This window comes from Nocardioides sp. NPDC087217 (genome assembly GCF_044744805.1).
In the GTDB taxonomy this organism is placed as follows: Bacteria; Actinomycetota; Actinomycetes; order Propionibacteriales; family Nocardioidaceae; genus Nocardioides.
The window spans coordinates 1-43,706 of the sequence record NZ_JBIUZB010000015.1 but is presented as its reverse complement, the minus strand read 5'-3'; the positions used below and the strand labels follow the sequence as shown (position 1 = coordinate 43,706).

Genomic DNA, 43,706 nt, shown 5'->3' with positions numbered 1-43,706 from the left:
GTCTTCTCGACGAACCCCGGAGTCAAGGACGGCCTGCGGCCGCCGGCTTCGCCGGCCGCTTCGCGGTCCTTGACACCGGGGCCCGTCGAGAAAGAACTTGGCTGGCTATCGGGGCGGCGGCCCGGGTGTGGCGCAGCGGCATCTTGCTTGGGACAGGTGAGGTTGATGGGGTGGAAGGGTGGCCCTTCGGGCCACTTACCATCCACAGATGCTAGGTCGTTCGCTCGCCGCGAAAATGGCTGTTGACCAGGGAAAATGGATGGTCAATCAGGCTGTGCGGGCGTAGAATCGGACACATCACAGCACACCTCTGAAGGAGAGGGCAGCGATGAGTCTCGGCCGCTCGATCGACCCCTGGGGCACCAACCCCGGCGATGCGATCGACGCTGCCCTGACCGCCATCGAGACCGCCCTTCAAGATCTCCTCTCGACCGATCCGGCCTATTGGCGCACGGAGCAGAAGAAGGACCTTCTGGAACGGTTGGAGAAGCTCCAGGCCCAACAAGCCGCATTGAAGCTGCGGGTGCTCGCGACGGCCGGTGATATCGCCGAGGAGACCGGTGCGAAAGACGCGTCCGGGTGGATGCGGACCGAGCTCCTCGTCGACAAAGTCGTGGCGCGCTCTCAGGTGAAACTCGCGGCGGCGGTGGCCAAGTACGACCTCGTCGCTGCCGGCCTCGCTGAGGGTGTGGTGTCCCTGGACAAGGCAAGGGTGATCACCCAGGCGCTCGACAAGATCGAGGCCGACCCGGTCGCCAGTAGTGAGGACCTGGTCCTGGCCGAGAAGCTTCTCGTTGACTACGCCACCCGGTGGACCGCGAACGAACTCCGCATCGTCGGACGACGGATCCTGGCCGAGATCGACCCGGCCCGGTTCGAGGACGCCGAAGCCAAAGCGTTGTTGGCTGAAGAGGAGCGTGCTCAGCAGAAGACCGCGCTGCGGGTCTGGGACAACCACGACGGCACCGTCGGGTTCGACGGCGTGTTGCCGGTCTCGATGGGGATGCGGTTCAAGCGTCTGGTGGAGGCCTGGGCCCAGCCCCGCAAGCAACAGCTCGTCGGCAAGGGTGCTCCGTTGCCGCCGTGGGAACGACTCATGGGCCAAGGGTTCTCGCGGCTGCTGGAGACCATCGACCCGGCCGCGCTGCCCCGTCACGGTGGCGACGCCACCGTGGTCAACGTGGTCATCAGCCTTGAGGAGCTCCGCAAGGACCTCGGCATCGCCACCCTGGGCTATGACGAGACCAACGGCACCACCATCTCAGCCGCTGAGGCCCGCAAGTTGGCGTGTAACGCCACCATCATCCCCTGGGTCCTGGGTGGTGACAGTGAGGTTCTCGATGCTGGTAGGGGCAGCAGGTTCTTCCAGCCCATCCAACGCAAGGCACTGCGGTTGCAGCAGAAGTGCTGCCAAGCCGAGGGCTGTGACATGCCACCGGAGTGGTGCGATGCCCACCATCTAGACCCGTGGGCCGCGGGCGGGAAGACCGATCTCAAGGACGGGGCGTTGTTGTGTCCGCATCATCATCGCCTGGCGCACAACGCGGCGTACGTTCATGAGCGGCTACCGGACGGCACCATCAGGTTCACCCGTCGCCCCTAACCGGCCGGACGGGGAATCACTTCACCGGGTCCCGGCCGCGAGGCGAGGACCCCAACCGTCGACCGGTGTCGGCTCTTGCTGAAGGCGCCTGTCCTGGTGCCCAGATGAGCGTTCCGGCCACCCTTCTCGACTCCACGCCCGCCGCTCCCCACTCACGGGGACACTTCCCCACCGCAGCGAAGGTTCCCCGCCCTCCGGAGAGTGGGGAACCTCCATGCTCGTGGGGAACTCTCCGGATCAGTGGGGAACTGATGACCCGCCTTGCCGAACCCGACCCGGCCAGAGCCGGCGGCAACCTTGTGAACGATTCACAAGATCGCGCCCACTGCCATAGGCACCCACGAAGCACGATCCGCCGGCGCGCACGACCAGCCACATCCCCCAAGCCCGCACCCAACTGAATCCGCTGCGCCAGACTCTGCCGCCGACCCGATAGCCAGCCAAAATTCTCGACGGAGCCCGGTGTCAAGGACCGCGAAGCGGCCGGCGAAGCCGGCGGCCGCAGGCCGTCCTTGACTCCGGGATTCGTCGAGAACACCATCCGTAACGGGTCGGCGGCCCCAGCTCCGAAGAACCTCAGCTGACCGTCCCGCCAGTCACAACATCGGGATTCTCGGCGAGCCAGCTCGCCATGTCGTCCTCACGCATGGCCGCCCACAAGCGCCGGCCCTCGCGCTTGTCGAGACGGACGACGCTCTGCGCGCCTTCCTTGCCCAACCCCGCCACGGGGGCGGTGAAGAACGTGAGGTCCGAAGACGGCATCCGGGCAAGATCGAGGGCCAACCCACGAAGGTCGCCGCCGGAGAAGCCGGAGTCGACGGTCAGGTGGCGGGTGATGATGTCGAGGAGGTCGTAGGCCTTCTTGGGGTTCTTCGGGTCGACGCTCTGCCTCAGGCCGCGGAGGATGGAGCGCAGCACGTACTGCTGGCGCTTCACCCGGTCCAGGTCGCCGCCGGGGAGGCCGTAGCGCTGGCGTACGTAGAGGAGGGCCTCTTCGCCGCTGAGCAGGTGGGTGCCCTTGGTCCAGGTGCGGTGGCGCGCTGAGTCGTGGACGGTCTCGGGGATGTAGACCTCGACGCCGCCGAGGAGGTCGCCGATCTCTTCGAAGCCGGCCCAGTCGACCCACGCGACGTGGTCGATGCGTACGCCGGTGAGCTTCTCCACCGTCTGCACGCTGAGCCTCGGCCCACCTTGGGAGAAGGCGGCGTTGATCTTGGCGTTGCCGTGCCCGGGGATCCGCACCCACGAGTCCCGGGGGATGGAGACGACCGAGGCAGAGCGGCGGTCCGCGCTGAGGTGGAGCAGCATCATCGTGTCGGCTCGCTGCTCGCCGGGGGTCCACGACGCCGTGGCTCCGCTGCCGGTGGTGGCCTTGCCGCCGGTACGCCCGTCGGTGCCGAGTAGCAGGATGTTCATGGCGCCGGCAGCGTCGCCGGCGGCCTCGGGACGCTCCTCGAGCCCGGCGAAGACATCGACGGTCCGGACCTGACGGTCGAGCCGGTGGGCGAGGTACCAGCCGGTGCCGGTGACGGCGCCGACGAGCACGACGAACGCGATCCCGACGCCGAGCCAGATGCGCGTCTTCTTCATGGCCGTCCTCAGTGGTGGGGGTCGAGGGCGGATAGAGGCTAGTGGTCGCTACTCGCGGTCGTCGAAGTGGTCCTCCCAGGACCGTCGCAGGATCGTCGGTACGTCGCCGGCCAGGGCCGCGCGCAGCGCATCGAGCTGACCGTCATCGAGAGCGATCCGCGGGAAGGCACGCCCGACCTCGAGGGCGAAGGCCTGGCCACGGGTGGCCAGGGCCGGCGCCTCGGCGAGATACGCGGTGACGTAGGGACGCAGCAGATGCGCCTGCTCGGCGATCCACATCCCCGATGCCAGCGCCCCGAAGCGACGGTTGTCGACACCGGGGGCGAGCATCGCCTCCCAGGCGGCGTCCTTCGCGCTGGTCGAGGGGCGGGCGGCGAGGGCGCGAAGCGCCCCGAGGTCTCCCTCAGCGGTGCCGTCCCGGTCGCGCTCGGTCGCGATGAAGCGCGCGTCGGCCTCACCGAGCGAGGCGAGACGTACGATCGCCGCCCAGCGTGTGGTCGGCAGCAGCGGGATGCTGACCCCGATCTTGTCGGCGTCCAGCCAGCCGCGCAGCAGCTCGGCGTCCGCGCTGGTCGCGGCCAGGGCCGCGGCCCAGGCCAGTGCCCGCTGCTCGTCGTCCGCGGACGCCGCCAGGCCCGCGGCGGACGCGGCGGCGACCCGCGCGACCGCTCCAGCCGCTCGCGATGCGGGCACCCGATGCGGGATCACCACTGAGCGGGTCTCGGCGAGCACCCCCTCGATGATGTCGGCCCGGGTCTCTGCGGGTAGGTGGGTCTCGACCAGGTCGAGGTAGTCGTCGGCCGACAGGTCACGCGATCGCACCCGGAGGGCGGTGGCGGACCAGAGCACGGCACGTACGAGCGGGTCCTCGAGCCGGGAGAGCCCGCCGGAGAGCGCCTCCCACGACCCCGGGTCGAGACGGAGCGCGGCGAAGGTCTCGCCACCGGCGTTGGGGACCACGACGAGCCCGGCGAGCTCCGGCAGCGGCACCGGCTCGGCACCTAGCTCGACCCGCGTACGTCCGACGAGTCGCAGCGAGGAGTCGTAGCCGGCGACGGTGAACGCATGCGGCCGGCTCCCCTCGCGCTCCAGGACCGGGACGTCTCCGTCGCGCCGCACCGACACGGTGTCGAACCCCGGGCGCCGCAGCCAGGCGTCCACCCACCCACGTACGTCCTTCGGCGAGCTCGCCGCGAGCGACTCGACGAAGTCGGCCAGGGTCGCGTTGGCGAACCGGAAGCGGGTAAGGTGGCGATTGACCCCGGCCATGAACTCATCGTCACCGAGCCAGAAGGCGAGCTGCACCAGGCAGGCCCCGCCCTTGGCGTAGGAGATGCCGTCGAAGATGGTGGCGGCGGTGTCCACGTCGGGTACGTCCACCGCCAGCGGAGCGACCGGATGGGTCGAGCGGCGCGCGTCGGAGCGGTAGCCCCACGGCTTGCTCCCGATCTCCACCTCGACCCGCAGGTCCGAGAAGCCGGCGCCCGCCTCGGCGACCCGGTAGCCCATGTAGTCCGCGAACGACTCCTGCAGCCAGGTGTCCTCCCACCAGGTCATCGTCATCGAGTCGCCGAACCACATGTGCGACATCTCGTGGGCGATGATCACCGCGCGGATGGCCCGCTGGGTGTCGGTGATCGCGCCGCGCGGCAACAGCTCGTCGCGGTAGGTCACGCACCCCGGCATCTCCTGCGCACCCCAGTTGAGCCCGGGCACGAAGACCTGGTCGTAGGAGTCGAAGGGATAGGGCTCGTCGATGAGGTCGGCGTAGTGGGCGAAGCACGCCTCGGACGTACGCCGCAGCTCGTCCGCGTCCCGGTCCAGCTCGGCCGCCAGCGACCGCCGGGCATGCCAGCCGAAGTCGAGGCTCTCCCCGGAATCGAGCGCGTAGGTCCATCGCACCGAGTGCCACGGCCCGGCGGCGACGACCAGCAGTGCCGGCGGGATCGGGGGAGTGGTGGCGAAGACCCAGCGGCCGCCGTAGTGCGAGACGACGGCGCCGTTGGCGAGGACGGTGTCGGCCGGATCTGCGGAGACCGCGACCGCGAACGACGCCTTGAGATCGTTCTGGTCGAAGCAGGCGAAGACCTTCGAGGCGTTGTCCATGCCCAGGTAGGCCGACACATAGCGCGATCCGTCGACGGGGTCGGTGAACGTGTGCATCCCGTCGCCGTCGGTCGTGTACGGCAGCGTCGCGGTCACCTCCACCTCGTTGACCGCCTCCTCGGACAGCCCGGTCGAGAGGCCGGTGAGGCCCACCTGCACACCGTCGTAGGCGGCCTCGACCGCCTCCCCGTTGACGACCAACGACACCGTGAGGGCCCCCTTCAGGTCCAGGAACGTCTCGGCGACCGTGGAACGGAACCGGACCCGGGTGTGGCTCCGGAAGGTCTCGGGACCGGTGAGGTCGAGATCGAGCGAGTAGGAGACGGAGCTGAGCACGCCGGCCCGTGTGCGGGCCTCGTCGAGTGTGAGGGACACGACCTCCAACGTACGTCCTCGCAGGTCAGCACGCGCGCGCATTTCGCTGTGAGCGTGATCCGGGGATAGTCTGTGGCAGTTGCCTCGGCGAGGGAGCGCATCGCGCTCCGTGATCGACAAGGTGGACGTCTCTTCGCAGAGACGCCGTGCCTTCGTCGCACGGCCTTCGTTGGACCAGCCGGGCGCCATTGACGTCAGCACCACTCATCGAGGAGTTCAACGCATGTCCAGCGAGAAGATCGTCGCCGAGAAGCGCACCGAGTTCGGCAAGGGTGCCGCTCGCCGCATCCGCCGTGAGAACAAGATTCCGGCGGTCGTCTACGGCCACGGCGCCGACCCGATGCACCTGACCCTGCCGGGTCACGCCACCATGATGGCGCTCAAGAACCACGGTGCGAACGCTCTCCTCGAGCTCGACATCGACGGCAAGGTCCAGCTCGCCATGACCAAGCAGGTCCAGGTCGACGACGTCCGCCGCGTCATCGAGCACGTCGACTTCGTCGCCGTCCGCGTCGGCGAGAAGGTCACCGTCGACATCAACGTCCACGTCGTGGGCGACGCGATCTCCGGCACCATGGTCGTCACCGACGCCAACACCCTGACCGTCGAGGCCGAGGCCACCCACGTGCCCGAGAGCATCGAGGTCAGCATCGAGGGCCTCGAGGCCGGCACCCAGATCCTCGCCGGCTCCGTCCCGCTGCCGAAGGGCACCACCCTGGTCACCGACCCGGAGACCCTGGTCGTCAACATCACCGAGGCCAAGACCATCGAGGAGCCCGCCGCCGACGAGGCCGCCGAGGGCGAGACCGCTGAGTCCGCCGAGGCCGAGGACACCAACGGCGAGTGACCAGTGCTGTGACCGACGGCGTCTGGCTGGTCGTCGGCCTGGGCAACCCCGGGCCGACGTACGCCGGGCACCGTCACAACATCGGCTATCTCGTCACCGACGAGCTGGCCAACCGGCTGGACGGCAAGTGGCGTGCCCACAAGTCCGGCCGTGCTGACGTCGTGGAAGGGCGGCTCCCGGGGGCGACTCCGGGGCTGCCCGGCCCACGCGTCGTGCTCGCCCGTTCCCGGACCTACATGAACGAGTCCGGCGGGCCGGTCAAGGCGCTCGCGACCTTCTACAAGGTCCAGCCCGACCACGTCATCGCCATCCATGACGAGCTCGACATCGCCTTCGACACGATGCGGGTCAAGCTGGGTGGTGGCGACAACGGCCACAACGGCCTCAAGTCGATGCGGTCCTCCCTGGGCACCGGCGACTTCTACCGGGTGCGCGTCGGCATCGGCCGCCCGCCCGGTCGCCAGGAGGTGCACGACTTCGTGCTCTCCAACTTCTCCACCACCGAGCGCAAGGTGCTGCCGTTCGTGGTCGACACCGCCGCCGACGCGATCGAGACGCTGATCAACGAGGGTCTGGAGAAGACCCAGCAGAAGTTCAATTCCTAGGGTCAGCTCCTGGGGTCAGCTCCTGGGCGGGCGCAGATACCGGTCGTACGCAGCGACCGCGGCCAGCTGGGAACCGACCTCGAACTTCCGCAGGATCGACTTCACCTGGGTCCGCACCGTCGTCTGGGCGACGCCGAAGCGCGCCGCGATCTCGGCGACGGTGGCCCCGTCGTAGAGCAGCTCCAGCACCTCGTGCTCGCGCACGGTCAGCGAACGGACCAGGCGGTGCATGCGCTCGCGACCGTCCCGGAGCAGGTGCCACTGCGCGATGAGACCCTCGGTCTCGCTCGGAGTGTGCCCGCACCGTCCTTCCGCCGCGTCGCGCAGCGTGTCCTCGATCGTGTCCGAGCCGGTGTCGGCGGAGAGCACCGCGACCGCACCGGCCTCGAGCAGGGCACCCCAGAGGCCCCCGCGCGGGGCGGGGGTCAGCACGACCCCAGGCAGTCGTACGCCGCGGACCAGGTCACACACCTCGCCGAGATGGGTCCAGCCATCGAGGTCGGTGACCACCAGCCAGGCCGAGGGATCTCCGACCAGCAGCTCATCCGGCTCCGCGGAGGTGGAGGCGGTCGCGGTCACGGTGATGCCTCGCTCGTCGAGCGCAACCGTCACGGCATCGAGGGTCATCGTCTCGTCGGCTGAGACAGCAACCCTGAGTCGTACGGTCGAGCCTGCCATGTCTGCCGTGCCGTTCGGTCGTCTCGGGCCCCGCTGGATCTCCCTGGGGGTATGGCTATTCTGGTGAGCCGCAGGCGGGGATCGGGAACCTGTTCTACAGTGCCCCAAGTTTGGGGATGACCTGGGACAACGTGTCCCGCAATGTAGTTTGTGGACGACCTCGAAATTCTATGACTCCTCAATTCTCGGTATTGGCCCGAAATGCGGTCCCGTGGCGATACGGTGCTGATTACGTTGCCTTGTGAAGGTTTCGGTCACAACATTCAAACTGGGACGGCCCGACAAGCTCGGGCTGGGGGAGCAGGGCCTGGACACGGCCCTATTCGGGACTCATACCTCACTGGCCGACCCGACCTGGGGAGCAGTATGTCTACGTCCATTTTCCAGCGGATCAACTCGGGTTGGTTAACCACCGCGTACGCAACGACCACCGCCGTCTTCATCGGCATCCAAAGCTTTCTGATCGCCGTCCTCCAGGGACCTTGGGTCTCTTTCCACGCCCACGGAGTAGTCCTCTGGCTGCTCCTCACGGCCATCGTCGTCATCACGTCGCTCGTCGCCGCCGCAGCGCTGCTGTTCGGTGGTGTGCGCATCTACCGGCGCGTGTGCGCGGCGGAGGCGAAGGCAGCCGACGAGATCTACCACGACCTGCTCAGCGCGCGAGAGACCCAGCGTCTCCACCGGGCCCGGATGCACGAGGTGACCTCTACCCTCGCCGGTGTCCGCTCGGCCAGTGAGCTGTTGTGCAACTCCGACACGCTCGATCCGGAGCGTCGCGTCGCGATGATGACCATGATGGGCAGCGAGCTCAGGCGCCTGGAGCGCCTCATGCGTGCCCAGCGTGGCGGCGCGGACACGATGCCGATCGACGTCGGCGTGATCGATGTCGACGCCGTGATCCACAACCTCGCCCTGGCTCATGAGGCCAGCGGCACCACGGTCGTCCACGAGCCCAGCAACGCGCTCGCCTCCGGCAGCTCGGACGCGGCGGCGGAGATCGTCAACATTCTTCTCGACAACGCGGCCAAGCACGGCTCCGGCGCTGTCGACGTCACCGTCCGGCACGAGTCGGGCGAGGCCGGTCAGATGGTCGTGATCGAGGTCTCCGACGACGGCCCCGGGGTTTCCCCCGAGGTGCGCGAACGGATCTTCGAGTGGGGTGTCCGTGGGCCGGACTCGGCCGGCCAGGGCATCGGGCTCAACGAGGCCCACACCGTCGCCGAGCGGATGGGCGGCTCGCTCCGTCTCGCCGCCACGGCCCGTACGACCTTCGTGGTCACCCTTCCCAGCGCCGTGATCCAGCGCCCCACCGCCGAAGCAGACAAGGAAGGCGCCTCCGATGACGTTGTCGCCGCGTAGTCAGTATCGAGTCGTGATCGTCGAGGACCATGTCCTCTTCGCCGAGTCGCTCGAGCTCGCCGTCTCGATGGAGGGATACGACGTACGCCGCATCCCGATGCCCAGTGAGCCCGTCTCCACCGCCACCATGGTCTCCGTCGTGCTCCGCAACAAGCCGAAGGTCGTGCTCCTCGACCTCGACCTCGGCCGCTACGGCGACGGCGTACGCCTCATCGAGCCGCTGGCCAAGGCCGGCGTCGACGTGGTCGTGGTGACCGGGGCGATCGAGGAGGCGCGCTGGGGCCAGGCGCTGCGCAACGGCGCCCGCACAGTGCTGTCCAAGTCCCGCCCGCTCGGCGAGATCCTCGGCACCGTCAGGCGCCTCTACCAGGGCGCCTGCGTGCTCGCGGTGAGCGACCGCGAGCGGCTGATCCGGGTCTGGTTCGAGCGCCAGCACGAGGTCTCCGAGCTGAGCCGCCGCATCGAGCTGCTCACCAAGCGCGAGTCGCAGGTCCTCGGCCATCTGATGCTCGGCCGCACCGTCCACGAGATCGCCGTGATCGGCGTCGTCTCCGAGGCGACCGTGCGCACCCAGGTGAAGTCCATCCTCGCCAAGCTGCAGGTCACGTCCCAGATCGCCGCCGTCGGGCTCGCCCATCGCCTCGGCTGGCGGTCCCCGCAGTCGCTGGAGTGAGACGACTGGTCTGGACCAGTGGGTTCCGGTTCCCTCATTTGGTCTAACCGGACCCCCATCGGCCCCCAACGACCGCTTTCTTCCCGCATTGTTCTGGCATGAAGTAAGCGTTCGGGCGCCCAGCAGCTATGGGGGAGATTGATGACGATAGAGCTGGCGTCGGTGGAGACAGTAGTCCCGCTCGACATCAACCGCCGGAGGGTGTCCGCCAAGGCACCCTCCCTTCGGTTGCAGGCCTCGATGGTCGACGGTCTCGCGCTGATGATCCTCGCGCCGTTGATCGTGGGACAGGAGGTCGTCCACGCGCTCGCGTGGGGTCTGGTCTGGGGACTGGCCACCAGGATCACCGCGCCGAAGATCCTGCCCGGCGCCGAGCGCCTGCGGGCGACGGTCTCGGGAGTCTTCAAGGCGTTCATGGCGATGAGCATGGCGACCTGGTTGCTGGGTGCTGTGGTCGAGCTGCCGCAGGCGCAGCTGGTCGTGCAGACCATCCTCGGGCTGGTGACCGCGCTCGCGTTCCGGATCGTGGGCTACATCTTCAGCTCCCGGCCGCGCACCCCGTTGCGCGTCGTCGTGGTCGAGGCGGCCCATGACCACGGTGTCATCCCGGAGTGGACCCACCGGCTCAGCGGCGGTCTGATGGAGGCGGCGGCGGTCTGCCGGGCCGACGGGCTCTCCGGCGCGATCGCCTCGGTCACACCCGATGCCGTGCTGGTCGTCCCCGGGCCCGACCTGGCCGGCCGCGAGATCCAGCGGCTGGCCTGGACGAGCGAGTCCTTCGGCCTGCCGCTGCTGGTCAGCACCCGGATGCAGGACGTGACCCCGCAGCGTACGTCCTCGATGCGGCTGGGCTCGATGACCCTTCTCTACGTCGACGAGGCCCTGCGGGCGCGGCTGACCCGGGTGGCCAAGTACGTGTGGGAGTGGCTGGCCGCGGCGGCCGCCGTCGCCGTGCTCCTGCCGGTCTTCGCCGTGATGGCGGTCGTGATCAAGCTCGACTCCCCGGGTCCGGTCTTCTTCCGTCAGGTGCGCGTCGGCCGAGGCGGCAAGCAGTTCCGGATCTGGAAGTTCCGCACCATGGTCGTCGACGCCGAGTCGCTGCTGCGCACGCTCGACCACCGGCCCGGCCACGTCCTCTTCAAGCTCCGTGCGGACCCCCGGGTGACCCGGGTGGGACGGGTGCTGCGGAAGTACTCCATCGACGAGCTGCCGCAGCTGTTCAACATCGTGCTGGGCCAGATGTCCCTGGTCGGGCCCCGGCCGGGCCTGCCGAGCGAGGTGGCGATGTACGATCGGGACTCTCATCGCCGACTTGCGGTTGCACCCGGTCTGACCGGGCTGTGGCAGGTCTCGGGGCGTTCGGACCTCTCCTGGGAGGACACGGTCCGCCTGGACCTCGACTATGTGGACAACTGGACGCTGCTGCGGGACTTCGGAATCGTCGTTCGTACAGTCAAAGCTGTTGTGCGTGGCTCTGGCGCCTACTAGTGAGTGTCGCCTAAACTCCCAGGCCGTTGTGTGAGCAAGCCAACACGTACGAACAACTGGATCCTCGACGGGAACGTCCCCCATGCAAACCTCCCCCCACCCCATGATTGCCGGCCGTTACGAGCTGCACCGCCTGATCGGGCGAGGCGGTATGGGCGAGGTATGGCAGGCCATGGACCTCACCCTGCAGCGCTGGGTCGCGGTCAAGGTCGTGCGGACATCGGCCGATCCGACGATGATCGAGCGGTTCCGGCGTGAGTCGCTCTCCACCGCGGCCGCCAGCCACCCCGGCACCGTGCAGGTCCACGACGCCGGGATCGAACGCACCGCCAACGGCCCGATGGCCTTCCTCGTGATGGAGCTCCTCACCGGCCCCGACCTCGGCGAACGCCTGCGCTCGCACGGCCCGCTGATCGCCCGGGAGGCCGGTGAGGTCATCGTCCAGGCTGCGCGTACGCTCGCCGCGGTCCACGCCCAGGGGATCGTCCACCGCGACATCAAGCCGTCCAACCTCGTCTACGACAGCGACCGCAGGATCAGGATCGTCGACTTCGGGATCGCCCAGCTCGCCCGGCTGGGCGACCAGCGGCTGACCTCCACCCATGATGTGGTCGGAAGCCTCGGCTACCTCTCGCCCGAGCGCGGCTCGGGTGGCGAGGTCGGTCCGCCGAGCGACATCTACTCCCTGGGCTGCGTCTTCTACGAGATGCTCACCGGCCGCACCCCCTACTCCGGCGGTGCGCCGGCAACGATGGTCTACCAGCACGCCACCGCGCCCATCCCGCCGGTCAGCGGCGTGGTCCAGGTGCCGAAGATCATCGACGACCTGGTCGCGATGATGATGGCCAAGGACCCCGAGCAGCGGCCGAGCGCGCAGGACGTCGTCGCGGTGCTCACCGGCTCGGGCCCGCTGCCGGTCTTCGACGCCCAGGTGCCCAGGCAGCGTCCGGTGCACCCGTCGGGTCCGATCAGTACCTCCGGTGCCTACGAGGCTTTCGGCGGGAGCGGCTCGTTCCCCGCTGCCGGGTCGACCGGTGCCACCGGCTCGTCGGGGGCGTTCGCGAAGATCGGGGCGAGCGGGTCGTTCCCGACCGGCGGATCCCGGGTGGCGAAGCGCTCCGGCGCCAACCGGACGTTGAGCATCCTGCTGGCCGTCGCCCTGGTCGGTGTCGCTGTCGGCGGCCTGGCCACCTTCGCCTCCTTCCGGAGCGCTTCGGAGACCGGCCGGGCGGCCGCGCTCAGCGAGGCGCTCCCGGAGACCATCGAGCTCGCCGTCGACGTGATCTTCGAACGGGACGCGCTGCAGCCCGTCGCGCAGGCGCCGGTCAACGTACGCTCCACCTACCTGCACACCACGGACCTCGCGGTCGAGGAGTGGCGGACGGCGGCGGCCGAGATCGACGTCGACGGTGACGCCGAGCTGCGCAGACTCCACCACGACGTCACCGAGGTGCTCGACGACTTGGAGCTCTACCGGGTCGAGATGCAGGAAGGCGACCGGGCCAGCCAGGACGCCGCTCGCGAGGTCTACACCGCGCTGGCCAGCAACCTGCTGATGCTCGCGGGGCAGGTGCCGGAGCTGGAGGACAACCAGACCGGCGACCAGGTCCGCAACCTCAGCAGGCTGACGCAGGCGGCGGAGGCGTTCAGCATCGAGCGGGAGCTCATGGTCGTCGCACTCTCCGAGAACGAGATCGGCACGAAGTCGGTCAAGGAGCTCACCGACGCGGAGGCCGCCTGGGTGAAGGCGTCCTCGGCGTTCTACTCGGGCGCCTCGCCCGAGCTCCAGGCGGAGCTCGACCGGGTCTCCGACGGCACCTTCGACAAGGGCTCGGGCGCGATGATGGTGCAGCGTACGGTCCGCGACGTCGCCGCCAAGGGCAGCATCGAAGGCGTCGCCACCGAGATGAGGGCGGCGTCGAAGGGCGAGCCGATCGTCCGCACCTGGTCCGACGGCGCCGTCGAATACATCCAGAGCCTTCTCCAGGTGATCCTGAAGTCGGCCGAGACCATGGCCAACGATGTCACCGACGTGCACGAGCGTGCCAAGACCGGGTTGATCCTGCGGGCGGTGCTGACCGGGGTGGCTCTGGTCGCCGCGATCGGACTCGGGCTGGGCCTTTATCGGACTCGGCGGTCGCCTCGCTAGAGTGCCGTGGGTGACTTTCGAAGCGGAGCCCGAGAACATGAAGCAGAGCGCTCCTGGTGTGCCTACGACCGAGATCCTCGCCTCCGACCACCTGCTGGCCGCCTGGCTCGCCGAGACCGCCGGCCGCCGGCTGCTCGAGGTGCGTGCCACCTCCGGCCTGGAGGGCAAGGAGCTCAAGGACGCCGGTGACCTGGCGGCCCACGAGCTGCTGATGGAGCTCGTCGCCGAGTACCGCCCGCAGGACGCCGTCCTCTCCGAGGAGGGCAAGGACTCCAAGGAGCGGCTCACCAAGGACCGGGTGTGGATCATCGATCCGCTCGACGGGACCCGCGAGTTCTCCGAGCCGCCGCGCGACGACTGGGCGGTGCACGTGGCGCTCTGGGCCTCCTCCAACGGCGGGGAGCTGATCGCCGGTGCCGTCGCGCAGCCGGCGCTGGCCGACGCGTCCGTGCAGAGCACGTTCCACACCGGCGCCGCTCCGGTCGTACCGCCCTCGACCTCGGCCCGCCCCCGGATCGCCGTCTCCCGCAGCCGCCCACCGGCCTTCGTGGAGGCGCTGGCCGAGGAGCTCGGCGCCGAGTTGGTGCCGATGGGATCGGCCGGCGTGAAGATGATGTCGGTCGTGCGTGACATCTCCGACGCGTACGTCCACGCGGGCGGGCAGTACGAGTGGGACTCGGCCGCGCCCGTGGCCGTTGCCGCCGCGGCCGGGCTGTTCACATCCCGCATCGATGGCTCGCCGCTGCGCTACAACCAGGACGATGTGTATCTGCCTGATGTCATCGTTTGTCGGCCTGAGCTGTCGGAGCAGATCCTGTCGTTCATCAAGCGGCATGGGGTGTGAGGGGTTGCCACTTCGCTGACCGCGAGGGTTTCCTCATTAGTTGATGGGCCGCCGACCCGTTCTTCGAGAGTGTTCTCGACCTGCCCCGGAGTCAAGGACGGCCTGCGGCCGCCGGCTACGCCGGCCGCTTCGCGGTCCTTGACACCGGACCATGTCGAGAAAAGATTTGGCTGGCTATCGGGGCGGCGGCCCGGGTGTGGCCACGGCACACGCACCCACGGCGGGTGACCGCTCCGCGCCTGGACCAGACACGGGGTCTCCGGGTGGAAGGAAAATTTCTTCCACGCGCCAACCCCACCCCAGGCCAGGCTCCCTCTGAGGCGAACAAAAATTCGTTCGCCTCACCGGAAGGAAAATTCCTTCCGGCGGTCAGCCCACCCCCAGATCCCAAGCCCCTACCCAACCCAAACCGCTGCGCCAAACCCCTGCCGCCGACCCGATAGCCAGCCAAAATTCTCGGCGACGTCCGGTGTCAAGGATCGCCGAAGGCGACCGGCGCAGCCGGCGGCCGAAGGCCGTCCTTGACTCCGGACGGCGGCGAGAACACCCTCCTCGAAAGGGTCGGCGGCAAACGCCAGCCACAAAACACGCCATCCCGCCGGCGTGCCAAAGAAACCTCAATCGCCGACCAGCAGCTCCTCGAGCGACTCCAGGCTCTGCCGGGCATATCCCTTCCACATCCACCCGAAGACAGGCATTGCGTACGACGCGGCCTGAGACGCGGGCGTGACGTCCCAGGACCAGGTGACCCGGGTGCCGGTGCCGGCCGGGGCGAAGGACCAGCTCCCGGCGACGTGGCCGACCAGGAGCTTGAGCGGACCCGAGAGCGGCGTGATCTCGTAGGAGAACGACGAGGGTGCGTCGACGGCGGTGAGGGCCTCGCGCATCGTCGCGCCGTCGGCGAGGACGATCGTGCGGGTCTCCCCGGCGGAATCCCAGCCGCCGGCCTGGTCGCGGACCTCGGCGATCGGGCCGATCGCGGCGTACCGGCGACCGAAGATCTGCGGAAGCGGCGCTGGGAGGACGCGGGCGAGGGCGGTCTCGTACGCGACCGGGATCGCTCGGGAGGATTCGAGGTGCAGTGCCTCTGGGTGCTGAGTCATGGGGACGAGCATGGCACCCAGGTGCTACCGATAGCGTGAGGGCGTGGTCGAGCAGATCGAGATCGAGACACCTGACGGCACCGCCGAGGCCTATCTGGTCCGGCCCGAGAGTCCGCCGAAGGGTGGGGTGCTCGTCTACATGGATGCCATCGGCCTGCGGCCGCGGTTGGCCGAGATGGTCGAGCGGGTCGCCTCCTGGGGCTACGTCGTGCTCGCCCCCAACACGTTCTACCGCGACGGCACCGTGGCGGAGCTGGCGCCGACCGGGGACCTCCGCGATCCGGCCGCCAGGGACGCGTTCTTCGCCGGCGGCGCGATGAACCGGGTCCGTGGCCTTACCGTGGACCGGCTGGCGGTCGACATCCCGGCGTACGTCGAGACCCTCCAGACGTTCGTCACCGGCCCGCTCGCCACCCATGGCTACTGCATGGGCGCGCGGCTGGCGGTGCGGACCGCGGGACGGTTCCCCGACGAGTTCGTCGCGGTCGGCGGCTTCCACGGCGGCGGGCTGGTCACCGCGGACGCGGACTCGCCGCACACGTGCATCGCCGGGACGAGGGCGGAGTACTACTTCGGGCACGCGGACCACGACCGCTCCATGACGCCGGAGAACGTCGACGACCTCAGCAGGGCCCTCGACGACGCCGGGGTGATCTACACCAACCTCATCTACCCCGACGCCCCGCACGGCTACACGATGGCGGACACCTCCTCCTACCAGGAGGCGGGGACTCATCGTCACTTCACCGATCTCGAGGCGCTCTACGCCCGTACGATGGCGTGATGGCGAAACCGGTACTTGTCGTGATGGGAGTCTCGGGCTCGGGGAAGTCGACCATCGGGGCGGCGATCGCGGGGCGGCTGCGGGTGCCGTTCGAGGATGCCGACGACCTGCATCCGCCGGCGAACATCGAGAAGATGACCGCGGGGATCGCGCTCGACGACGATGACCGCTACCCCTGGCTCGAGGCGGTCGGGGAGTGGCTCGCCCGGCACGCAGAGCGCGGTGGCGTGATGGGCTGCTCGGCGCTGAAGCGGAAGTACCGTGACCAGCTCCGCCGGCACTGCCCGGAGGTGACCTTCCTCCACCTGGAGGGCACCCGTGAGGTGATCGCGAGGCGCCAGGCGAGCCGGCCGGGCCACTTCATGCCGGCCACGCTGCTGGACAGCCAGTTCAAGACGCTCGAGCCGCTCGAGCCGGACGAGGCCGGGATGGCCCTCGACGTCGACCAGCCCGTCGACGCGATCGTCGAGCAGTACGCAGGTCGGATCGGCGCCTGAGGCTATGCCGAAAATGGGCCCGAAATGGGGCCGAGAGGCGGCCGACACGCGCCCATCTCGGGTTGGGCACTGCGTGCCGGCCGCGGCCACACCCGGGTGAGGGACCAGCGGGCGGGCCCACTTCGACCGTAGCCCAGGATGCTGCCCCACAACAGGGGATCCTCGGCTATTCGTGCAGGTCAGCCTGTAAAAATATCTCCGTGGAACACGTTCGGGACCTCGGACGCCTTCGAGGTGAACTCGGGGTCCCGCTTCTCGAGGAATGCCGCCACTCCCTCCTTGCCGTCGCCGATCGAGGCGTAGAACATCGCCAGCGAGTCGGACAGGTGCGCCTCGAGCGGGTGGCGCGCGGAGGCGTTGCGGGTGATCAGCTGTCGTACGAGCGCGGTGCCGACCGGCGACCGGTTCTGGGTGAACCTCCGGGCCAGGTCGATCGCAGCGGGCAGCAGCTCGTCGGGCAGGTGGATGCTGCGGATCAGACCGCCCTCGAGAGCCTGGTCGGGGTTGAGGATCTCCGCGGTGTAGAGCCACTCGAGGGCCCGGGGAACGCCCACGACGCGCGGTAGGAAGTAGGACGAGCAGGCCTCGGGGACGATGCCGAGCTTGCCGAAGACGAAGCCGATCTTCGCCTTCGAGGAGGCCAGCCGAGCGTCCATCGCGCACAGCATCGTGGCGCCGATCCCGACCGCCGGGCCGTTGACGGCGGCGATCACAGGCTTGGGGAGCGCGTGGATCGCGAGGGTGACCTTGCCGCCGGTGTCGCGTACGCCGTCGGCGTACTCGGGGTGGTTCGCCGGGTCGGCGAGGTGCTCGGCGAGCCTCTCGGGCGTCGGGTGCAGCGACTCGTCGAGGCCGAACACGTTTCCGGAGGCGGAGAGGTCCATCCCGGCGCAGAACGCCCGCCCGGCGCCCGTCACCACCACCGCACGCACCTCGTCGGCCATCGCGTCGGTGGTGAAGACCTCCTCGAGCTCGCGCGCCATCGTCACCGTGAACGAGTTGAGGGCGTCCGGGCGGTTGAGGGTCAGGAGCGCGATGCCGTCGGCGTCCACGTCGAAGGTCAGGGTCTCGTAAGCCATGGGTCACAGTCTGCACCGGTGGTCGAGCTTGTCGAGACCCCCTCTCGCGTAATGGGTCCGTTCAGTCGCGGATGGGCGGGTCCAAGTACTGTCGAAAGTCGGTACAGCCCGGTCGAGACGGCAACTACCGTGGTGAGCGTGAGTCTGCTGCGTCGGCCCCGCTTGTCAGAACCGATCCTGTCGGGCCTCCTGGTCGTGGCGGTCGCCGCGGAGCACCTCTACATGAGCGACGCCGGTCACCCGCAGTGGTCGGGCTGGTCGGCGCTGGTGGGAGTCCTCGGCGTCACGCTCGCGATGTGGGTCCGGCAGAGGCAGCCCGCGGTCGCGGTCGCGCTCGTGTGCGCGCTGGTCGGCGGCACGGTGGTGGCCAACGACGGGTGGGTCCTGATCAGCTACATCGCGTTCGCGGCGCTGGTGAGCTTCCTCGTCGGCCGATGGGCCGACCGGGTGTGGCCGTCGGCGGTCGTGGCCGGCGTGGCCGTGGTGACGCTGACCGCGCTCGACGCCGTCGTCAACGGCGGCGGGGTGCAGGTGGCGATGGCCGGCAACATGGTCATCTTCATGGCGCTGCCGTGGCTCAGCGGCCGCTATCTGCGCCAGGTCGCCCGCAACCACTCGACAGAGATCGAGCAGGCCCAGCTCACCGAGCGTGCCCGGATCGCCGAGGAGATGCACGACTCGCTCGGGCACGAGCTCAGCCTGATCGCGCTCCGCGCCGGAGCGCTCGAGGTGGCACCGGGGCTCGGCGACGCCCATCAGAAGGCGGCCGGCGCCATCCGCGCGGCCGCCGCCGGGGCGACCGAGCGGCTGGGCGAGATCGTCGGCGTTCTCCGCCCCGCCGCCGAGGAGGCGCCGCTGACCCCAGCCGCGGCCGGGATCGGTGGCCTGGTCGAGCGTGCGCGTGAGTCGGGGATGGACGTACGTCTGGAGGGGTCGCTCGGCGATGGCGACGGGGTACGGGACGTCGCCGCCCATCGCATCGTGCAGGAGGCGTTGACCAACGCGGCCCGGCACGCCCCGGGGTCGTCGGTGACAGTCTCGGTGGAGACCGGCGTCGACGGCGTACGCCTCTCGGTGACGAACGGCCGCGCGACCCTCCCACCGCGGGCCGGCGCCACCACCGGCCTCGGCCTGGCCGGGCTGGAGGAGGCGGCGCGCGCCGCCGGAGGCACGCTGCGCCACGGCCCCGCCGCCGGCGGCGGGTTCGAGGTGGTCGCCGATCTGCCGGCGCGTGAGGACCAGCGGCGCGGGGTGCGCCTGTGATCCGGGTGCTGCTCGCCGACGACGAGGCGATGGTGCGGGCCGGCGTACGCGCGATCCTGGAGACCGACGAGCGGATCGAGGTGGTCGCCGAGGCGGCCGACGGGCGCGAGGCGGTCGAGGCGGCCCAGCGCCACCGGCCCGACGTCGCGCTGCTCGACGTCAGGATGCCGCGGATGGACGGTCTGGCCGCCGGGGCCGAGATCGCCCGGACCACTCCGGAGACCGCGCGGGTCATGCTGACAACCTTCTCCGAGGACGCCTACATCGCCCGGGCCCTCGGTGACGGGGCGAGCGGGTTCCTGCTGAAGTCCGGCGACCCCCGTGAGCTGCTCGCGGGCGTGCACGCGGTCGCCGACGGCGCCGCCTTCCTCTCGCCACGGGTCGCCCAGCGTGTCATCGCCGAGCTCGGTGCGGGCGCCGGTGACCGGATGTCGCGGGCCGCGGACGCTCGGGCCAAGGTCGCCGCCCTCACCGACCGCGAGCGCGACGTGATGGCGCTGGTCGGCGCCGGGCTCTCCAACGCCGAGATCGGCCGCCGTCTCCACCTCGTGGAGGGGACCGTGAAGGCCTACCTGAGCACCGCCTTCGGTCGTCTCGGCGTACGCAACCGGGTACAGGCAGCAGTCCTCGCTCACGAGGCGGGGCTCGTGAGCGAGGACTGAGGTCGCCGGTGGTCGCGGCTCAGGCGTCGCGCCTGCGGAACACCACGTAGCCGGCCAGGAGCGTGACCACCGACCAGCCGGCGAGGAGGCCGAGACCGCCGTTGCCGTTGTAGGGGAGTCCGTCGTCGAGCCCGAAGATGGTCGCGATCCCGACGCCGAGATACTCCGTGCCGGCGGTCCCCGGCAGGTAGTAGGACACCTCGGTCATCAGGCCCATCCCGCTCATCATCAGCACCATCGGCAGCAGGAAGAGCGCCAGGAAGGCGACGACCAGCGCCCCGGCCGTGCTGCGCAGCGCCACGGCGAGACCGATCGCCAGCGCGACGACCGCGCCCATGTAGACGCTCATCCTGCCGGCGACCTCGGCCACCGCGGAGACGTCGAAGACCCCGTAGTCACCCGCGGTCAGGTAGCCGAGGCCGGCGCCCAGGAGGGCGAGGAGCGCCCCGGCGACCAGCGCGACGACCTCGACGACCAGGAGCTTCGCCACCAGCACCCGGCCGCGCCGGGGCTCGCACTGCAGGGTCGTCCGCATGCTGCCCGAAGCGTACTCCGACGTCACCGTCAGCAGGGCTAGCGCGATCAGCGCGAACTGGGTGAACAGCATCCCCGCGGTGGCTACCTCCTCGACGTGGAGCAGCTGGTCGGCATGGGACAGCCCCAGGTTGGGCTCGGCAGCGTCGAAGCCCAGGGGCACCGAGTAGAGCGCCATCAGCGCGGCCGCGCCGATCAGGCACCACCAGGTCGAGCGGACCGACCAGAGCTTGGTCCATTCGGACGAGATCGCGGCCAGGAACGGACTCAGCATCAGGCCACCTCCGTCCCGGTGTACTCGACGCTGCCGGCGGTCAGCCGGAAGTACGCCTCCTCGAGCGACCCGTGACTCCCGACGAACTCGGCCATCGTGGCGTCGGCGAGCAGCCGACCGCGTCCGAGCACGACCAGATGGTCGGCGGTCTGCTGCATCTCGCTCATCAGGTGGCTGGAGACGAGGACCGTACGCCCCTCCGCGGCGAGCGACCTCAGCAGCTTCCGGATCCACATCACCCCGTCGGGATCGAGCCCGTTGACCGGCTCGTCGAACAGCATCACCCGCGGGTCGCCGAGCAGCACGCCCGCGATCCCGAGCCGCTGGCTCATGCCGAGCGACAGGTTGCCTGCCCGCCGCCGGGCGACCCCGGCGAGACCGACCCGCTCGAGCACCTCGTCGACCCGGGCCACCGGGATCGAGTTGCTCCGCGCCATCGCCACCAGATGCGTACGCACCCGGCGACCGGGGTGCACCGCCTTGGCGTCGAGCAGCGCACCGACCTCGCGCAGCGGACGCCGCAGCGAGGTGTACGGACGGCCGTCGATGGTTGCGGTCCCCGAGGTCGGCCGGTCCAGGCCGAGGATCATCCGCATCGTGGTGGACTTCCCGGCGCCGTTGGGGCCGAGGAAGCCGGTGACCCGGCCGGGCTGTATCTGCAGGGTGAGATCGTCGACCGCGGTGGTCGCGCCGTATCTCTTGGTCAAGTGGTCCAGAGTGATCATGCCTCGAACCTAGGGACGTACGCGGCCGGGCACAGTGGACGAAAAGCAGCCGTCCCTACCGACGAAAGTCAGTAGGGACGGCTGGCTGGAACGGGCTACTCGGGCAGACCGGTCGCCGTGCAGATGTCCGCCGGGATCTGGTCGACGGTGTCCTCCTTGATGTGGCCGAACATCGTCAGCGCGTCCTCCTTGCGCCAGTGGACCGCGAAGTCGCTGATCGGGACGCCACAGGTCATCGCGGAGCCGCCCGCGAGCGCCTTGAACGCCCACAGGAACTTCGCGCCGCCGATGACGCTCATGCCCTCGCCGACCTTGAGCCCCGCGGCGCCCTCGCCCATCTCGGCGAGCTTGAACGGGTTCAGCAGCGTGGCCGGGCTGGTGGCCTTCTTGCCGATCGCGGAGATGACCTCGGTCTGGTTGGCGCCACGACCCAGGTCGCCGTCCTCGGCTGCGTAGCGGGACCGCGAGTAGGCGAGCGCAGTGACGCCATCGGCCTCCTGGCAGCCCTTCTTGACGTCCAGGCCGGCCTTGGGGTCCTTCATGTCCTTCTTCGGGCAGATCTCGATGCCACCCACGCCGTCGACGAGTCGGGCCAGACCGCCCATGCCGATCTCCACATAGCCGTCGATGCGTACGCCGGTGTTCTGCTCGATCGTCTGCACCAGCAGCTCGGGGCCGCCGTAGGCGAAGGCCGCGTTGATCTTGGTCTCGCCGTGACCCGGGATCGGCACGATGGAGTCACGGGGGAGGGTCACCACGATCGTCTTCCCGGCGCCGGTGTGCAGCAGCTTGATGGTGTCGGTGCGGCTGCCGGCGGCGTCTCCGGTGGAGAGCTTCTTCTTCTCCTCGGCGGTGAGACCCTCGCGGGAGTCGCTGGCGACGATGAGGTAGGTCGTGCCCGGCTGGTCCGCGGGCCGTTCGCCCGCGGTCGGCTCATAGGGCACCTTGTCGACCTTGTTCCAGGCGCTGATGCCGATCCAGGCGACCGCGCCGACCACGATCAGCACCGGGATCATCACGATGGCAACGAACTTGCGGAACGGATGGCGCTTCTTCGGCTTCGGTGCGCGGCCCCCGCGACCGCCGCCGTAGCCATCGCCCGGACCCCCATAGCCGTTGCCGCCGTTACCGCCGTACTCGCTCGGCTGGCTCCAGCCACCCTGCTGGCCGTAGCCCTGGTCATACCCCTGGTCATAACCGGGTGTCGGCGCGATCTGCCCAGGCTGGGGCAGCGGCCGGTCATAGCCGCCAAGCGGCGGCGCCGGAGGCGGCGCGCCGCCGGCAGGGCGCCGGACGGTGGGCATGACATTGGTGGGCTCGGGCCCCGAGGGCTGAGCAGGCTGGCCACCACCGTACGCCCAGCCGTACTGCTGCGACCGGGGATCGTTGGGGCTGCCAGGGTTGCGGGGGTTTGGCATGCGCTCAAACGTACCGTGCCAGGCCGCTAAAGTTAGTCGGCGCGTCGCACCACCGTGTTACTCGTGTGACTGGTGATACTGGCGGTGCAAACTCATCACTCGAGGGACCCCAGATGGCTGAGCAGAACTACCGGCCCCAGCGTACGGCCGCCGAGCGCGCCTCCCGCGTGCGGTTCCGTCGCGCCATGGCGCTGCTGCTCATCACGCTGCTCCTGCCGGGGTCCGCCCAGCTCGTCGCCGGCAACCGCCGCGTCGGCCGGATCGCGATCTGGACCGTCATCGGCCTCGCGATCACCGCCGGGCTCGTCTTCGGGATCTCCCTGCTGTGGCACGGCCTGATCTTCCGGCTCGGCACGACGCCGTGGCTGCTGGGCCTGTTCCGCATCGCGCTCATCGCCGGCGCCATCGCCTGGGCTGGGCTCTTCATCGACGCCTGGCGCCTGGGCCGTCCGCTCGAGCTCGATCTCAAGCAGCGCCGGATCGTGGTCGCGATCAACGGCGCGCTGGCCTTCTCCGTGGCCGCGACCCTGATCTTCGGTGCCCACCTGGTCGGCGTGCACAAGGGCATGGTCGAGGCGATCTTCGCCGGTGCGGAGGCCGCCGAGGCCCACAACGGCCGGTTCAACGTCCTGCTCGCCGGCGCCGACTCCGACGGTGGGAAGACCCGCTGGGGCCTGCGTCCCGACTCGCTCACGGTCGCCTCCATCGACGCCGTGACCGGACGTACGGTGCTCATCGGCCTGCCCCGCAACATGCAGAACTTCACCTTCGACGACGGCTCGCCGATGGACGAGGAGTTCCCGCGCGGCTTCGACTGCGACGGCTGCTACCTCAACGGCGTGAGCACCTGGGCCGGTGAGCACAAGGAGCTCTACAAGGGCGAGAAGGACCCCGGCATGGCCGCCACCGTGGACGCCGTCGAGGGCATCACCGACCTGCAGATCAGCTACTACGCGATCGTCGACCTCAACGGCTTCGAGGAGATCGTGGACGCCATCGGGGGAGTCACCCTGAACGTCCGCCAGCCGATCCCGGTCGGCCTCCCCTCCGACAGCTTCTACACCCACATCCAGCCCGGCACGAAGAAGCTCGACGGCTGGGAGACCCTCTGGTACGCCCGGGCCCGCCACGACTCCGACGACTACTCCCGGATGGCCCGCCAGAAGTGCGTCCTCAACGCGATCCTGCAGCAGACCAGCCCCGCTGACGTCGTACGCCACTACCAGGACGTCGCGAAGGCGACCGGCTCCACCATCACCACCTCGGTCCCGCCGAGCGAGATCGAGCGGTTCTCGGCGCTGGCGCTGAAGGCGAAGTCGCAGAAGATCTCGACGCTCTCGCTGGTGCCTCCGCTGGTCAACACCGCCGACCCGGACATGTCCGACATCCACGCCGAGGTGCGCAAGGCGGTGAAGAAGGCCACCCCGAAGAAGGAAGAGGTCTTCGCCTCGCCGAGCACCGGCGGCGACGGCGAGACGAAGGCACCTGCGCCGAAGAACAAGACAAAGGCCACCGGCGACTCCGACAAGGGCGGCCCGGTCACCGGCGGCTCCCTGGGCTCGCGCAACAAGGGTTACCAGGCCAACGAGACCGACGACCTCGCCTCAGCGTGTTGAACAACGGGTTAAGCGCAGGTCACAGCGACTCGCTGATTCCCGGGATACCCCGCGGTCGCGGCTAGTCTGGATCCGTGCCAGGGAGCAATCGTGTCGCCGCGGTCGTGGTGACCTTCAACCGTCTCGAGCTGCTGCAGCGACTGCTGGAGCGGCTCGACGTGGTCGACGGCCTCGACGAGGTGATCGTCATCGACAACGCCTCCACCGACGGTACGTCGCAGTGGCTCGCCGAGCTCGACGGTGCCGAGGAGCCGGGCCAGCGCCAGGTGCCGGTGATCGCCCGCACCCTGGAGCGCAACAGCGGCGGCGCCGGCGGCTTCCACGACGGCCTCGAGATGGCGATCGAGCGCGGTGCCGACCTGGTCTGGCTGATGGACGACGACGGCCTGCCCGACACCGACTGCCTCGGGCTGCTGCTCAAGCAGACCGACCTCGACTTCTGGGGGCCGCTCGTCGTCGACGAGGGTGACCCCGGCCGCCTGGTGTTCCCGATCAGGCTCCCAGGCCGCTCCAAGGTCGTGCACCAGCTCGCCGACGTCGAGGCAGCCGCCACCGACGGCCTGATCAAGGACATCGTGATCCCGTTCAACGGGGTCCTGGTCACCCGGGACCTGGTGGAGCAGATCGGCTACCCCCGAGCCGAGTACTTCATCTGGGGCGACGACCACGAATACCGTCTCCGGGCCGAGAAGGCCGGGGCGCGGATCGCGACCGTCGTCGGCGCTCAGGTGCGCCACCCGTCCGTCGGCGATCTCGGCACCCCGATGGCGTGGGGGAGGGCGACGTACAACCACACGCCGAGCGACCTGAAGCACTACTGCATGGCGCGCAACAACCTGCTCAACCTGCGCGACTACCGAGGGTGGCCCTTCGCTTTGGCTTTCGTGGCGAAGACTCTATGGTTCTACCTGCTCACCAAGCCGCAGCCGAAGCGGATCCGGCTCTCTGCGCAGGCGTGGTGGGCTGCCATCCGGGGGGACTTCAGTGGACACGAGAGGTTCCTTCGTTGAGCACCACCCGTGAGACGGTCGCGATCGTCGTCGTCACCTACAACCGCGCCGACATGCTGCGTGGGCTGCTCGACGGGCTCACCAAGCTCGACCAGCCCGCCGACGCGGTGATCGTCGTCAACAACGCCTCCACCGACCACACCGCGCAGGTCCTCGCCGAGGCCGTCACGCCCAACCTGCAGGTCATCGACAGCCCGGAGAACCTCGGTGGCGCCGGTGGCTTCCACCTCGGCACCAAGGCCGCGGTCGAGCAGGGTTGGGACCGCCTCTACCTGATCGACGACGACGTCGTCCCGGCCCACGACTGCCTCGAGGTGCTGCTCGCCCAGGACGAGGACTGCCTCTTCTCGGTGCGTGAGGACAAGAACGGCAAGCTGATCGAGCTGGCCGCGCTGAAGTTCGACCTGCGCAACCCGCTCGCGATCAAGCCCAAGACCGCCTCGGTCATGGACACCTACCCGACCCGCGACGCGCTTCCGGAGCGGGTCGCGGTGGAGAACGTCGCCTTCGAGGGCTTCATGATCCGCCGCACCGTCCTGGAGGAGATCGGGCTCCCTGATCCCACCTACTTCATCTTCTACGACGACGTGGATCTCGCGATCCGCGCCCGCCGCGCCGGCCGCACCATCTGGGCCGTACGCGACGCGGTGCTCGTGCGACAGCTCGACTTCAGCCAGCAGCACGACCTGGCCGGCTGGAAGGGCTTCTACATGTACCGCAACCTCTTCGTCGTCCACTTCCGCTACGGCGAGAACGTCCTCGTACGTCTCAAGCCCTGGCTCATCACGGCGGCTGTGGTCCTCCTCAGCCCGCTGCGAGGCGGCAAGCACGAAGCCGTCAACGTGATCAAGGCCCTGCGCGCCGCGCGGGGCATGCGAACCCTGCCCACCTCCTCCTGACCGACCCCTTACCCACAGAGACCTAGACTGAGCGATCGTGTCCTTCCCTGAAACCACTCCTGACCTCGTCGTCGTCGGCTCCGGCCTCTTCGGCCTCACCATCGCCGAGCGCGCCGCCACCGAGCTGGACAAGAAGGTGCTCATCATCGAGCGCCGTCCGCACATCGGTGGGAACGCCTACTCCGAGTTCGACGAGGAGACCGGCATCGAGGTGCACAAGTACGGCACCCACCTCTTCCACACCTCCAACGAGAAGGTGTGGAACTACGTGCGGAAGTTCACCGACTTCACCGACTACAAGCACAAGGTGTTCGGCAAGTACAAGGGGCAGGTCTACTCCCTGCCGATGAACCTCGCGCTGATCAACCAGTTCTTCGGGAAGTCGCACACCCCCGACGAGGCGCGCGCGCTGATCGCGGAGCAGGCCTCCGAGTTCAACACCGAGGACGCCAAGAACCTCGAGGAGAAGGCGATCTCGCTGATCGGGCGCCCGCTCTACGAGGCCTTCATCAAGGGCTACACCGCCAAGCAGTGGGAGAAGGACCCCAAGGAGCTGTCGCCAGACATCATCACGCGCCTCCCGGTCCGCTACACCTTCGACAACCGCTACTTCAACGACAAGTACGAGGGTCTCCCGGTCGACGGCTACACCGCGTGGCTGGAGCGGATGGCCGACCACCCGAACATCACGGTCATGCTCGACACCGACTTCTTCACCGTGGTCGACGACTTCAAGGGCAAGGTCCCGATCGTCTACACCGGCCCGGTCGACGAGTACTTCGGCTTCTCCGCCGGCAAGCTCTCCTGGCGCACCGTGGACCTCGAGTCCGAGATCCTCGACGTGGACGACTACCAGGGCACCGGCGTGGTCAACGCCAACGACCCCGAGGTCCCGTTCACCCGCGAGCTGGAGTTCAAGCACCTCCACCCCGAGCGTGCCGACCGCTACAAGCCCGGCAAGACGATCGTGGTGAAGGAGTACAGCCGCTTCGCCCAGGAGGGCGACGAGCCGTACTACCCGATCAACACCGCCGACAACCGCGAGAAGATCCTGGTCTACCGCGACCTGGCCAAGAAGGAGCCGATGGTGCTCTTCGGTGGCCGCCTCGGCACCTACAAGTACCTCGACATGCACATGGCGATCGCGTCCGCGCTCACCATGTTCGAGAACAAGCTCCGTCCCCACTTCGAGGACGGCACCCCGCTCACCTCCGGAGGCGTTGACGAATGAGCGTGACCCGACTGCTCCAGCGGCAGATCCTGCCCCTGGACCGTGACTCCGACGTACTCCCGCTCTACGTCGACAACCAGGCCGCCATCCTCGACGCCGACAAGTACGAGGTCGGCTCCGACAAGACGGCCCAGGCGCTGAACAACGCCCAGATCCGCCAGTCGATCAACGACGGGACCCAGATCCACCCCGACCAGATCGAGTCGCGTACGGCACTGCGGATCCTGAAGAGCGAGCGGCTCTCGCTCGGCACCTACTTCAACGCGTTCCCGGCCAGCTACTGGCGCCGGCACACCGTGGTCGACAGCGTGAAGCTGACCGTCGCCCTCCAGGGTCGCGGCGCGAGCGTCATCGTCTACAAGTCGATGGCCAACGGCCGCTCGCAGCGCGTCGACGCCGCCGACACCGGCACCAACCCCGAGGGCACCTTTACCTTCGACCTGCCGCTGAAGCCGTTCGTCGACGGCGGCTGGTACTGGTACGACGTGGTCGCCTCCGACGAGGACGCCGTCATTACCTCGGCCGAGTGGACCGCGGAGGTCCCCGACGACCGTGCCGAGCACGGCACCGTCGACATCTGCGTCACCACCATGAACAAGCCCGACTTCTGCGCCAAGCTGCTCGCGCAGATGGGTGAGGACGAGGCGCTGCGCCCCTACCTCGACACCGTCTTCGTGATGGAGCAGGGCACCAAGAAGGTCGCCGACGACGTCGAGTTCCCCGCGGCCGAGAAGGCCCTGGGCGACCTGCTGCACATCATCGAGCAGGGCAACCTGGGTGGCTCCGGCGGCTACGCGCGCGGTCAGCTCGAGTCGCTGCGCAAGGGCACCGCGACGTACGCCCTGATGATGGACGACGACGTCGTCTGCGAGCCCGAGGGCATCATCCGCGCGATCACCTTCGGTGACCTCGCCAAGCGGCCGACCATCGTCGGTGGCCACATGTTCTCGCTCTACGCCAAGTCGCGCCTGCACTCCTACGGCGAGATCGTCCAGCCGTGGCGCTTCTGGTGGCAGTCGGCTCCCGGCGTCTACGGCGACTGGGACTTCGGCGCCCGCAACCTGCGCTCGACCCGCTGGCTGCACAAGCGCGTCGACGTGGACTTCAACGGCTGGTTCATGTGCCTGATCCCGCGCAAGGTGATCGAGGAGATCGGGCTCTCGCTGCCGGTCTTCATCAAGTGGGACGACTCCGAGTACGGCCTGCGCGCCAAGGCGGCCGGCTTCCCGACCGTGTCGTTCCCGGGTGCGGCCGTGTGGCACGTCCCGTGGACCGACAAGAACGACGCCCTCGACTGGCAGTCCTACTTCCACCAGCGCAACCGTTTCGTGGCCGCGCTGCTGCACTCGATCTACGACGACGGCGGCCGCATGGTCACCGAGTCGTTCTCCCACCAGATCAAGCACCTGGTCTCGATGCAGTACTCGACGGTCATGCTGCGCCACCAGGCGCTGCTCGACGTGCTCGCCGGCCCCGAGAAGCTGCACGAGACCCTCGCGACCCAGCTTCCCGCCGTACGCGAGATGGTCAAGGACTACCCGGACGCGCAGCTCAAGGCCGACCGTGACGAGTTTCCGCCCGTGCGTCGCCACAAGCCGCCGCGCAAGGGCAAGGAGGACACCGAGGTCCCGACCAGCCGCGAGGTCAAGCTGGCCGCGCTCAAGGCGCCGATCCGGCAGATCATGAAGCCGCGCAAGCTCTCCACGGAGTTCCCCGAGGCCGAGCTCGCCGCGATGGACAACCAGTGGTACCGGATCACCAAGTACGACAGCGCCATCGTGTCGATGAACGACCAGCAGGGCGCTGCCTTCTACCGCCGCGACAAGAAGCTCTTCAACCAGATGCTGAAGGACACCATCAAGGTGCACCGCCGGCTCAAGCGCCAGTGGCCGAAGCTGGCCGAGGAGTACCGCTCCAAGCTGAGCGAGTTCACCTCGCCGGAGGCGTGGGAGAAGACCTTCGAGCCGTGGCTGGTCGCTGAGGAGAAGGGGTCCGATGGCAACCGGAGTTGATGAACGTCCCGTACGGATCGTCGACGCGCCGCTGGCACCGCCGGCGGAGAACCTCGGTCTGCTCTCGGTCTTCAAGCGTCGCTACCTCCTCAAGCTGCTCGTGCAGCGGGAGATCAGCGGTCGCTACTCCAACTCGATCCTCGGCGTCTTCTGGTCCTACATCAACCCGCTGACGCAGTTCCTCGTCTACTGGATCTTCATGGGCAAGATCATGGGCGCGGACAAGGGGATGGACAACTACCCGGTCCACCTGTTCGCCGGGCTCGTCATCGTCCACTTCTTCACCGAGACCTTCGGGGCAGGGACGCGATCCCTGCTCGGCAACAAGGGTCTGCTGAAGAAGATGGCGATGCCGAAGGAGATGTTCCCGGTCGCCTCGATGCTGGTCTCGCTCTACCACCTGGTCCCGGCGACGCTGATCCTCATCGTCGTCTGTCTGTTCAGCGGATGGACGCCGAACTGGGAGACGATTCCCTCGCTCCTGCTCGCGCTCGGCATCGTAATGGCACTGGGCACCGCCCTGGCGCTGGTCTTCAGCCTCGCCAACGTCTTCTTCCGGGACTTCGGCAGCGCGGTCAACATCCTGACCAACTACATCCGGTTCGGCGTACCGATGATGTATCCGTTCTCGATGATCCAGGAAGCGCTCGGCGACAAGTCCTGGATCTACCTGCTCAATCCGATCTCGGACGCCGTGCTGCTCTTCCAGCAGGCCTTCTGGGTCGGGGTGACGCCGAACCCGGAGGCGACCGCCGCCGAGCACCTGCCCGAGAACCTCTGGATGTGGGGTCTGGGTGCGTTCGGTGTCTCGCTGGTCCTGCTGGTGATCGCCCAAGTGGTCTTCAGCAAGTACGAGAACAAGATTCCGGAGCGTCTGACATGACCGCCGACTCGATCGTGGTGGACGGAGTCACCAAGAACTTCACCCTCCGCTACCACCGCAGCATCAAGGACATCACCGTCGCCAAGATGAAGGGACGGGCAGTCTCCAACACCTTCAAGGCGCTGGACGACGTCACCTTCACGATCAAGCAGGGAGAGTCGGTCGGCCTGATGGGCCTCAACGGCTCGGGCAAGTCGACCCTGCTGAAGCTGATCAGCGGCGTGATGCGCCCCGACCAGGGCGTCGTGAAGACGCGTGGCCAGATCGCGGGCCTGATCGCGACGGGTGCGGGCTTCCACCCGCAGCTGTCAGGCCGGGAGAACATCTTCCTCAACGCCGCGATCTACGGGCTCTCCGCCGAGGAGACCGCCGAGATCTACGACGATGTGGTCAACTTCGCCGAGCTCGGCGACCACCTCAACTCCCCGGTCGGCAACTACTCCTCGGGGCAGTACTCGCGTCTGGGGTTCTCGGTCGCCGTCCACATCGACTCCGACATCTTCCTCGCCGACGAGGTCCTCGCCGTCGGTGACAAGCCCTTCAAGAAGAAGTGCATGGAGAAGATGGAGGAGATCCGCGACAGCGGCCGCACCGTGGTCTACGTCAGCCACGCCGCCGGCTCCGTCAAGCGGATGTGCGACCGCGTCATCTGCCTGGAGAAGGGCCGCCTGGTCTTCGACGGCGACGTCGACGAGGGCATCGAGTACCTCCACTACGGTGAGGACGACGCCAAGGGATCGGCCAAGCTCAAGCAACTCGAGGCTGCCGACAGCGCGCTCGGCGCCGAAGTCTGAGTCTGTCCAGCCCGGCGAGAGCCCGCGAGGAATTACAGGTCTGTAGTTCTTTGCGGGCTCTTCCCAACCTCTGTGGCTGATGTGAAAGATGTTCCCTGGTGTTACGGAACCAGGGGGATCCATACGTGCATTCGCAGGTCGGAGAAGAGCAGTCGAGCGACGTCGAGCGCGCTCGGTCGCGCTATGTCGCCTCGACCCAGCAGCTGCTCGTGCTCGGGTTCGTCCTGGCCGCGCTGGTCCCGGCGAGCACCGTCGTCGACCTGAAGGTGGTCCGACCCGGCGAGGTTCCCGTCTCCGGGAGCCAGGTGGCGGTGCCGTCAGCGGCGCAGGTTCCCTCCGATCCGGTCGACGCCCACCTCGAGGAGATCTCGCTGACCGCACCGTCCGGGCACGGCATGTCCGGACGGATCACCGCTGAGGCCAAGAAGGCCACCTCTGCGGGCGATGCGGTGACCGTCACCAGCCGGCCGCAGCCGGTCGACGGCTTCGGGACCGTCGGACTCACCTGGGCGCCCGGCGCGGCCGTCCCGGAGGAGGCGATCGGGGCCGACGTACGCACGCTGGAGGACGGGACGTGGAGCGACTGGCAGGCGTTGGACGTCCACGTCGACGACCATGCTCCCGACCCGGACTCCGCGGAGGCCGACGGGTCGAGGCCGGGCACCATGGAGGCGGTGGTCGGCGAGGTCGACCAGGTCCAGACCCGGCTCCGACTGACCGGTGCCCAGGTGCCCGCCGATCTCAGGCTGGCCGTGATCACGCCCGGCGAGGCGGAGGCGAGCCGCAGCGAGTCACCTGAGATCGAGACCGGGGCCGATGACGCGCCGGAGCCGACCGAGGCAGCCCAGGGCACCACGAGTGCCGAGGAGGGGGAGGCGGCGACGCTGTCGGCGGCCGCGTACACCGCCAAGCCCAGCATCTACAGCCGTCGACAGTGGGGAGCCGACGAGAGCGTGCGCGAGGCCGGCCCGCCCGACTACCACGAGGTCCGCGGTGGCTTCGTGCACCACACCGTCAACACCAACTCCTACACCAGGGACCAGGTGCCGGGGATCATCCGGAGCATCTACGCCTACCACGTGCAGAGCCGAGGCTGGCGCGACATCGGCTACAACTTCCTGGTCGACAAGTTCGGCCGGATCTGGGAGGGCCGCTACGGCGGCGTCGACCGACCCGTCGTGGGGGCTCACACCTCGGGTTACAACAGCTACGCCTTCGGCGCCTCCGCGATCGGCAACTTCGACAACGTCGCACCTCCCACCGCGCTGGTGAACGCCTTCGGGACGCTGTTCGCGTGGAAGCTGTCGCTGCACGGTGTCCGCGGCAACAAGGGCTCCACCCGGATCGGCGACCGCACCTTCTCGTACGCGATCATGGGCCATCGCGACGCCGGCTCCACCGCGTGCCCGGGCCGCTACCTCTACGCCAAGCTGAGCACGATCCGCTCGCAGGCGGGCTCGAAGCAGGCGAGCTGGGCGGCGCGCGAGCTGCAGTCACAGATCAGCGGCCGTGGCTACCCGGACCTGGTCGCCCGGCGGGCCGGCGACCGGCGGATCGTCGTGATCCGCACCGACGGCAACGCCCGCTTCGGTACGCCGCGGGCCACGAACCTGATCGGCGGCACCTCGGCCACCTTGATGAACGCCGGTGACTGGGACCGCGACGGCGACGGCGACATCCTGATCCGCCACACCGACGGAACGATCCGGGTCAACCGTGGCAACGGCACCGAGACGTTCGCCACCGGCGTCATCATCGGGCGCGGCTTCGAGTCCGTCTCGGTCATCGACGTGGTCAGCGACATCACCGGCGACGGCTGGCCCGACCTCGTGGGCAAGCACTCCACCGGCGAGATCCGGGTCTGGCCCGGGCGCGGCACCAGCGCCCTGGGCGCGTCCTACCGGATGCGCAGCGCGGTGAGCGGGTCGACCCAGGTCATCGGCGCCGGCCGCTTCTACGCCGACGACGGCTCGCCCGAGGTGGTCGTCAGGACCTCGAGCAAGCTGCTGATCTTCCGCACCAACGGCCCCGGTGGCCTGACCACCTACTCCGACCCCGGGATCGACACCAGCGTCTTCGACTTCATCCTCGCGACCAAGGACCTGCGCGGGGCCTCCACCGGCGGCGACCTGCTGCTGCGTCGCAAGTCCGACGGGATGTGGTTCGCCTACGAGCACGACCAGAGCGGCGGCTGGGACCGGAAGTCCCAGATGGGCGTCGTGCGGGGCTACGACCAGTTCGGCTGAGCGCGCTCGGACTCGGCCAGGGCCGCCAGCCGGTCCTCCGCAGCGTTGGTGACCAGCACCAGCGAGCCGCCGCCGGCGAGCAGCGAGGCCAGCAGGTCGGCGCCGGCCGGTGAGGCCGAGGGGACGGTGGAGAGGAGCCGTGCGGCCTTCCCATCGCCTCCGAACAGGTTAGCGTGGCTGGTCTCGACGCCGTCCCACGAGGTGGCCGCGTCGTCCGCGGCCGGCGGGTCCCAGGGGGTGAAGGCGTCCGGCTGTCCCCAGACCTCGATGCCGACGTCGTGCACGCCCTGGGGGAGCGGGTCGGCGAAACGTACGCCGAACGGCAGCAGCGAGCACGCCAGCGTCGGCCGCTTCGCAGCGTCATCCGCCCAGGCGGACAGCGTCTCGGGGCCGCAGATGACGGCGTCGGGGCTGTCGGAGTCGGTCACCACGAGTCCGGTGTTCCAGGCGGCGCCGAGGAAGACGGTGGCCAGCCAGTGGGTGGGCAGGTCGATCCGGATGCTGTCCCCGCGCTCGAGCCCGTGCTCGTCGAGGAGCAGGCCAGAGGCTTTGGCCACCCAGTTGGCGTAGGTCGCGGTCGACAGCTCCTGGCGCTCGCCGCTGCCTTCGTCATAGAACGTCACGAACGGACCGCCGGGGTTGGTCCGCAGGGCTCGGGCGAGGGTCTCGGGAAAGCTGCTCACGTCGAAACTCTAAGGTGTGCGGCATGAGCGAGCGCCAGCGAGCGACCAGCGGGTCCATCATGCCGCCACTTCCGTGTTCTTCGACGTGCCCAACGGAGGTGGCGGCATGACGTTCTGGGCAGTGATCCCCGCTGGTGGTGCCGGCACTCGGTTGTGGCCGCTCTCGCGGTCCTCGGAGCCGAAGTTCCTGCGCGACCTCACCGGCCACGGGCGTACCCTCCTGCAGGAAACCTACGACCGCCTCGAGCCCGTCTCCGACGGCACCATGGTGGTGACCGGTGCGGTCCACGAGCGGGCTGTGTGCGAGCAGCTGCCCGAGGTGCCGCACGACGCCATCCTGGCCGAGCCGAGCGGGCGCGACTCGATGGCCGCGATCGGCGTGGCCGCGGCCTTCCTGGAGCGGCGCGACCCGGAGGCCGTGATGGGCTCCTTCGCGGCCGACCACGTGATCCGCAACGTCGACAACTTCCACGAGACCGTACGCAGCGCCGCGGCGATCGCCGCGGACGGCTGGCTGGTGACGATCGGGATCTCGCCGACCTTCGCCTCGACCGCGTTCGGCTACATCGCCGAGGGCAAGCCGTTGGACGGCCACCCGGGGGCCTTCCTGGTCGACGAGTTCGTCGAGAAGCCGTCGGCCGAGGTCGCGGCCGGCTATCTCGCGACCGGCCGCTACCGCTGGAACGCCGGGATGTTCGTCGTCCGTCCCACCGTCCTCCTCGAACTGCTCGCGGAGTCGGACCCCGGCTTCACCGAGCGGCTGCGGGCCATCGCCGCCGAGCCGTCGCGGCTCGAGGAGCTGTGGGAGACGCTGCCGAAGATCGCGGTCGACCACGCGGTCGCCGAGCCTGCTGCCGCCGCCGGCAAGGTCGCCACGGTGCCCGCCGATCTCGGCTGGGACGACATCGGCGACTTCGACTCGCTCGCGACGCTGCTCCAGGCCGCCGCCACCGCCTCACCTGAGGGGCCCACGATCCTCGGGGACGCCTCGCTCGTCCACGCCCTCGACTCCACCGGCCTGGTCGTGCCCCACTCCGGCCGCATGATCGCCCTCATCGGCCTCGAGGACATCGTCGTCGTCGACACCGACGACGCCGTCCTGGTCACCACCCGCACCCACGCCCAGCAGGTCAAGAAGATCGTCGCCGCCCTCAAGGACTCCGACCGCACCGACCTCACCTGACGCTGTCCCTCGCTCGAGACGAGAGACGGCCGCCTCCCCGAAGGGAGGCGGCCGTGTCGTACGTCCGTCCTGAGGGCCAGAATCACATGGCCTGGGCCTCGGGGCTGTCGGTGTAGGGGTACTTCTCCATGAAGTCCTTGATCGCCTCGCCGGAGACGCCCTCGCAGTACTGGAAGACGCCCTTCTGGGTGGACGCCTCGGTCGGGTTGGCGGCGTCGGCGTACCAGTGCGTCATGGCGATGTGGGTGCCCGAGGGGAACTCGGTCTTCTTGTCGCCGGCGACCGCCGTCTCCTTGGCGTCGGCAGCGGTCCACGGAGCCGCGATGAACTTGTAGCGGAAGTTGGAGGTGCCGGCGAACTTGTCACCGATCGCGCGCAGCTCGTCCTGCTCGTCCTCGGAGACGGTCTCGTCGTACCACACGATCGTGTAGCCGTGCTCGAGGTTGTGCACCAGAGCCTCGAGGTCGGGACGGTCCTCGGGGGTGTAGAACTTGCGCGACATGTCGGCCGGCGCGACGTTGGCCTCGTTCCAGTGAGGGCCGAATGCCGGGGGAGCAGTCGTGTAGGTCTGCTCGGTGCCGGTGGCGATGTGGTTCTGGTTCCCGTCGGCGGCCATCTCGGTGACCTTCTGGCAGCCGGCCGCCTTGGCGCTCTTCCCGATGTCCGGCAGAGCGACGTCCTTGTACTCGCTGTCCTTGATGAAGCCGCTGATCGGCGTCCATGCGGCAGCGCCGACGATCACGACGGCGAAGGCGATGCAGACACCGATGATCGCCCAGCCTCGGACGCGCTCGGCGCGGCCCTGCTTCTTGCGGATGTCGTTGATGACCGCACGGCGGTCTTTGTTGAGCGACTTGTTGGCCACGGTTCGGCGTACCTCGGGTCTTTTGTCGGGACGCGCAGATTCTAGGTGGTCAGTGGTAGCAGAAGGGAAGTTGCCCCGTGATTATTCTCCTCGCGCTCGCATCGCCAGCCGTGGGCGAAGGCCAGCGCGGCGATCACCGCTGGATCGGCTCCGGCCACCCGAAGCCCGTCCCCGTGCGGGACGGGGGCGGTCCCGGTCACCTCCGCGACGGCCGCGGAGAGTTCCTCGACGCCTGCCGGCGCGCCGAACGGAGCCTGGTCCTCGGCGGCACCCTTCAGGGCGCGTACGACGGCCTCCCTGGCCCCGAAGCCGAAGAAGTCCGATCCCTCGGGGCGGATGAGCGCGCTCGCTCCCGGCCCGTCGTCACCGGGCTCGCGGACGAGGTCCGCGCGGCCGCGCAGGACGGCGAACGGCCGTGCGCCGAGCTTGCCCTGGGAGATCTCGGCCGCCGAGGCGATCTCGTCGACGACGGCGGGGGCGGTGACGACGAGGTCGTTGCCGTAGGCGTCGACCTGGCCGGCGAAGCTCTCCAGCACCTCGAGGCCGGCGGCGCCGATGGCGATGTCGGTCTGCCCGTCGCGCCAGGCGCGTCCGGCGGTGTCGGTGATGATCACGCCGACGTTCGCGCCGGTGCGGTCGCGGAACGTGGCGCGCAGGGTACGCGCGGAGGCGTCGGGGTCCAGAGGGAGCAGCACGATGTATCCGGCCTCGACGTTGGAGGCGTCGATCCCGGCGGCAGCCATCGTCAGCCCGAGCCGGCTGCGCACGATCTGGGTCGGCCCGCGCCGGGCCACCACCCGCGTCGTCTCGCCGGGGAGCGCGTCGTCCCGATTGCCCTCGCGTACCTGGCCCTCGGCCTTGGAGACGACCTTCGAGGTGACCACGACGATGTCGCCGTCGACCAGAGGGGACTCCAGGGCGTCCAGGAGCAGGGCGGCGAGGTCGTCGCCCTTACGCACCTCGGGTACGCCGTCGGGGGCGGTGACGGTGATGCCCAGTCCGCTCATCGGCCCGCTCGTGGGCCGCGTCATCGGGTGACCAGCTCGACCGCGGCGGCGGCGATGTCGGCGGTCGCGTCCTCGGAGGACATCCACAGCGGTACGGCGGCCGCCTTCAGCCCCGACTCGGCGAGCGGGGGGACCGCGGCGTCGTCGGCCGTGTCGACGAGCCAGCCGTCGAGGACCCCGCCCGAGCCCCGCGTCCCATAATGCAGACCGACTCCGGCGGCGGTCGCGTCGACGCCGATGGCGGCGAGCATCTGCTCCGCCATGCCGCGTACGTGATGCCCGCTGATGATCGGCGAGATCCCCACCACGGGGGCCGAGGTGGCGACCAGGCCCTCCCGGATCCCGGGTACGCCGAGGATGGTCCCGATCGAGACGACCGGGTTGGACGGGGGCACGATCACCAGGTCGGACTTCAGCAGCGCGTCCATCACCCCGGGTCCCGGCTTCGACTCGTCCTGCCCCACGAAGATCAGCTTCTCGACGGGAACGCCAGCCCGGAGGCGTACCCAGTATTCCTGGAAGTGAACGACTGAGAGTCCACTGGGTGAATTCTCGTCCTTGATCGCCACGTGGGTCTCGACGCGGTCGTCGGTCATCGGCAGCAGCCGCACGCGGTCGTCCCATACAGGCTTCAGCCAGCGTTCGCACAACGCTGCGGTGACCTGCGACAACGGGAACCCGGCCTCGAGCATCTGGGTGCGTACGAGATGCGTGGCGATATCGCGGTCGCCGAGCCCGAACCAGGTGCCGGGGACCTCGTAGGCCTCGAGCTCCTCCTTGATCGACCACGTCTCGGCCTTGCGGCCCCAGCCGCGCTCATGGTCGAATCCGTTGCCGAGGGTGTACATCACCGTGTCGAGGTCGGGGCAGACCTTGACGCCGTGCATCCACAGATCGTCGGCGGTATTGGCGATCACGGTGACCCGGGCATCTTCCTCAATGCCCGGGACACGGCCGGCAGAGATGCCGTGGAGGAGTCCGGAGATGAACTTCGAACCACCATGGCCGCCGGAGAGAACGGTGATGTCACGCATGGCCCTAGCCTCTCAGACGGGGGCCAGCAACCCTGCTCCAGCCGGTGCGGAAAGCCTGTGTTAAAGCGGCCCTAGCAGATTTGAGGGTTGACTTGTGGCACCGACAGGCATGTAATTTCATCAGTGTGATTCGAAATTGAAACGGGGACCGATAGCGGTGGCGACAGCGCTTGAAAATCTCGGGAAGATTTCAGCGGGGAACTGCATCAAAGTGACGGCCTAGGCCGTAACAAGAGTCAGTACCCGCAAAAAACGGGGGGATCGGTTACCTGCCGATGGCGTGAGGTGACTGGCCCAAGATGGGGTCACGGTCCCGAAAACAAGCTGAATAGGGTCGAAAGGTCGGAAAGACGATGAGAGAGCTGTTTCTCCTCGAGCCGGACACCGACGAAGGGGGCTGGCAGGAGCGCGCCCTGTGCGCGCAGACGGATCCGGAGGCGTTCTTCCCTGAAAAGGGTGGATCGACTCGGGAGGCCAAGAAGGTCTGCCAGACCTGCGAGGTGCGCCAGGACTGCCTTGAGTCTGCTCTGGGCAACGACGAGCGCTTCGGAATCTGGGGTGGACTCTCCGAGCGAGAGCGCCGCAAGCTGAAGAAGCGCGCAGTCTGAGGCAATACCCAAGCACGAGCCAGCAAGGCCCGGACCTGACGGTCCGGGCCTGCTGATCTTTTCCGGACAAATACCTGCGGGGGCGTGGCCGATCGCTCGACAGGTCCATTCGGTCTATCACCAGTTGGGCACTAGGGTTGCCGATCGTGCATGCGTCGGTCGCCCTCGTCCTCGTCTCTCATAACGGCGCCGGCTGGCTTCCGACCGTCATCGACGGGATCAGGAACCAGCAGGCTCCGGTGAGCTTTGCCGTCACGATCGACACCGGCTCGACCGACAGGTCGGTCGAGATCCTGGAGGAGACCTTCGCCCAGGTGGTCAAGCTCCCGGCGTCGACGACGTTCGCGGACGCGGCCAACGAAGCGCTCGCCATCCTCCACCAGGCGGCGCAGCCGCCGGAGTGGATCTGGTTCCTCCACGACGACTCCACCCCCGACCCGCACGCGCTCTCGACCCTGCTCAACGCCGCCGCGGAATACCCGGAGGCCGACATCCTCGGCCCCAAGATCCGGGAGTGGCCCTCGCTGCGCCGGATGCTCGAGCTCGGTGTCTCGATCTCGGTCACCGGAGCCCGGGAGACCGGCCTGGAGCGGGGCGAATACGACCAGGGCCAGCACGACGAGGTACGCCGCGTCCTGGCCGTCAACACCGCCGGCATGCTGATCCGCCGCGAGGTCCTCGAATACCTGGGCGGCTTCGACAAGCACCTCCCGGTCCTCGGCACCGACATGGACCTCGGCTGGCGGGCCGCCAACGCCGGCTTCACGACCATCGCCGTCCCGGACGCGGTCGTCTTCCACGTGGAGGCGGCCCACCGCGGCGTACGCAAGACGCAGCTGACCGGTCGCCGGATCCACTATCAGGAGCGACGGGCCGCGCTCTACACCCTGCTGGTCAACGGCCGGCCGGGGACGCTGGCGCTGTGGATGGTCAGGTTCTTCTTCCAGACCCTGTGGCGGATGCTCGGCTTCATTCTGGTGCGCGACCCCGGGACCGCGCTCGACGACCTGGCCGCGCTGGGCTGGATCTACGGCCACACCGGCCAGATCATGCTCGCCAAGCGGCGTCGCCGGAAGCAGGCGCACGCCGACAAGGACGTGGTCAAGGCGCTGCTGCCTCCGCCCTGGCTGCCCTACCGCCACGGACTCGACTTCGTCTCCGACGTCGCCACTGCGGTCACCCTGCAGGCCTCCGACATCGCCGAGCGGCGCCAGATGGCGCAGGCTGAGGCCGATCCGGCCTCCTTCGCCGCCAAGCGTCAGGCCGAGCGGGCCCAGCTGGAGGAGGACGAGATCCCCGCCGAGACCGGCTGGCTGGTGCGTCTGTTCACCAATCCGGTCGCGGTGCTCCTGGTCGTCGTCGGCATCCTCGGGGTCATCGGGGCACGTGCCGCGCTCGGCGGTGTGGCCGGCAGCGGCCTCGGGCCGACGCCCCAGAACGTGGGCGACTGGTGGCAGCTGCAGTTCGAGTCGTGGCACGCGATCTCGCAGGGCACCGGCGTGCCCGCGCCGCCGCACGTCTTCCCGCTGGCGGTGCTCGCGACGTTCCTCGGCGGCAACCCGAGCCTGGCGGTCACCGCCGTCATGCTGCTCAGCTTCCCGATCGCGCTCGGCGGTGCGTGGCGGCTGCTGCGGGTCGCGGGCCGGCTGATCAGCCACCTCGGCGCCCCGCGCTGGCTGCTGCTGTGGGGCGCGACGGCGTACGCCCTGGTTCCCTATGCCAGCGGTGCCTTCGGTGATGGCCGGATCGGTGCGGTCGTGGTCGGCGCGCTGCTGCCCTGGCTCGCCCACGCCGCGCTCGGGTTCAGCGACCCCGTCGCCGACCGCCGCTGGCGCGCCGGCTGGCGCACCGGCCTGCTGCTCACCGTCATCACCGCCTTCGCGCCGATGGCCTTCCTGGTCGCGGCCGTCTTCGCGGCGGTCATCTTCATCGTCGCCCGACGGCTGATGCCCGCCGTGCTCAGCGACCGCGACCAGTGGGGTCCGCCCACCGCGGCCATCGCGACGCCGGTCGGGCTGCTGCTCCCGTGGTGGCTGCCGGCGCTCTTCTCCGGCGGCTGGGCCGCTCTGCTGCTCGACCCGGGCCGGCTGCCGGCCCCGGCCGCAGGCGGCTTCGACCTGCTCGTGGGCCGCCTGACCGGCCTCGACGGTGCCGATCTCGGCGCCCCCTGGTGGCTGGGTCTGGCGCTGCCGCTGCTCGCCGTGCTCGCGCTGATCCCGAGCCGCACCCGGATCCCGGTCATGGTCTGCTGGATCGGCGCGGTCGCGACAGCGGTCGTCACGATGCTGCTGTCCTGGATCCCGATCCCGCTCGACGCCGGCATCGCCCGGGTCGGCTGGGGCTTCCCGCTGGTCGCCATCCAGGGTTTCGCGGTGGTCGCGGCGGTGCTGGGCGCCCAGGGCGCCATCCTCGACGGTCTCAATGGGCTGCGGAAGGTCATGGTCGGCGCCGCCGCTGCGGTCGCGGCGGTCGGCGTCGTCGGCAGCCTCGGCTGGTTCGTCTACGCCGGCACCGGCGACCTCACCGACAACACCCGGGCCCTCGGCCACACCGGGGTGCCCTCCTACATGCTCGACCCGACCTCGACCACGCTCGGCCCGGAGGACGGCGTCCTCGTGCTTCGCGGTTCGGTCGACGACGGCCTCCGCTACGCCGTCCTGCGCAACGACGGCATCACCCTCGGTGAGGACGAGATCGCGCAGGTCGCGGGTGGCTCCGAGGAGCTCACCGGAGTCGTACGCCGCCTGGCCGCCGACCCCGACGACGCGGTGATCGGTGATCTGGCCGCCCAGGGCGTCGCCTACATCGTGATGCCCGGCCCGGCCGACTCCTCGGTCGCCGAGGGGATCGACGCCTCCGGGTCGGTGACCCAGGCGAGCACCGTCGAGCGCTCGACGCGTGCCTGGCTGCTCGACTCCGAGCCGAGCGACCCGGGCGTGACCGAGTCACAGTCCATCATCCGTACGATCCTGTTGGTCCTGGCCGGGATCGGGCTGTTCGTGGTCCTGGTCCTGTGCCTGCCGACGCTGATCCAGAGGAGGGAGTCGGCATGAGTCACTCACGAGACCCCTACGACCGCTCGCACGAGCCGCAGGCCGACGATGTCTACGGCCAGGAGCCGTGGATGCTGGACCCGTTCGCCGACCCGTACACGGGGCAGACGGCCCAGACGCCGCCCGAGGGCTACACCCCGGAGCAGCTCTACGCCCAGGAGCCCTACGTGCCGGGTCCGGAGACGGGACAGATGCTCGCCCAGACGGGCTACCCGCCGGCGTACGAGGGCGACTATCAGACCGGCGAGTTCCGCGGTGGCTTCGAGCCGGAGTTCGAGGCCTGGCCGACCGCCGACGAGATGCGGGTGGAGGAGCCGGAGGCCCAGCACGAGTCACAGCACGAGCGTGCCAAGGGCGGACGGATGGCCGCTGCCGCCGCGGCGGCGGCCGCTGCGCGACCCCGGCTGCGCCGCGTACGCAGGCAGCGCGGCCGCCGCGACAACACCGTGCTGGTGGCACTGGGTCTGGTCGGTGCGATGGCCGTCGCGCTGCTGCTCAACCGGCCCCACCAGTGGGAGCAGCCGAAGCTGGCCGCCGAAAGCAGCGCGCCGACGGCGGCCACCGTGGTGTGCCCCGGCAAGCCGAAGTCCGGCGCCGACCAGGTCACCGTCACCAACGCTGCCGAGGGGTCCGGCAAGGTCACGCTGAGCGGCCCCGGCGCGGGTAAGGGCGCGGAGACCACCGTGGCGTCTGGCAAGGTCACCAGCGCGTCGGTCAAGCCCGGCTCGGTCGTGGTCAAGGCGGGCAAGGAGGTCGCGCCCGGGCTGGTCGCCGGACGTTCGACGACCAAGCCGCTCGCGGCGACGGGCTGCCTGCCTCCGCAGGCGGAGGCCTGGTTCCCGGGCGTCGGTGCGGGCGCCACTCACAACTCGGTCCTCGAGCTGACGAACCCGAACAGCGGTGCGGCCACGGTCGACATCTCGCTCTACGACGAGAAGGGCGTGGTGGCGGTCCCCGAGGACCTGCGCGGCGTCGCGATCCCCGGCAACACCACCCGCACCTTCGACCTGCTGCACGTGATCCCGCGCAAGGGCGAGCTCTCCCTGAAGACCACGGTCGTACGCGGCCAGGCCGGGGTGATGGTCCGCGACCGTGCCGTCGCGCTCGAGACGCAGCGTGGCACCGAGGACTACTTCCCGGGCCAGTCGACGCCGGCCGAGACCAACCTGCTGGTCGGCTACCCCAACAAGTCCGCGAGCCGCACGCTCACCGTCATCAACCCGGGCGACGCCCAGGTGAGCGCCGAGCTGCGCCTGCTCACCCCGAAGAACGTACTCACCCCGGAGGGCGCTCCGGAGATCAGCGTGCCGCCCAACGGGCAGACGCAGGTCGACCTGACCAAGCTGCTCGGCAAGGACAGCGCCGGTGACGCGTACGGCGTCGAGATCGTCGCCACCGGCCCGGTCGCCACCGCGATGCGCTCGGTCGACCGCGGCGACGTCGCGATCACCACGGCCACCGAGACGATCTCGGAGCCGACCGCGGTGGTCGTCCCGGCCGGCGGCGGCGTCGGCAAGAAGCGGGTCCTCATCTCCGGACCGGTCGCCAAGACCGGGACCAGCGGCACCGTCAAGGTGGTCCCGATGACCGCGAAGGGCAAGGCGCTCAAGGCCAAGTCCGTCGAGGTCGGCCCTGGGCTGGGTGCCGAGGTCGAGGTGCCTGCGGAGGCAGCGCTGATCCAGCTCGTGCCTGCGGGCGTCGAGATCAACGCGGCCGTGGTGATGAGCGGCGATGGCGACGCGGTCGTCCCGTTCCGGCCGTTGCGCTCGGAGGTACGGACTGCTGGGGTTGCTCCGGGGTTGCCGCTGCCTTTGGAGCCCTGAGCGTTCCTTTTTCGGCGCTCGTTTTGTCGGCGTTTATTTGTGGTTGGGGTTTGCCGCCGACCCGTTCTTGGAGGGTGTTCTCGCCGAACCCCGGAGTAAAGGA

Annotated in this window: 35 protein-coding genes and 1 pseudogene; 24 read left to right on the top strand and 12 right to left on the bottom strand. The window is 69.1% G+C overall.

Annotated features, from left to right (window positions below):
- Window positions 1–328 precede the first annotated feature (328 nt).
- Complete coding sequence (locus ACIO3S_RS29650) at window positions 329–1,603, top strand: DUF222 domain-containing protein (protein WP_400470544.1); 1,275 nt, start codon at window positions 329–331, stop codon at window positions 1,601–1,603.
- Window positions 1,604–2,179: 576 nt separating this feature from the next.
- Here the strand turns inward: ACIO3S_RS29650 and ACIO3S_RS29645 are convergent.
- The gene (locus ACIO3S_RS29645; protein WP_400470541.1) at window positions 2,180–3,193 is read right to left on the bottom strand and encodes an LCP family protein; all 1,014 of its coding nucleotides are present in this window, start codon (window positions 3,191–3,193) and stop codon (window positions 2,180–2,182) included.
- A gap of 48 nt (window positions 3,194–3,241) precedes the next feature.
- Window positions 3,242–5,674: an aminopeptidase N gene (gene pepN / locus ACIO3S_RS29640; RefSeq protein WP_400470539.1), complete on the bottom strand. Its 2,433-nt coding sequence runs from the start codon at window positions 5,672–5,674 to the stop codon at window positions 3,242–3,244.
- A gap of 223 nt (window positions 5,675–5,897) precedes the next feature.
- Here pepN and ACIO3S_RS29635 point away from each other — a divergent pair, with 223 nt between their 5' ends.
- Entirely contained in the window at window positions 5,898–6,521 is a 624-nt protein-coding gene (locus ACIO3S_RS29635) for a 50S ribosomal protein L25/general stress protein Ctc (protein ID WP_160027222.1), read from the top strand.
- A complete protein-coding gene (gene pth, locus ACIO3S_RS29630; RefSeq protein ID WP_400470536.1) occupies window positions 6,518–7,126 on the top strand; it encodes an aminoacyl-tRNA hydrolase in 609 nt (202 codons plus the stop codon). Before ACIO3S_RS29635 ends, pth begins: the two co-directional genes overlap by 4 nt.
- Before the next feature lie 15 nt (window positions 7,127–7,141).
- Here the strand turns inward: pth and ACIO3S_RS29625 are convergent, their stop codons facing one another.
- Entirely contained in the window at window positions 7,142–7,738 is a 597-nt protein-coding gene (locus ACIO3S_RS29625) for a LuxR C-terminal-related transcriptional regulator (protein ID WP_400470533.1), read from the bottom strand.
- A gap of 432 nt (window positions 7,739–8,170) precedes the next feature.
- Here ACIO3S_RS29625 and ACIO3S_RS29620 point away from each other — a divergent pair, with 432 nt between their 5' ends.
- From ACIO3S_RS29620 to ACIO3S_RS29600, 5 genes are all read left to right on the top strand, one after another.
- On the top strand, window positions 8,171–9,163 hold the full coding sequence (locus ACIO3S_RS29620; protein WP_400470530.1) for a sensor histidine kinase: 993 nt from the start codon (window positions 8,171–8,173) through the stop codon (window positions 9,161–9,163).
- A gap of 13 nt (window positions 9,164–9,176) precedes the next feature.
- The gene (locus ACIO3S_RS29615; RefSeq protein WP_350715368.1) at window positions 9,177–9,836 is read left to right on the top strand and encodes a response regulator transcription factor; all 660 of its coding nucleotides are present in this window, start codon (window positions 9,177–9,179) and stop codon (window positions 9,834–9,836) included.
- A gap of 141 nt (window positions 9,837–9,977) precedes the next feature.
- The gene (locus ACIO3S_RS29610; RefSeq protein WP_400470526.1) at window positions 9,978–11,324 is read left to right on the top strand and encodes an exopolysaccharide biosynthesis polyprenyl glycosylphosphotransferase; all 1,347 of its coding nucleotides are present in this window, start codon (window positions 9,978–9,980) and stop codon (window positions 11,322–11,324) included.
- Window positions 11,325–11,427: 103 nt separating this feature from the next.
- Window positions 11,428–13,473: a protein kinase gene (locus tag ACIO3S_RS29605; protein ID WP_400470523.1), complete on the top strand. Its 2,046-nt coding sequence runs from the start codon at window positions 11,428–11,430 to the stop codon at window positions 13,471–13,473.
- A 10-nt stretch (window positions 13,474–13,483) separates the two neighbouring features.
- Window positions 13,484–14,317: a 3'(2'),5'-bisphosphate nucleotidase CysQ gene (locus ACIO3S_RS29600; protein ID WP_400470520.1), complete on the top strand. Its 834-nt coding sequence runs from the start codon at window positions 13,484–13,486 to the stop codon at window positions 14,315–14,317.
- 617 nt (window positions 14,318–14,934) lie between these two features.
- Here ACIO3S_RS29600 and ACIO3S_RS29595 read toward each other — a convergent pair.
- Window positions 14,935–15,420 (bottom strand): SRPBCC family protein, encoded by a 486-nt coding sequence (locus ACIO3S_RS29595; protein ID WP_400470517.1) that lies wholly within the window; start codon window positions 15,418–15,420, stop codon window positions 14,935–14,937.
- Window positions 15,421–15,463: 43 nt separating this feature from the next.
- Here ACIO3S_RS29595 and ACIO3S_RS29590 point away from each other — a divergent pair, with 43 nt between their 5' ends.
- Both ACIO3S_RS29590 and ACIO3S_RS29585 read left to right on the top strand, forming a co-directional pair.
- Window positions 15,464–16,204 (top strand): dienelactone hydrolase family protein, encoded by a 741-nt coding sequence (locus ACIO3S_RS29590; protein WP_400470514.1) that lies wholly within the window; start codon window positions 15,464–15,466, stop codon window positions 16,202–16,204.
- Window positions 16,204–16,701, top strand: a complete 498-nt coding sequence (locus tag ACIO3S_RS29585) for a gluconokinase (RefSeq protein ID WP_350844503.1) — start codon at window positions 16,204–16,206, stop codon at window positions 16,699–16,701. The genes ACIO3S_RS29590 and ACIO3S_RS29585 overlap by 1 nt, the downstream gene beginning before the upstream one ends.
- Before the next feature lie 179 nt (window positions 16,702–16,880).
- Here ACIO3S_RS29585 and ACIO3S_RS29580 read toward each other — a convergent pair whose 3' ends face one another.
- Window positions 16,881–17,780, bottom strand: coding sequence for a crotonase/enoyl-CoA hydratase family protein (locus ACIO3S_RS29580; RefSeq protein WP_400470511.1), 900 nt, complete (start codon window positions 17,778–17,780; stop codon window positions 16,881–16,883).
- Between the two features lie 138 nt (window positions 17,781–17,918).
- On the opposite strand from ACIO3S_RS29580, the gene ACIO3S_RS29575 reads away from it, so the two are divergent.
- Together ACIO3S_RS29575 and ACIO3S_RS29570 are read left to right on the top strand one after the other, a co-directional pair.
- Window positions 17,919–19,043: a sensor histidine kinase gene (locus ACIO3S_RS29575; protein WP_400470508.1), complete on the top strand. Its 1,125-nt coding sequence runs from the start codon at window positions 17,919–17,921 to the stop codon at window positions 19,041–19,043.
- A complete protein-coding gene (locus tag ACIO3S_RS29570) occupies window positions 19,040–19,705 on the top strand; it encodes a response regulator (RefSeq protein WP_400470505.1) in 666 nt (221 codons plus the stop codon). Before ACIO3S_RS29575 ends, ACIO3S_RS29570 begins: the two co-directional genes overlap by 4 nt.
- A 19-nt stretch (window positions 19,706–19,724) precedes the next feature.
- Here ACIO3S_RS29570 and ACIO3S_RS29565 read toward each other — a convergent pair whose 3' ends face one another.
- The 3 genes and pseudogenes from ACIO3S_RS29565 to ACIO3S_RS29555 all read right to left on the bottom strand — a co-directional run bounded on the left by ACIO3S_RS29565 (window position 19,725) and on the right by ACIO3S_RS29555 (window position 22,656).
- Entirely contained in the window at window positions 19,725–20,513 is a 789-nt protein-coding gene (locus ACIO3S_RS29565; protein WP_400470502.1) for an ABC transporter permease subunit, read from the bottom strand.
- A 74-nt stretch (window positions 20,514–20,587) separates the two neighbouring features.
- Window positions 20,588–21,238, bottom strand: a pseudogene (locus tag ACIO3S_RS29560) (ABC transporter ATP-binding protein); the annotation flags it as partial.
- Window positions 21,239–21,333: 95 nt separating this feature from the next.
- The gene (locus ACIO3S_RS29555; protein ID WP_400470499.1) at window positions 21,334–22,656 is read right to left on the bottom strand and encodes an LCP family protein; all 1,323 of its coding nucleotides are present in this window, start codon (window positions 22,654–22,656) and stop codon (window positions 21,334–21,336) included.
- A gap of 113 nt (window positions 22,657–22,769) precedes the next feature.
- On the opposite strand from ACIO3S_RS29555, the gene ACIO3S_RS29550 reads away from it, so the two are divergent.
- The 8 genes from ACIO3S_RS29550 to ACIO3S_RS29515 all read left to right on the top strand — a co-directional run bounded on the left by ACIO3S_RS29550 (window position 22,770) and on the right by ACIO3S_RS29515 (window position 33,347).
- The gene (locus tag ACIO3S_RS29550; RefSeq protein ID WP_400470496.1) at window positions 22,770–24,272 is read left to right on the top strand and encodes an LCP family protein; all 1,503 of its coding nucleotides are present in this window, start codon (window positions 22,770–22,772) and stop codon (window positions 24,270–24,272) included.
- A gap of 74 nt (window positions 24,273–24,346) precedes the next feature.
- Window positions 24,347–25,282 (top strand): glycosyltransferase family 2 protein, encoded by a 936-nt coding sequence (locus tag ACIO3S_RS29545; RefSeq protein ID WP_400470494.1) that lies wholly within the window; start codon window positions 24,347–24,349, stop codon window positions 25,280–25,282.
- A complete protein-coding gene (locus ACIO3S_RS29540) occupies window positions 25,279–26,181 on the top strand; it encodes a glycosyltransferase (protein ID WP_160027263.1) in 903 nt (300 codons plus the stop codon). Before ACIO3S_RS29545 ends, ACIO3S_RS29540 begins: the two co-directional genes overlap by 4 nt.
- A 37-nt stretch (window positions 26,182–26,218) precedes the next feature.
- A complete protein-coding gene (glf, locus tag ACIO3S_RS29535) occupies window positions 26,219–27,412 on the top strand; it encodes a UDP-galactopyranose mutase (protein WP_160027265.1) in 1,194 nt (397 codons plus the stop codon).
- On the top strand, window positions 27,409–29,424 hold the full coding sequence (locus tag ACIO3S_RS29530; RefSeq protein ID WP_160027267.1) for a glycosyltransferase: 2,016 nt from the start codon (window positions 27,409–27,411) through the stop codon (window positions 29,422–29,424). Before glf ends, ACIO3S_RS29530 begins: the two co-directional genes overlap by 4 nt.
- Entirely contained in the window at window positions 29,408–30,307 is a 900-nt protein-coding gene (locus tag ACIO3S_RS29525; RefSeq protein ID WP_400470489.1) for an ABC transporter permease, read from the top strand. Before ACIO3S_RS29530 ends, ACIO3S_RS29525 begins: the two co-directional genes overlap by 17 nt.
- Complete coding sequence (locus ACIO3S_RS29520; RefSeq protein WP_160027271.1) at window positions 30,304–31,101, top strand: ABC transporter ATP-binding protein; 798 nt, start codon at window positions 30,304–30,306, stop codon at window positions 31,099–31,101. The genes ACIO3S_RS29525 and ACIO3S_RS29520 overlap by 4 nt, the downstream gene beginning before the upstream one ends.
- A gap of 125 nt (window positions 31,102–31,226) precedes the next feature.
- Window positions 31,227–33,347 carry an N-acetylmuramoyl-L-alanine amidase gene (locus ACIO3S_RS29515; protein WP_400470486.1) on the top strand — a complete coding sequence of 707 codons (2,121 nt, stop codon included), beginning with the start codon at window positions 31,227–31,229 and terminating at the stop codon, window positions 33,345–33,347.
- On the opposite strand, the gene ACIO3S_RS29510 is transcribed toward ACIO3S_RS29515, so the two are convergent.
- Complete coding sequence (locus tag ACIO3S_RS29510) at window positions 33,329–34,030, bottom strand: TIGR03089 family protein (protein WP_400470483.1); 702 nt, start codon at window positions 34,028–34,030, stop codon at window positions 33,329–33,331. The two genes, ACIO3S_RS29515 and ACIO3S_RS29510, sit on opposite strands and share 19 nt — an antisense overlap.
- A 106-nt stretch (window positions 34,031–34,136) precedes the next feature.
- On the opposite strand from ACIO3S_RS29510, the gene ACIO3S_RS29505 reads away from it, so the two are divergent.
- Window positions 34,137–35,213, top strand: a complete 1,077-nt coding sequence (locus ACIO3S_RS29505) for a mannose-1-phosphate guanylyltransferase (RefSeq protein WP_400470480.1) — start codon at window positions 34,137–34,139, stop codon at window positions 35,211–35,213.
- 82 nt (window positions 35,214–35,295) lie between these two features.
- Here ACIO3S_RS29505 and ACIO3S_RS29500 read toward each other — a convergent pair whose 3' ends face one another.
- Genes ACIO3S_RS29500 through cofD form a run of 3 tightly spaced genes read right to left on the bottom strand, consistent with a single transcriptional unit; the run spans window position 35,296 to window position 38,119 of the window.
- Window positions 35,296–36,078: a DUF3105 domain-containing protein gene (locus tag ACIO3S_RS29500; RefSeq protein WP_400470477.1), complete on the bottom strand. Its 783-nt coding sequence runs from the start codon at window positions 36,076–36,078 to the stop codon at window positions 35,296–35,298.
- 41 nt (window positions 36,079–36,119) lie between these two features.
- Complete coding sequence (locus tag ACIO3S_RS29495) at window positions 36,120–37,085, bottom strand: coenzyme F420-0:L-glutamate ligase (protein WP_400470474.1); 966 nt, start codon at window positions 37,083–37,085, stop codon at window positions 36,120–36,122.
- 20 nt (window positions 37,086–37,105) lie between these two features.
- Window positions 37,106–38,119 (bottom strand): 2-phospho-L-lactate transferase, encoded by a 1,014-nt coding sequence (gene cofD / locus ACIO3S_RS29490; protein ID WP_400470471.1) that lies wholly within the window; start codon window positions 38,117–38,119, stop codon window positions 37,106–37,108.
- A 353-nt stretch (window positions 38,120–38,472) separates the two neighbouring features.
- Between cofD and ACIO3S_RS29485 the strand changes: the two genes are divergently transcribed.
- The 3 genes from ACIO3S_RS29485 to ACIO3S_RS29475 all read left to right on the top strand — a co-directional run bounded on the left by ACIO3S_RS29485 (window position 38,473) and on the right by ACIO3S_RS29475 (window position 43,603).
- Window positions 38,473–38,727, top strand: coding sequence for a WhiB family transcriptional regulator (locus ACIO3S_RS29485; protein WP_008361238.1), 255 nt, complete (start codon window positions 38,473–38,475; stop codon window positions 38,725–38,727).
- A gap of 146 nt (window positions 38,728–38,873) precedes the next feature.
- Window positions 38,874–41,780 (top strand): glycosyltransferase, encoded by a 2,907-nt coding sequence (locus tag ACIO3S_RS29480; RefSeq protein WP_400470468.1) that lies wholly within the window; start codon window positions 38,874–38,876, stop codon window positions 41,778–41,780.
- The gene (locus ACIO3S_RS29475) at window positions 41,777–43,603 is read left to right on the top strand and encodes a DUF5719 family protein (protein WP_400470465.1); all 1,827 of its coding nucleotides are present in this window, start codon (window positions 41,777–41,779) and stop codon (window positions 43,601–43,603) included. Before ACIO3S_RS29480 ends, ACIO3S_RS29475 begins: the two co-directional genes overlap by 4 nt.
- The last annotated feature ends 103 nt before the right edge of the window (window positions 43,604–43,706 follow it).

Bases quoted from the DNA above. Each gene is read 5' to 3' on its own strand.
- ACIO3S_RS29650 (WP_400470544.1), top strand. From the start codon at position 329: ATGAGTCTCGGCCGCTCGATCGACCCCTGGGGCACCAACCCCGGCGAT.
- ACIO3S_RS29645 (WP_400470541.1), bottom strand. From the start codon at position 3,193: ATGAAGAAGACGCGCATCTGGCTCGGCGTCGGGATCGCGTTCGTCGTG.
- ACIO3S_RS29635 (WP_160027222.1), top strand. From the start codon at position 5,898: ATGTCCAGCGAGAAGATCGTCGCCGAGAAGCGCACCGAGTTCGGCAAG.
- ACIO3S_RS29620 (WP_400470530.1), top strand. From the start codon at position 8,171: ATGTCTACGTCCATTTTCCAGCGGATCAACTCGGGTTGGTTAACCACC.
- ACIO3S_RS29610 (WP_400470526.1), top strand. From the start codon at position 9,978: ATGACGATAGAGCTGGCGTCGGTGGAGACAGTAGTCCCGCTCGACATC.
- ACIO3S_RS29605 (WP_400470523.1), top strand. From the start codon at position 11,428: ATGATTGCCGGCCGTTACGAGCTGCACCGCCTGATCGGGCGAGGCGGT.
- ACIO3S_RS29595 (WP_400470517.1), bottom strand. From the start codon at position 15,420: ATGACTCAGCACCCAGAGGCACTGCACCTCGAATCCTCCCGAGCGATC.
- ACIO3S_RS29585 (WP_350844503.1), top strand. From the start codon at position 16,204: ATGGCGAAACCGGTACTTGTCGTGATGGGAGTCTCGGGCTCGGGGAAG.
- ACIO3S_RS29580 (WP_400470511.1), bottom strand. From the start codon at position 17,780: ATGGCTTACGAGACCCTGACCTTCGACGTGGACGCCGACGGCATCGCG.
- ACIO3S_RS29565 (WP_400470502.1), bottom strand. From the start codon at position 20,513: ATGCTGAGTCCGTTCCTGGCCGCGATCTCGTCCGAATGGACCAAGCTC.
- ACIO3S_RS29555 (WP_400470499.1), bottom strand. From the start codon at position 22,656: ATGCCAAACCCCCGCAACCCTGGCAGCCCCAACGATCCCCGGTCGCAG.
- ACIO3S_RS29550 (WP_400470496.1), top strand. From the start codon at position 22,770: ATGGCTGAGCAGAACTACCGGCCCCAGCGTACGGCCGCCGAGCGCGCC.
- ACIO3S_RS29530 (WP_160027267.1), top strand. From the start codon at position 27,409: ATGAGCGTGACCCGACTGCTCCAGCGGCAGATCCTGCCCCTGGACCGT.
- ACIO3S_RS29525 (WP_400470489.1), top strand. From the start codon at position 29,408: ATGGCAACCGGAGTTGATGAACGTCCCGTACGGATCGTCGACGCGCCG.
- ACIO3S_RS29520 (WP_160027271.1), top strand. From the start codon at position 30,304: ATGACCGCCGACTCGATCGTGGTGGACGGAGTCACCAAGAACTTCACC.
- ACIO3S_RS29505 (WP_400470480.1), top strand. From the start codon at position 34,137: ATGACGTTCTGGGCAGTGATCCCCGCTGGTGGTGCCGGCACTCGGTTG.
- ACIO3S_RS29495 (WP_400470474.1), bottom strand. From the start codon at position 37,085: ATGAGCGGACTGGGCATCACCGTCACCGCCCCCGACGGCGTACCCGAG.
- cofD (WP_400470471.1), bottom strand. From the start codon at position 38,119: ATGCGTGACATCACCGTTCTCTCCGGCGGCCATGGTGGTTCGAAGTTC.
- ACIO3S_RS29485 (WP_008361238.1), top strand. From the start codon at position 38,473: ATGAGAGAGCTGTTTCTCCTCGAGCCGGACACCGACGAAGGGGGCTGG.
- ACIO3S_RS29475 (WP_400470465.1), top strand. From the start codon at position 41,777: ATGAGTCACTCACGAGACCCCTACGACCGCTCGCACGAGCCGCAGGCC.